The following is a 57671-nucleotide window of genomic DNA, read 5'->3' on the forward strand; positions in this document are numbered from 1 at the left end:
TGGCCGTCATCGTCCCGGTCGTCGCACACGTCGCCTGGTACTTCTCCCCCGTCCCCCACCACGGCAGCTCGGCGGAGCCGGTGGCGCGCTGGACGCTCGTCGCCGTGGTGTTCCTTCTGACGCTGGCGGGCGCCGGGTGGCTGTGGCGGAACAGGCGCCGCGCGTAGCAAGGCAGTTGCTGCCTTCCGCGTCCCTCGGAGCCGTACCCCGGCAGGGTGAGGCAGGGCCCGCCGAAGGTGCGCATCCTCGGTCACATGAAGAAGCACGGGCAACTCGCCGACTTCCTCCAGGCACGCAGAGGCCAACTGCGGCCCGAGGACGTCGGACTGCGGACCTACGGTGAGCGGCGCCGGGTGCCCGGGCTGCGGCGGGAGGAGCTCGCGATGCTCGCGGGCATCAGCGCCCCCTACTACACCCGCCTGGAACAGGGTCAGTCACACAACGCCTCCCCCCAGGTGCTCGACGCCCTCGCCGGTGCTCTGCGGCTGGACGAGCCGGAACGGGCCCACCTGCACGCCCTGGCCCGCGCACCGGGAGGAGGCGGACCCGCCGGCCGGCCGAGGCCGGAGCGGGTTTCCGAAGCCACTCGGGCCCTACTGGCAGCCATCGACGGCACACCCGCCATCGTCCTGGGCCGCCGCAGCGATGTCCTGGCCTGGAACCGCCACGGACACGCCCTGTTCGCCGGCCATCTCGACCCGGGCGGTCCCGACGACCCGGGCCAACGGCCCAACATGGCAAGGCTGGTGTTCCTCGACGCACACACCCGCGACCTCTACACCGACTGGACCGCCAAGGCCGCGGCGGTGGTGGGCAGTCTGCGCCTGACGGCCGGCCGCTACCCGGGCGATCCGCGGCTGGCCGGGCTGATCGGTGAACTGACCATGCGCAGACCGGAGTTCGCCACCATGTGGGCGGACCACCGGATCCTGGCCTGCGACACCGCCGACTACGAGGCGACCGGCCGTTCCGGGCACCGTGGAACGAGTCGCTTCCCGGTTGATGTGGCATTCGTCACAGTGATAGTTCCGGTAGTAGACGCAACTGTGTCGTTTCATCCCGTGTGTCCGTCCCGGTGTTCCGGTGTCGACCGGAGCGGTGAAGAAGGTGTGACGGTCGACCGCGGTTCCGGTCATACGATCGCCTCAAGTCGCATCTGCGTGCCCCGTTCCGCAGTGACTCTTCTTCTCGCTTTCGGACCCCGAAGGGCTCTAGTGAAGATTCGCCGGATTCTTGCCACAGCCGTCGCCGCCGCAGTGACCGCACCTGCTCTCCTGCTGTCCGTCGCCCCCGCGTTCGCCGACGACAAGCCGGCGGCGCAGACCCAGCACAAGCCGTCCGTGGCGGAGTTGGAGAAGGCCGCCGCCGCGGCGAAGACGGCGTACGACGAAGCCGTAGCAGCCGAGGCCGCCGCCTTTGCGGCTTTCAAGGGCTTGGATGACACCAGTCCTCTGGCCTTGGCGGCGAAGGCCGCCAGGGCCGCGGCGGAAGCCGCCGCCACTGCGAAGACCGAGGCCGACCAGGCGTCCGCCGATGCCAAGGCGGCGGTCGACGGTCTCCCCGAGACGGCAACGGATGCGGAGAGGGCCGCCGCAGCGACGGCCCTTGCCAAGGCGGAAGCCGCGGCCGCAGCCGCAGGTGAGGCCAAGGCCACCGCCGATGCCAAGTCGGTGGCGGCCGACGACGCGCGTGTCGAGGAGCGGATCGGCGCGGCCCGCACCCTGACCCTGGCGCGGGGGGTCACCAAGGAGGCGCTCGCTGCCAAGACCGCCGCCGACGAGGCGCTGGCCAAGGCGAAGGAGCTCGTCGGCGGCGACTACTCCGACACCTGCCTCCGCCAGGCCAAGCTCACCACGGTCATCACGGGTATGCCGTCCACGGTGGTCGCGGGCGAGAAGGTCTACTTCACGTTCCGGGTGACCAACGGCACCGGCAAGACGATGGATCAGCTGATTCCGTCCGTCTACATCCGCGTGACATCCCGGAGCGGGCACAAACTCCTCGACTACCTGGTGCACCTGCAGCGGTGGTCCGCCGCGTCCTCGACGTGGAAGAACGTCGACGTCGAGCACTACATGGAGAAGATCAAACCGATGAAGGCCGGCGCCCAGGTCGACGTCAGGATGCGCTTCACCGTCGATGCCTCGGCCCCCGCGAGCACCGGCGCCACCCACGTCGCCGGCAACTACTGGAACACCGACGGCACGTGCGGTCAGAGCGCGAGCTCCAGCGGGCCCGACTTCGCGATCGCCGTAGCGGGAACCAAGCTCGGTAAGCCCGGCAGGACCGACCCCGCCGAGCCCGGCGCGACCAAGCCCCGTACCTCGGACGTCAAGCCGCGGAGCGGCACGTCGGCCGGTCCCGTGAACGGCAGCCTCGCCGCCACGGGCTCCTCCTCGGCGCCGTCGCAGCTCGCCCTCGCGAGCGGCGCTGCCCTGGTGGTCGGCGCGGGCGCGATGTTCGTCGTACGCCGCCGCAAGGCCGGTGCCCACGTCTGACGCATGAGCCGGGGCGCTGGCCGGGCACCCCGGCCCGCGCGCCGACCGCCCAACAGGCCCGGCACCGAACGGTGTCGGGCCTCGGTCGTGCCGGGACTTTCGCCGGTCCCGAGTCACCCCGGGCGCTCCGCGCCCGTGGACGGCCGCCTGACGCTCACACCGCCGCGCCGTTCACCACCAGCGTGACGTCGATGTTTCCGCGCGTGGCGCTGGAGTACGGGCATATCTGGTGGGCCGCGCGGACGAGGTCCGCACGCTGCCCGGGATCGCCGATCGACGGCAGCGTGATGCCGAGCTCGACAGTCAGCTTGAACGCGCCGTTGCCGCTCGGGACGAGACTCACCCGCGAGTCGACCGCCGCGTCGTGCGCGTCGAGTTTCCTGCCCTCCCCCACCAGGGCGAGCACGGTCGCGAAGCACGCGGCGAAGCCGACTGCGAACAGTTGCTCGGGGTTGGTCCCTTCGCCGTCGCCACCCAGTTCCTTCGGCTGTCGCAGGGCCACGTCCAGCCGGCCGTCGGCCGTCCGTCCGTGGCCCCGGGTGCGGCCCCCGGTCACATGGGCCTCTGCTGTGTAGAGCGGCTTCGTCATGCCCTTCCCCTCGCGTGGACGTCGTGGACTTCATGGACGTCATGAGCTTCGTGGACTTCCTGAATTGAAACTGTATGCTTCAAAAACAGGAAGCTCAAGCCGTGTTGGGAGACACCATGACGGGACCGCAGATCGGCTACTTACTCCCCACCCGTGACCGGGCCGCTCGCGACGATCACGAGCTGGGCCCGCTGATCCGCCAGGCGCGGCTCGCCGAGACGCTGGGATTCGACTCCGTCTGGGCGGGCGACAGCCCGATCACCCGGCCACGCGCCGACCCGCTGATGGTCCTGGCCGCCGCGGCCGAGGTCACCGAACGGGTCACGCTCGGCACCGCCGTACTGCTGGCCGGGCTGCGTCATCCGATCCTGCTGGCCCACCAGTTGGCCACCTTGGACCGGATCGCCGAAGGGCGGCTGATCGTCGGCATGGGCGCCGGGTTTCCGCACGCCAACACCGAGGCGCAGTTCGCCGCTGTGGGAGTCGACTTCGAACGCCGGGTCAGTCGCCTGACGGAGTCCATCGAGGCCATGCGACGGCTGTGGACCCTGGAGACGGCCTCGTTCAAGGGGCGGCACTTCGACTTCCGTGACGTGACCTTGTCGCCCCGGCCGGTCCGCCCCGGCGGCCCGCCGGTCTGGCTGGCCGGATCCGGCGAGGCGGCACTGCGGCGCGTCGCACGCCATGCCGACGGGTGGCTGCCTTACCCGCCCTCCTGGCAGACGTACGCGGACGAATGGGCCGTGGCCCAGAAGTCGACTCGTCCCCTCACGCCCGCCCTGTACGCCACGGTGTGCGTGGACGAGGACCCCGAGCGGGCCCGTCGACGGCTGCGGGTGAGCATCGAGCGCTACTACAACGCGCCGTTGGAGTTCGTGGAGACCCTTCAGGCGATGTTCGCCGGCACCGCCCAGGACACCGCCGCCCGGCTACGTCAGTACGGTGCCGCCGGTGCCCGCCATCTGGTGATCCGGCTCGCCGTCGACGACCACACCGCGGCTCTGGAGGAGTTCGCCGACGGAGTGCTCCCGCTGGTGCGCCCGGGAGGCCGGGCATGACCACCTTCGTGCTCGTCCACGGGGCCTGGCACGGCAGTTGGGCATGGGAGCGAGTGACCCCGTTGCTCGTCCGGGCAGGTGCGCGCGTCATCACCCCCTCTCTCACGCTCGGCAGGGACGTCGGGCTGCACCATCACGTCGACGAGGTGGTGGCGTCGATCCGGGCCACGGCCGACGACGAACTGGTGCTGGTCGGCCACAGCTACGCCGGCCTGGTCGTCCGGCAGGCGGCCGACCGCAGCCCGGAGCGGGTGAACCACATCGTCCTGGTGGAGGGCTGGGCGGGCGCGGACGGCGCCGCCATGGAGAGCCTGGCCCCGGACTGGTTCATGGCCGCGGTCCGCGCCTCCGCCGGGGACGGCTGGTCCGTGCCCGCCCCGGCCCCGGCTCTCTTCGGCATCACCGAACCCGGCGACGCCCGATGGCTCGAACAGCGCCTTCGCGGCCATCCGATAAGAAGCTTCACCGAAGCCACGCGCCTGAGCGGGGCCGTGGACCGGATCCCCGGAACGGGCCTCCACTGCCGGCCGGAAACGTTTCCGTTCGCCCGGTTCGCCGCGGAGCTCGGGTACCGGCAGGTCGCCCTGGACGGGCCGCACGACGTGATGCTGAGCCATCCCCGGAGCGTCGCGGAGGCGCTGCTGACCCTGCCGGCCTTGCCGAACCCGCTGAACCTGCCGACATCAAGGAAGGAGAAGCCCAAGCTTTAGAATGAGGAAGTGGACCAGCGAACGTACAACCAGTACTGCGCCACCGCGCGGACCCTCGACCTCGTCGGGGAGCGCTGGACGCTGCTCCTCATCCGTGAGCTCCTGACAGGCCCCAAGCGGTTCGGTGATCTGCAGAAGAGTCTGCGCGGCATGGGCACCGGCCTGCTGGCGGCCCGGATGAAGCATCTCGAACGGGAGGGCCTTGCCCACAAGGTCACGCTTCCGCCGCCCGCCCGCACCCCCGCCTATGCCCTCACCGAGGCCGGTGAGGAACTCGGCCCCGCAGTACTGGCCTTGGCCCGGTGGGGCACGAAGTGGGCGATGGGCGAGCGGCGGGAGAACGAGACCTTCCACCCGGGCTGGGCGGTGCTGGCGATGGAGGCCTACTTCGACGCGGAGGCCGCCGACGGCCTGCGCGCGGTCTACGAGTTCCGCGTGGGTGACGAGGTGTTCCACGTGCGCGTCGACGACGGCACCGTCGAAGCGCTGCACGGCCCGGCCCAGCACCCTGACGCGGTCGTCGAGGCCGACGACGAGGCGTTCACCGAACTGGCCGAGGGCCGGTTGCGCCTCGCCGACGCCATCAAGAACGAAACCGTCTCGGCATCCGGCGACCGACAGGCGCTGAACCGGCTGCGCCACCTGTTCCGCAGGCCGCCTGCCGCGGACCGGCACGGGTCCGCTCAGTAGGGCTCTGCGAGCAGCAGGGACCCCTGATCTGTCGCGGAAGCCCCGCGTTTGTCGCCGCCCCCCTGCGGGTTTGTCCGCGATCAGTAACAGAGGGATCCTGCATGGGCATTCGCATGTCTTCATAGGTGCAGGGCATCGGCGGAGACAACAAAGGGGCGGCTCGGACATGGCTAAGCACAAGGGAAGGGCATGGCATGTCCGGCTTCTCGCGGCGGCGCTCGGAGTGACGGCGATGGCCGCAGCCACCTCGGTGTGGACCGCGCAGGCCGGCACCTTCACCGGAGGGCCCCGAGCGTCTGTCTCGTCGCCGGAGGCAAAGCCTCAGGACCGGGTGGTCAAGGTGGCGGCGGACATCGCGCACGCCTCGGACCGCGGCCCCCGGGGCGTCAACATCACCATCGACGACGGACCCGACCCGACCTGGACGCCGCAGGTGCTGCAACTCCTCAAGGACAGCGGCGTGAAGGCCACGTTCTGCATGGTGGGCACCCAGGCCCAGGCGTACCCGGACCTGGTCAAGAAGGTCGTGGCGGACGGGCACCGGCTGTGCAACCACACGGTCTCGCACGACACCGGCATGGACCACAAGTCCGAGGCCTACCAGTCCCAGCAGATCCTGGATGCCGAACGCATGATCACCAAGGCGTCCGGAGGCGTCCGGCCGCAGTACTACCGGGCGCCGGGCGGTGCCTTCACCCCGTACAGCCGGCACCTCGCCGCGTCCCGGGGGATGCGGCCGCTGGGCTGGAACGTCGACACCAAGGACTTCGAACGTCCCGGCGTGGATGCCATGGTCGCCACGGTCAAGAGCGAGATCTCCGACGGCCCGACGGTCCTCTTCCACGACGCGGGAGGCGATCGCTCCCAGACCCTGGCCGCGCTGCGCGAGGTGCTGCCCTGGCTGAGGCAGCAGGGCTACACCTTCGGATTCCCCGTGCGGTAGGCGGAATTGGTCCAGGACGTGGCCGGCGACTCGGTCACCCGAGGAGTCGGCGCAGCGCCGTCGGTGTGTGGCCGAGGTACTGGCGCATGGTCCGGCAGAGGTGGGCCTGGTCGGAGAAGCCCAGGTCGGCGGCGAGGGCGGCAAGGCTGTCCTCGCCCGCGTCCAGCCGGTCGAGGGCCCGGCCGACACGGACCCGGTTGCGGTAACGGGTCAGTGAGACTCCCAGCTCACGGGTGAAGGAGCGGCTCAGGCGGTACGGCGATACGCCGAGGAGCTCCGCGAGCGGCAGAAGCCCCTCGGCGGCGGGGTGGGACGCGCCGATCGCCTGCCGGGCCGCCGCCACGAGCCCCGCCTCGTCCCGGCCGGGACGGACCCCCGCCACAACGGCCCCGTCGACGGCCCGGCCGACAGTGGCGGAGAGCAGGCCGAGGAGCTCCTCGGTCACCGCATGGTCCACGTCGCCGGTGCGGGCGGACGCGAGGACGCGGCGGTGGGCCAGGTCCAGGCGGGCCCCCACGTACACGCTCTGACGAGCCGGGCGGGCCTCCTCGCCCGCCACGACCCTCCACAGCTCGGGCGTCAGGCTGATCGACGTGCACACGTCGCCCCCGCCGGCCGGATGCGCGAAACGCTCCTCCTCGCCCGGGACACCGAGATAGGCCATGGTCGGGTCGACATCGGCCGCGATTCCGGCCGCCTGCCTGCGGAACCGTCCGCGGCGCACGAGCACCACCCGGTAGTCCTCGCGCACCTCCGCCTCCGTCCAGAGGGTGTGGTCGTCCCGGCAGTCCACCGCGGTGACGCAGAAGCCGGGCCGGGTGGCGAGGACCGTCGAGGTGAGCACTCCTGAACGCTACGCCGACGGTCTGACACTCACCCCGCGCAAGGATCTTCAAGACCGGGACGGGGCGTGGCGAGCAAGCTGAGCGGCATCGCACCTCACCCCGACAGGAGAAGACCCCATGGCTCACATCCACAAGGAATTCCTGATCGACAACTCCCCGGAGAACGTCTGGGAGGCCCTGCGTGACGTCGGCGCCGTACACCGGCGGCTGGCACCGGGCTTCGTCACGGACACCCGCATGGAGGCGGACACCAGGATCGTGACCTTCGCGAACGGCTTCGTCGCGCACGAGCTGATCGTGGACATCGACGATGCCGCCCGCCGAGTGGCGTACGCGGTGGTCGGCGGCTCGCTCGCACCGAAGCACCATCACGCCTCGATGCAGGTCCTCACCGCCACCGACGGGGGCAGCCGGTTCGTCTGGACGGTCGACGTCACGCCGGGCGAACTCGCGGACTCCATCCGGGAGATGGTCGAGAAGGGAGCGCACGTCATGCAGGACGCGCTGACGGCCGCCCCGGACCGGACGGACAGCTGAGGCCCTCAAGTGCCGGGCCGAGGAGGGATATTCACTGTGCTGATCTCCTTCGGACTGCTGGGATGGGCGCATGAGTCTCCCGCCTGCCGGGGCGGACGAGGTCGTCGCCTCCGTCTCCGTCCCCGTCCTTGTCCGTGACCTGGTGCCCGCCGATCTGCCGGCCTGCGCCTGGTCCGGCTCGGCCAGCCATCTGGTGCATGTGGCGCATGAGTTGGAGCGTGCGGCGGCCGGGGAGGTGGACTACCTGGCCGTCTGCACCCCGGTGGGGATTCCGGTGGCGATCGGCGGCGTCGACTATCAGGTCACGGCCGGATCCGGCACGCTGTGGCAGCTCGGCGTGCTCCCGGCCCTTCAGTCGTGCGGTCTGGGCACCGTGCTCATCCGCGCCGCGGAGGGCCGCATCAGGTCACGCGGCCTGCGGCGCGCGGAACTCGGCGTGGAAGAGAGCAATCCGCGCGCCCGGGCGCTGTACGAACGCCTGGGGTACGTGGCCTACGGCAGTCAGCCCGATGCCTGGGACGTGGAGGAGCCGGACGGTTCGCTGCGCCGGTACGAGACCATGTGCACGATGATGCGCAAGGATCTTTCCTAGGGGGCACGTGCCATGAGTTCCGGACCGATGGCGATCCCCGCAGGTCTCGTCGTACTCGTCGGGCCGCCGGCCTCGGGCAAGACCTCCTTCGTCCGTGCGCTGGTCGCTCAGGGGAGGCTCGACCCCGAAGCCGTTGTCTCCAGTGACGAGATCCGTGCGGAGTTCTTCGCGGACGAGACGACGGACGCCGCCTCCGACGCGGCCGATGCGCGGATCTTCGACGAGCGCGACCGCCGGATCATCGACCGGCTCGCCGCGGGCCGGATCGCGGTTGCCGAATCGACGAACGTGACACGGCAGGCACGGGCCCGCCTCGTGGCCATCGCCGAACGATTCGGTGCGCCCGTGACCGTGCTCCGCTTCCCCCAGGGCGAAGAGGACCTGCTCGGACAGAACGAGGAGCGGAGCAGGGACGACGTCACTGCGGCGGACGTCAGGGCTTACGCCGCCGTCATGGGGCGGGAGGCGAACACTGCCCGGCTGCGCGCGGAAGGTGCAGCGCTCGTGTACGACGTTCCCGGGCGGGGGCAAGGGGTCACGCCCGCGGAGGCCGCCCGGCGATTCACGTTCGGCGGGGCTTGAGTCTGCGTCGTCAGTTGTGGCTGCGGCCGGCTAGGGCCCGGCCACGGATGCCGCGAAGTCGGCGATCGCCTTCCGCAGCGGTTCGGCCGCGGTCTCCGGGTCGGTGCGGGTGTCCAGGCCGAGCACCAGGATGCGCCCCACCAGCCCGCGCGGCCCAGGGAACTCCAGCCGGTGCTCGGACGGTCCGTTCGGGTCGGGGTGGACCACCAGGGCGAGAGGATTGCCGGGGTCGGTGTAGCCGGCGATGTAGGTGAGGAGCTGGTGACGGTCCTCACGGGAGACGTTCGTCTTCGCGTAGTTCTTGTACTTCGCGTCCACGGGCAGGTAGGGCGTGGTGCCGACGGGTGCGGCAGGCGGGGCGAAGGACAGCAGTACGTCGGGGGCGAAGTGCGGGGTTCTGGTCCCGTGCATTCCGTGCGTCCAGATCTGGTCGGCGTCGTCCCGGGCCCACCGGCCACCGACAGTGGCCGCTGCGTCGACCGCCATCCTTTGGACCACGCTCTCCCAGAGATCTTCCATCTTGAGCAGCAGTCCGTGCGCCCCGAAGCCGTACGGGTTCAGCAGATCGTCGGGTCCGCCGCCGCCGAGCACCATGCGCGCCCATGCGTGGGCGGGCCGGTAGTGGTCGTTGAGTACGGTGTACCGCCCCCGGGCGAGCAGCCTCAATGCGTCCGGGCCCCGCACGGGCGACGGAAAGTCCTGTGCAGCGATGGCCAGTTGGCGCTTGAGGAGGGGGTCGCTCACTTGGCCGGACGCGGCGGCCAGGGCGGCTCCGCACACCAGGTTCTCCCAGCCCCCGTCCTCGTACTCGAAGGTACTGACGTGCAGCTGGTCGACCGCGCCGAAACATCTGGTGGCCTGTGCCTCCACGTTCAGCCGCCCCCGCAGCGTGGTGTCCACGCGCTGTCGGCGTACGTAGTCCCTGCGCAGACCGCGGCGCAGCAACAGGCGGCACTCGTACAGCAGGGCGGCAGGTACCAGCCCCGCGTACCCGTCCTTGCCGATCGGCCAGTTGCGCAGCCCTTCGTCGGTGGTGCTGTTCTGCCCGTTGGCGTACGAGAGCCAGTCGATCAGCCTGTTGCCCGCGATCGGGAACTTGGGGCGGAGCACCAGCCGAATGCGACTGAGCTCCAGAACCCCGGTGATCGTCCGTGCGGTGAGGACACAGTGGTCCTGCCTCTCGACGACACCGGCGGCCTTGAGCTCGCGGACCCTTTGGAGATCGGCGGAGCTCAGCTCGGCTTTCGGTACCTTGCAGGACCTGTACTCGTCGAGTGTCACTTCCCGCCGGGCGGTTGTCTGCGGCACCCGGCTAGTCCTCGTCCCATTGGTATGCGCCCGACGCACCGTCGTCGTCGGGGGTTTCGACGGTCCCGGCGGTGACGAAGACCTTCGCCAGCATGCCCGGAAGGTCCCGCGGATTCGTCTGGACGACCTGTCCCGTCCTGCCGTCCACCATGTCGCCCAGGACGACCCCCAGCATGTCGGGGCGGCCGAGACAGTAGTCCGTCACGAGGGGCACGATCTCGTGGTAGAAGGCGTACGAGAGCTGCTCCGCGGTGGCGAGCGGCCGGTCGTCGGAGAGGAGGTACGACTGGCCGAGCAGATGGTCCGGGCCGAATTGCGTGCCGAGCCGTTCGTTCAGACCCTCCAGCAACGAGGCAAGCCCGAGCCCTTCGACCTCGCCGTCCAGAGAGTCCAGGTCCGGTGTCACGTCGAGGAAGGCGAATCTGCGCCGGATGGCGGAGTCGATGTGACCCACGCTGCGGTCGGCGGAGTTCATGGTGCCGATGATGCGGACGTTCGGCGGCACGGTCTGCTGCCGTCCGCTGGTCGGCAGGGTGATGGAGACCGACCCGCGCTTGTCGAGTTCCAGCAAGGTGATCAACTCGCCGAGGACGCGGGGCAGATCACCGCGATTGATCTCGTCCACGATGATCAGGAAGATGTCGTCCGGGGCGTCCTTGGCTGCCGCGCAGACCCGGAGGAAGACTCCGTCCTTCATCTTCAGATGCAGCCCGGCCCCGTCCGCTGCCGTGTCCGGCCTGAAGCCCTCGACGAAGTCCTCGTATCCGTAGGACGGATGGAAGGTCACCATCGTGAGCCGTGCCGCCCGTGCCGCCCGTGCCCCCTGTGCCTTTTCGGGCTGTCCCGCCTTTCCGTCCCCGTTCGCCGGCTCGGGCACTGCGGACAGTTCCGCGAGGCCCGCGGCCCGCTCGGCCGGAGTCGCCTCGATCAGGTCCCCGCGTCCCGCAAGGGCGAGAGCGACATTGAGCGCGAGCCGGGTCTTGCCGGTGCCCGGCGGGCCCTGGAGCACGACCTGCCCCTTGTGCTCCAGCAGATCCCGTACTTTCCGTACGTCATCGGGAAGTTCGTCATCGGGGAGCTCGGCCCCCCTCACCGCCGCGGCCTTCTCCGCGATATCGGCCTCGCCGGCCCGGTCGGTGTCACCGATCCAGCCGTGCTTGACGGCGTCGTCGTACCGGCCTCGCCCGTGCCGGATCTCCCGCATCAAGGTGGCAGGCACCTTGGCGAGCGTCTGCTGCCAGGCGTGCCGGGGCGCGTCGAAGATCTGGGCGTACGAGGTGTCCCAGTCCACGCCCACGGTGTGGAGGTGTGTCTGCGCGGCGGAATCGTATGCGTACCCTCCCACGACGGTGCCCACGGCCAGCACCTCCGACTTCCCTCGGTTGGCGACGACGAGATCGCCGAGTTCAAGGTCGCGGAAGGCCAGCAACTGCCGTGCGAGCCGGAGGTTTCCGCCGGTGCTGTGCGGCCACTGCTGGTCCAGTGCGGCCTTGAGCTCCTGGTCGCTCTCGTACTGAACCAGACTGCCGACCTCGTCCCAGGCGATCCGGATCCGACTGTTCCGGAGGCAGTCGTCCCAAAGGCTCGCGCGTTCCCCGGGCGCGATCTTCCAGATCACGCGGTCATGGGGACGCGGATTGTGGAAGGTGTACAGGAAGTCCATCAGCTCATAGGGACTCCACCCCCTGAACTCCTCGTACTCACGCAGGAGATCGAGGAGTTCGCGGTTCGCCCGCCACGTACGCACACCTGAGGAGTAAGCGCGCGGCCTGCCGCCCAGCAACGCGGTGAAGTGGCGGATGTGCGCGGCCGAGAAGATGGGCAGGAACACGCCGGGGAAGTAGACCGCCAGCGCCTTCGTAGTCAGCGCCTGTCCGTACGACAGCGACTCCAGGTCGTCCAGAGGGTCGTAATCCCCCTTCCGCGCCGCGTCGAAGGCCGTCACGAACTCGGAGCGCACCTGGATCCATGCCGCTTCCACCTCCAGCCCGCTCAACAGGCTGGGCACGACACGCCACTGGCCCGACCGGTGCTGGAAGATGATGTGCTTCGCCGCGCTGCCGCCGCGGATACTGCCGAAATTGTCGGTGCCGTACTCCATCAGTCGGCAGAAGGAGAGCCCGCTCCTGCGGCCGTCGGGTCCCAGCGCGTACTGCTCCAGTTTCAGCTTCTCCCAGCCCTCCAGCGGAAACGAGGTCAGCACCTGCTGCCGCTCCACCTCCGCCAGGGCGGCGGCCTGCCGCGCCCCCTCCCGGTCGAAGCGCGCAATGCGCGCAGCGAGCCCTTCCCGGAACTGCCCACCCTCAGCCATGTGCGCATTCTTCGGCATCGGGCCGGACCGGAACAGCAACATCGGGAAACGGTTCCTGACCGTCGGCGGACAGCGTGGAACTGTCGGTTCTCCGGCCGCGTCACCCCCGGGTACGGCTCGACGGCCCCGGGGGTGACGGGGCGAGCCGTTGTGGTGGCGTCCGGCGGTGCTGACCGGCGGTGGTACCCGTGCGGTCGCGGACCAGGACGCGCAGGGTGTTGGCGTTCTCGTAGCCGACGCGTCGTGCGATGGCCGCGATGGTCAGGTCGGTGCTGCGCAGCAGGTGAGTCGCCTGCTCGACGCGCAGGTCCTGGACGAAACGCACGGGTGACGTCCCCAGCGACGCGCGGGTCGTGCGTTGGAGAGTGCGTTCGCTGACTCCCAGCGCCTCTGCGGCGGCCCTGATGCTCAGGGGCTCGTGCAGGCGCTCCCGGGCCCAGCGCTCGAACGCGGCGACGATCGGGTCTGCGGCAGCCAGCGTTCCGCTGATCGTGTGGGCGGCCTGGGACGGCCGTTCGTCGAGGACCAGATAGCTCGCGACCAGGTCGGCGAGGGCCGGGCTGCGGCGGCGCACCAGGTTCAGCGCCAGGTCGGTGTGGGCGAAGGCGGCTCCGGCGGTCGTGATGCCGTCGGATTCGGTCACCATCCGGCTCTGGTCGAGCGTGACGTGGGGATAGCGGCGGCGGAACAACGGAGCGAGCCACCAGGTGGTCGTGGCGCTCAGACCGTCGAGGATTCCGGTCTCGGCGAGAAGGAACGTGCCCGCGCAGGCGGTGGCGATGGGGGTCCGGCGGGCTCGGGTCCTGGTGATCAGCTCGCGGGCCGGCGCTGATTCCGGTCCCGACAGAAAGGCCGCCAGTTCCCCGGGACGCTGCTCCGGCACCGCCGGGACCACGAGGAGATCGCAGGACTCGGCGTGGGCGATGGGCGAGGTGTGGACGCAGAGCCCCGCTCCGGTGCGCACCGTCTCGGTGAAGCCGACGGTGGTGACCTGCCAGGCGGGGGGCGGGAGGGGCAGGCGGCCGCGGAGCTCGTCGGCTGTTCGCAGCACGTCCAGGATCGCGGCGAGGCCCGAGTCGAAGACCCGGTCGAGGACGAGAATGGCGACTCGCATGGCGGAAACCGTATCGGATATGCCGGTTCCGCCACTGATGGCTGTGCCGAAAGGTGCCTAGGTTCGTCGTATGCCGAAGCGCAGCATGCTCGAAGACGATCCGCTGGAGGACTTCGACCGGCGTGAGGTGACCGTCGACGACGTCACGAAGGTGGTGCACGTGGCGGGGCGGGGACCCGCGGTGATCGTCATGCCGGAGATGCCGGGGATCAGTCCGCATGTCGCCCGGTTCGCCCGCTGGGTCCGCGACGCGGGTTTCGCCGTCTACATGCCGTCGCTGTTCGGCCGTGACGGTGCGGTGGCGGGTGCCGAGGAGGGGAAGGAGGTCTTCCGGCGGGCATGCGTCAGCTCCGAGTTCCGCGCCTTCGCTGCCGCCGCTGAAGCCACCACCGCCACTGCCGCCGCCGATCGGCCGAGTCCGGTGACCGGCTGGCTCCGGTCGTTGGCGAGGCTGGCGCACGAGGAGCGCGGTGGTCCGGGCGTCGGCGCGATCGGGATGTGCTTCACCGGCAACTTCGCGCTCACGATGATGCTCGAACCCGCGATGCTCGCGCCGGTCCTGGCCCAGCCGTCGCTGCCGTTGGACGATCCCGCGGGGCTGGACATCACGCCCGCCGAGATCACCGACGTGCGGCGACGCCTGGACCGGGACGACCTGACCGTCCTGGCCTACCGCTTCCAGGGCGACCGGTTCTGCCGGGCCCAACGGTTCGCGGCGTACGCCGAGGCGCTCGGCGACCGTTTCGTGGCCCGCACACTCCCCGACAGTGCGGCCGCCCAGGACGTGCCACCGTTCTTCGAACAGTTCGTGGCATCCCCGCACAGCGTGGTGACCGCACATCTGATCGACGAGGCGGACCAGCCGACGATGGCCGCGCGCGACGAGATCCTGGCGTTCTTCGCGCAGCGGCTCGCCGTGTGAGCGGCGGCGGGGCCGGGGGCTGCCGGAACGGAACGGGACGCGCGGACATCCCGCCCGGACGATGAGCCATGGTCGCGGACTGCCGGCGCGGCCACGCTGGTGGCATGACACAGACGGACGCGACACGTACGGACACGATGAACACCGTGCTGGTGACCGGCGGCACCGGCAAGACCGGCCGTAGGACGGTGGCCCGGCTCCGCGAGCTTCCGCACGCCCGTCGCCGTTCTGTCCGCCGGGTCGTCGGCGAAGCGGAACGGTGCGGGCCCCCGGACGATCGCGGCCTCCCCGAGCGCCACGTGCCGCGCCTCCCCGGTCTCCGGCACGATCCATCCGGCGCCGCGCAGCGGGACGACAGGGCCAGGTGTGGCCCCCTGCGAGCAGCTCCGGCTGGCACCGGGAGAGACCCTGCGCTTCGGCCGGAAGGCATCCACCGGCCCACAACCCCTGCTGACCATCGCGCACGACGGCGTCTCGCGTTCCGCGGGGGAGATCACCGCGACGGACACCTACTGGGCGCTCAGCAACTTCAGCCGCACGGCGACCTACTCCTGACGTGTGGCTCCGAGGCGCGCCCGGACCCGGTACCGGCTGCCACACGATCTTGCGCGTGTGACAGCCGCTTGTACGATCATGGCGAGGAGAACGCTGCTCGCCCTGTTGAGCGTTCGGTCCGGACCATGCTCGTTCGCTACGCCCGTCGGGCGGTGGCGGTGCCGGGCTCCTCGTGGATCGTGGCGTTTACCTCCTTGGCTGTCGACAGGTCCGAGAGCCGGCTGCCCAGATCGGCGTCGTCCCCCGCCCGCGCGCCGGAGGTCCGGTGGTCGGACCGGCTCGGTGCATGGCGCCCCAGCAGGAGGTTTCCGTTCGCTGTGACACTCCTGCCCGTGCTGTCGTATGGCGGTTCCCCGTGGACATGCCCATGGGAGCGGCGCACGGTGGAATTCGTCCTCCTGCGGTGACCGATGCCGAGCGCTCCGTCCCCGCCGCCTGCGGTGGGCAGGCCCTGAGTCGGGCCGAGGGGCTGCTGCCTCCCTCCGTCGCCACCGGCGGCTCGGCGGTTTCGCAGCCGCATGCCCAGGAAGAAGGCGGCTCCACACGCGATGAGTACGCTCGCGCCCGGCAGAAGGAGGTCCCTGAGCCCATGACCGGTGGCTGGAGAGTTGGCGACGCTCGTGGGCTCGACCGAACTCGGCGTTGCGGGGGTGGAGTTGTCTTCGGTTACGCCGGACGTCTCGACACGCGGAGCCCCGGGCGTGGTCCCGCGTTCCGTTGTGGGCCCGTGGCCCTTTGGCACCGTCGGTTTCGGGACGTCTGCGGCCACGGGTCCGTTCGTCCGGCCCGGAGCGGCGGGGGTGGCGGGCCCGGTGGTGTGCTTCGGGGCGGTGGACGCCACCGGTCCCGTGGTGTGCCGCGGAGTGGTGGAGTCCACCGGTCCCGTCGTCGGCTTCGGAGTGGCGGAGGGCTTCGAACTCGCTGTCGTGATGTCGAAGGACGTCACGATGTTGCTCTGGCCCGCCTTAAGGCTGCACGACGTGTCGGCAGAGAGCCACATGGTGCCGGACGCGTTCTTCGCGAGGATGTGGAGGGCGATGTTTCCTGTCGTGACAGTCGCCTTGCCCGGGTGGTCGAACGTGGGCGTGGTCACTTCGGCGGTTGCCCTGATCTTGAAGGGCCCGGACGAGGGCGCGGTGGTCCTGGTCATGCGGAACGGTGCCGGGATGTCCAGTTGCTTCCGCGGCGCGTCCACATGGGCCGATGCGTCCACTGTGCCCTCGACGGTCGACATGCCGGAGTCGGCGAGCCACTTCGTGACGCTTGCCTCCGCCGTCGCCACCGCCTGGACGGTGAGGGTTCTGCCCGGCCGTCCGACCACGACCTCGTCCGGAAGGGCTGTGGTGATCTTCACCGTGAAGGAATGGGTGCCGGCCGCGAATGGCGTGCACGTGTAGCCGAATGTGCGTGAAAGTTGCTGCGCGGATGCCGTTCCGGCCCCGGCGACACACACCATCCCGCCTGCCACGACCAGCGCTGTTACGGTTCCTGAGAGGATCCTCATCCCTGACCTGCTGCACCTGGTACTCATGAGTCCGACTCCGACCACTGTTCAGACATTCGACTACAGGACGACTCGCGTTTTCCCGAGGCGGGCATGCTGCTCGGATCATGAGCTCAGCGCCAGGTGTTCAGCGCCCGGGCGATTCTGTTCAGCGTGCCCATACCGTCTCTGACGAGACGCGGTATCGGCGCCCCTCGGTTCCTTGGGATGTCGACACGGACGACGGTATTCCGGAAGTCCGTGCCGACGCATATCGATCCGCATCGTACGGAGTGTGCTCCAGGGCACTGTTGATATCACGCCATGGGTAGGCGCGGCTGCCCGAATCACACATTACTGGCTCAGGGTTGTAAACCAACTGCCCTGTGCAATAAGGTGATGCGTTCCTGCGTCAGGATGTGCGGGCGCGAATGAACGAGGGGAAGAGGTCCGTTGCCTGAAATCGACGCTCTGCTCGGCCAGATCGTGCCCGCTGTTCAAGCGGCGGTGAGTGCGTACGGCGTCGGAGTGCTGGCCCGGGTCGAGGACCGCGTGGTCGACCAGGCGGCCGGCGAGACGGCACGGCTTGGGCAACGGCTGCTCGACCGCATCCTGCGCCGCGACACCGACACCGCCCAGGTGGGGACGGCCGTAGCCGACCTGGTCGAGGCGGCTGGAGACCCGGATGCAGAGGGCGCGCTGCGTCTGCAGATCAGAAAGGTTCTGCAGGGCGACCGGTCGCTTGCTGCGGAGTTGGCATCGATGCTGCCCGCGGGCCCGGTTGTGCGGGCCGGCGGCGAGCGCAGTGTGGCGGTCGGCAGAGACAACCAGGGGATCATCTCCACAGGAGACGGGGCGAGGAACTTTATGGCCAGTGAGCCTCGCACCGCGCCCGAAGGGCATGGCCCGCGCCGTGCCCACCCCTGATCAGCCATCGATCCTGGTCGAGCGCGACAACTCAGGCATCATCAGTACCGGCGACCGCGCCTTCAACATTCTCATCAACCTCCATGCCGGAGGGGACTCCGCTGCGGATGCGCTGGCCGAACTGACCCGTCGAATCGTGCTCGAAGCCCGAAACGAACGTAGCCCCGCCGAACAAGACCCGCTGACGAAAAAGGCCGATGAACTCACGGCCAGTGTCCTGTCGCGCTTGAGGCGTGAGGTGGAACAGTTGCGGCTGGAGGACCGGGACTCTCTGCCCGTGAGCTGGCGGCCGATTTCCTGGGACGAGCCCGGCAATGGGAGAGGCTCCCTCGAAACCCCGAATGGGATCAGGGGTGTCCCTCTGTCGGGCCTGGCTGGTCCACTGGGCAGGGCCACGAAGGAGTTCCGTTGGCTGATGGTGCTGGGTCGAGCAGGAGCAGGAAAGAGCGTCCTTGCCCTGCAATTCGCGAAGTCTCTTCTGGAGAAACGCTCTCGCGACCGAGACGGACCGGTGCCGGTGATCTTCAGTCTTGGATCATGGAATCCCGGCACCAGTACCCTTCGGAACTGGTTGATCGGTCGGCTGGAAAGAGACTATTCCTTTCTTGCCGCAATCGGTCCTGGACCCGAAGGTGACTCATGGGCCGCAGAGTTGGTCGACGGTGGGAACTACGTCCTGCCGATTCTTGACGGGTTCGACGAGATCGCCGCCGATGACGATCTGCGTGGAAAGGCGGTCACCGAGTTCAACAGCAGCAATCTGTCGCTGGTGGTCACCAGTCGCCGCGAAGCGATCGAAACTGTGAAGGACAAGAGCAATATCAAACCCTCCGCCGCTGCCATCGAGCTGATCGACCTCGGCCTGGACGACTCCGTCCGCTACCTGTACAGGGCCACCGGTACGTCTCCTGCCGATGGCACGGACGTTGCCCACCGCGTCGGGTGGCCCTACGTACTGCGCGAGTTGAGTCGCCGCCCTCACACCCGGGCCAGTCACGATCTCGCCACGGTGCTGGCCACGCCCCTGATGACCACACTCGCCCGGTTCGCCTATGAATCGAGGCTGCCCGGCCATGATCCGTCGGACTTGCTCGACAGTGAGAAGTTCGGTACCCAGGACGCCCTTGAGAGGCATCTCCTGGACTTCTTCGTCCGAACCGCCTACGAGCGCCTCCTCGGCAGCAAGCCCACAAAAGGGGCGGAGGGACGGGTGCAGGCTCCCCGCTGGGACGTCGAGCGTGTCCGGCTTTGGCTCGGCTACCTCGCCGTGCATCTGACGAAGCTCGACACGTCCGACATCGAGTGGTGGCGGCTGGGCACCGCGATGAAGCTGCGTTGGGTTACGTTGCGGGTCGGCGTCACGATCGGAATCGCCTGCGGCCTCATGGCCGGGCTCGTGTACGGATCCGAGACCGCAGTCGGCTACGGACTCCTGAACGGAATTGTGGCGGCAGGTATCACCGGCCTGACGAACGGCACCGCGATGGGGCTGACGTTCGGGCTCATGCACGGGTTCGTCACGAAGATGAAGGCGGGCGGGCCGATGTTCGAACCGTCGCGCGTGGAGATCAGGATTCACAGTTGGACGGACCTGGAGACGAGGACAAGACTCCGGGAGAACTTCCTTCCCAGAGCCAGGGGCGGACTCGCCGGCGGTCTCCTCTTCGGGCTCTTGTGGGCCGCGGGCGTCACCGCCTTCAACGTGTTCTTGGGCTTCCCCTGGTTCATGATCGCGCCGTTCGCGGGGCTGCTGCTCGTGACAGCGACCGGCCTGGGGCTCCTGCTGGGCCTCGTCGCTGCTCTCGGGGCCGGGTTCGAGACGGTCATCCCGAGAAAGGAACTCGACTCCCCGTCGGACCTGCTGGACACGAACCGTGCCACCGTGCTCAAACAGATCACCACCGTCGGGCTCGTGATCGGAGTCGGGTACGGAACCCTGTACGGGCTCTCGGCGAACAGCTTCTTCTCCGGGGTCCGGGTCGGACTCGTGGGCGGCTCCATGGTCGCGCTCGGGGTCGGCACGATGACCGCCTGGGGACGCTCAGTGGTCCTCGCCCGGATCTGGCTCCCCTTGACGGGGCGGCTGCCGAGGGACCTGGACGCCTTTCTGCGGGACGCCTACGCGCGGGGAGTTCTGCGCCGGGAAGGCGTGGTCTACCAGTTCCGCCACGCACGACTCCAGGAGCACCTGAGCAGCGCTCACGAGCGCTGAGACTGTCGCGACGCCCGGTGGGCTCTTTCGCCGAACCGGCCGAAAGCCCGGGTACGACCCGTGTGAGGACTTCCGGTCGGCACTCCGAGAACAGTGCGTGAACCGCTCTGCGCGGCGTGCCACCACTCGTCGAGCATCGCGCGGAACACCCCCTCCAGGGCGGCGTGCACGTCGAGAACTGTCGCCGGCGTCTGCGCGCGGAGCCGGTCGCCCGGATCGATCTCGAGTTTCTCGACCTCCAGCTCGCCCGAGCTGATGCCGGGCAGCGCCTCCGGGCCCGCGTCCGTCAGGGTCCTGCCGGTATCCGTCCGAGCGCAGAGGGAGCCGATGGTCAGGATGCACCGGAGATGCGAGACGAGCATGCCGGGCTGCACCCGGACCCATGGGCGTCACCCGGCGCGATGCGGGGCAGCAGGAAAGCCCCTGACCATGGGCCTGGGGCTTTCCGGAATGTGAGTCGCGGCCGGCTCTTAAGCTGCGGGGAGGTCCGGTGGTGGGCGTACGTCCAGCAGGCTTCGTCGACCGTCAGGTCAGGAGCGTCGTGGAGAGGCGCGTGACGGGCGTGGTGCCGGTGCGGGGTCTCCCGCCCGGCCCACGAAGTGGTTTCCCACCGGGTTCAGGACGCGGCGCGTTCTCCCACCGGGTTCAGGAGAAGACGACCGAGCGGACGAGGAGCCGGTCCGAGGCGCCGCCTCCCGGGCGCAGGGTGTAGTAGGCGCCGCCCGAGCAGTCCTCGTCGAGGAAGACCGTCGCCGTGGCGTCGGTCCGGTTCTTCGGCGCGTAGGCGGCGGACCCCGGCTCGGATCCCGGTCCCTGGAGGTTGATGCACGTACCGCCGTCGGGGTCGTTCAGGAAGCCGACCGCCTCGTAGCCGTCGGAGGTCATGTACGTGTAGCGGAACTGGCCTTCGGCGGCCAGGGCGGAGCCGGGGGTGGCGAGGAGCAGGAGGAGGGCGCCGGCCGATGCGGCCATGGCGGAGCGGAGACGCATGGGGGTGTTCACCTTTTCGTGGGCGTAGGGAGATCAGGGCAAGCGTTGCCCGCGCCGCCTGTGAGGTAGGCCTTGCGTCGCCCGAACGAGGTGTGAGGAATCGTTCTTCCCGCGCATTCGGCCCTACGGGCTCCGCCTTGCCTCGAGCGCGCGGCGTGACCCCGATCCTCCGCGAGGACGGGACGGACGTGACGGACGGGACGCGGGGGGCCCGCTACTTCCCTGCGGGCCCGCCGCGTCCTGTTGCCCTGTGGGGCTCCGCAGTCCTGCCGGCCGGTGGGACTACCGTCCGTATGGCGTCTGATATCACCCACAGCAGTCCATTGTCGCCCAGGAGAGTGCCCTCTTGCTGGGTGAGGCCGACGGCCGACGCGGTGATCATGTGGCTGCCCACGGCTGCGGCCCCGCCGGTCGCCCGCGATGCGACCGCTCAGCCTTCTCCCCGCGCCGCGTCCTCCTGCAGGTACGCGGAGATCATGGCGAGGTCGTCGGCGATGTCCAGCACACCGTTGACGTCGGTGTCCGGGGTGGAGGCGCCGTTCACGCCGGCGAAGAAGGCGTCGAAGCGGCCGTTGCCCTTGTCCAGGTAGCCGGCGATCGTGATGGCGCCGACGGCCAGGCGGTTGTTGAGCGCGTCAAGACCGACGGCGGCACCGGTCTTGGCGAACACCTTCCCGCGCGCGGGGCAGTCGGTGCAGTTCTCGGCCAGCAGGCCGTCGACGCCGAGGATGGGCAGCGCATTGCGGAAGCGCTTCGCCTCGGGGGTGTGCTGCCAGTACGTCAGCAACTGCACGACGGCCTTGGGCGTGGTCCGGTCGACGGGGTTGCCGCCACGGCCGTCCAGGAGCTGGACCTGCTTGCGGTCGACGCCCGCGCGGTCCAGGAAGTCGGCGAGCACCGGGAATCCGTCCATGCAGTCCTTGCTGCCGGCCGCGACCGCCATCAGACAGATGGCGAGGTTGCCGCCCAGATTGTGGCTGACCTTGAAGATGAGCTTGGCGTACTGGGCGAACGGCGGGGAGGTGTACTGCGCCACGCGCGGCCGGCCCGCGTACGAGCCGGGGAGCTGCCCGACCGGGTTGGCACCGGTCGGCTTCGCCGTCACCTTCACCCCGGCCCGCCCCAGCGCCTCGATCAGCGCGGTGCGTCCGAAGGCCGACGGATCGGTGATGGGCGACACCTTCAGAGCCGGTTCGGAGCCGGCCGCGATGGTGCCGGAGAGCCGGATCCGGGTGCCGTTGTCGGAGGTCGTCACCTCGATGTCCGTCGGCTGGCCGGCCGCCACGGTCCGGACCGTCGAAGTGACGCGGTACGGGGCGACCTTGGGCCGCCAGTCCAGCTGTGCGGGCGCGCCGGGGCGGGCACCGGGGGTGGTCAGCAGGTCGATGAGATTGTCGTTGATGATCAGCGGGGTCGGGACGGGGATGAAGACCGGCTCGGGCCGGAAGAGCCGGTCGTCGACGATCACGTTCCCGTCGACGCGGGTGATGCCGGAACGCCGCACCTGCTGGGCGATCTTGTCGATCCCGGCAAGCGGGTTCTCCGGTGTGAGGGTGGCGCCGGGGAAGTCGTCGGCATATGTGTGGTCGAGGTCGGTGTAGTCGACCGTGCCGTCGGGGCGGGTCCTGCCGCCCATGGTGAGGTCACCTTGGGCGACCAGGCCGAGATCGCCGTCCAGCGTGCTTCCGCGGCGCTCGCCGAGCGCGTAGACCGGAGTCCTGAAGCGGTGGTCGCCGCCGAGGGTGTTCCACGCACCGGAGGTGCCGAACAGCTTGGCGACCGACCCGGGGATGAAGAACTGCTCGGCGAACCGGCTGTGGACGACCCGCCCGCTGTCCGGGTCCTGCTGGAGCAGGCCCCACTGGGCGTTGGGGTAGTCCGGCTTCCGCATGATCTCCGTGATCCGCGGGTCGAGACGGTCGGAACCGCCGCCGCCGGGCGACGAGGCCGCCGGGGCTGCCGCTCCCGGAGTCAGGGCCTCGGGCGACGAGGCCGCGCGGGCGGCCTCGCCCGAAGTCAGCGCCAGGAGCAGCAGGGCACAGCATCCGGCGGCAGCGCGGTGCCGAAGCGATCCGAAACTCTCTCCTCGCGCTGCGGTACGCACCGTTCGTCTGGGCAGTTTCCAGTTCATGCGGTCAGGTATGGACCTCGGTGGGCGCCGGATCAGGGCGGCACGACCGGTTGTCACCCGAACGGCACGGGGCATTCGTCGTCATGCGCAGCGAACGCCCGAACCGTCAGGCGGACGACCCGCTGTCGACGACGAGATCGGTCCCGACCGCCGACCCGGCCGCCGGCGAGGCGAGAGAGAGCACCGCGGCTGCCACTTCCTCGGCCTCCGCGAGCCGGCCGAGCGGGTTCTCCGTCTTCACGCGCTCGGCACGGTCGGCGTGGGAAGGACCGGGCTGTGATGCTTCGAAACCCGGGAACCACTCGACAGTTCAGAGGGCGAAACGCCTCCGAACTGCGGTGGAGCCCTCGACGGAACCGACTCGGTTGCCGGCGTCGAGGGCATGTGCTGACCGCTGCTGACCCTTCTGAATGGGGCGCAGTGGCGAGGAGTCACCGGATGTCGCGGGGGCTGGTCTGCCGCTGACCTGTCCGTACGATCCGGTGGCGCTGGGCCGCTAGGTCATGCCTGAAGCGAACGGGCTGCCATCCAAATCATGATGCAGCCGTTCTCCTGGTCGCTCCTCGTGGATGCCGCTGCGGCACCGGCCATCGCCCCTGTTGCCAAGGTGGTCAAGCAAACGAGAGTGGTGACCGACAGGATTATGCGCACGTGCGAGATTCCTTCCGGGTGATCATGAATGGAGCGGAAGGTTATCAGACCATCCAACAATCGGCATTTCTGGCATATGCCAATTCGATATTCAGGGCTATTCGTCGCGACCCGCGAAGCGAGTGTTCTGTCTATTTTCACATATGTGTTCGATTTCCTTCAGATGGCGACCGATTCTGCGCGCATCGACAGGGTTTCGATGTCTCACTAATTCGAATGCCTGACGCAATGACATGCGCGCTTCATCGGCGTCCCCCGCCGCGAGTCGCACCTCCGCCAGCAGCGTTCGTGTGGCGGTCTCCTCGTCGACGTCATGCGTGCGGGCGGCAACGGTTGCCGCGGCTCGCAGCCGGTCCGTCGCGACGTCCAGGCGGCCGCTGGCGAAGTCCGCGCGCCCGAGGCGGCGCAGGGCCTGGACCTCGTGGTGGGCCGCCCCTATGTCCTGCGCGATCTCCAGCGCTGCGAGCAGGTGGCGGACGGACTCCTCGACGCTGCCCAGCCGCCAGTACGCCTCGCCGAGCCCGACCAGAGCCTCGGCCTGACTCTTCCGGTCGCCGAGCGACCGGAATTCCGAAAGCGTCTCGCCGAACATGGCAAGGGCCCCTTCGGGGTCTCCCGATTCTGTGAGGGCTTCGGCCAGATTTCTACGGACCGTGGCGCGGTCGTATCGGCTTCCATCGACTTTCAGGAGATTCAGGGATTCCTCGAACGAGCGGCGGGCTGATGCCAATTCGCCTTTCTGTACCTGCAATTCTCCAATATTGTTGAGGGTCTGGGCGGCTGCGGTTGCGTCCCCCACCTGTCGGAAACCTTCGAGAGCATCGCAGAAATGTGCGAGCGCTCGCCCGTGTTCCCCGAGGAACAGCATGGTCACCGCTACGTTGTTTCGGCTGCGGGCTTTGTCCCAGACGTCACCCGACAGCGACTTTATGGCGAAGGACTTCTGGAGCAGGACGAGCGCCTTGCGGTTTTCACCGAGATGCCAGTTGAGTGTGCCGAGGACCCGTAGGGCCTCGGCCTCGGCAGGTCCGTCGCCCAGTGCACGCGCGAGTCCCAGTGCTCGCTCCCCTGCCGCGGCGGCCTGCGAGTAGTCCCCGAGGCTTGCGTCCGCCGCGCAGAGGTCGATCAGGGCTCGGCAGAGCGCCGATGCGTTGTCGTTCCTTCCGTCCCAGTGGACGACGGCGTGCCGCAGGAGCGTCTTGGCATCCTGCCAGTGGCACTCCGACTGCAGGAACCCCGCCAGGGTGCAGGCGAGTCGGGCGGCCGACTCGGGGTTGCCGTTGAGCCGGGCGTGATCTTCGACAGCCAGGAGGTTGCTGCGTTCCGCGGCCAGCCAGGACCGCGCGGCGGCGGAGTCCGGCAAAGGCGGCGACGACGGGAGGAGCGGCAGCGGTGAGTCCAGCCGCGCGCGCCGGGGATATGCCCTTCGATCCGCCAGGTCGGCTGTCGTGACGTAGAAGTCCGTCAGGCGGGCGATGGCCTGCCGGCGTTCATGCTCGCTGTCTTCCGAGATGGACAGACCGTAGGCGTACTCGCGAAGCAGGTCGTGGTAGCGATAGCGGTCCGGTTCGGGCTCCCTGAGCAGGTGACACGCCAGCAGGCCTTCGAGTAATCGCTCCGTCGTGTCCTGCCGCAGACCCAGCAGGGCGGCTGCCGCGTCGGCGGTGAATTCGGGTCCGGGATGCAGTCCGAGGCAGCGAAACGCGGTCCGTTGCTGCGCGGTGAGAGTCCGGTAGGAGAGGGCGAATGCGCGCGCCATCTCGTGTTCCTGATCCGCGCTCCGGATCTCCGTCAGCCGTCCGGGACTGCGGGTGAGACGCTCGGCGAGGACGGTCAGGGTCCAGGACGTACGGGCCCGGAACCGATGCGCCACCAGTTCGATTGCGAGGGGGAGATACCCGCACAAACCCACGATCTGTGCGGTCTCCGCGATATCGCGGGTGCGTTCCTCCCCCGCGAATCCGCGGAAGAGCGAGATGGCGTCCTCCTCCGGCAGGGCGTCGAGCGGGACTGACAGCGCTTGAGGGATACCGGTGAGATGCCGACGGCTGGCGATGATCGTCAGGGACGGTGACCCGCTCGGCAGTAGCGGACCGACCTGTTCGGGTCCGCTCGCGTCGTCCAGGACGATGACCACTCGGCGCTCGGCCAGCATGGTCCGCCATAGGGCCGTACGCCCTTCCAGCTCCGCTGGAATGGAGAAGGCCGGCGCACCGAGCAGTCTCAGCAGCGTCGCCAGCGCCGCCCTCGCGCTGAGTGGTTCCTGGGTGGGTGAATGCCCATGCAGATCGATGTACAGCTGACCGTCCGGGTACTTTTCGGCGAGAAGGTGGGCAGCGGCGACGACCAAGGCGGTCTTGCCCACACCCGCCATTCCGGAGACCGCTTCCACGGTGACGACTGATCCGCTGTGCGCGTCCCTTTCCGCGATCACCGAGGTCAGGGCCTGCAACTCTGAATGGCGCCCGACGAGCGACGGTTGCTGGGGCAGATTCCGGCGTGGCGGCACACCGGGTGGGAGCGGAGCCGGCTTGGGCGCCTCGGGCGGTCGCGTGGGCGAAGTACCGGCAACGGTGCCGAGTGGAGCCGCCGTTCGCATCGCCGCCTCTCCGTGTGCCAGTTCGCGTGCGGGTGCGCGAGCCAGCACACCCTGGTGGATCATGTTCAACTCCACACCGGGGAGAGCTCCGTAGTCCGCCATCAGTGACTGCCGGGCCCGTTGGTGGACGCGGAGGGCGTCCGCGTACCGTCCGCTGCCGTAGTACGCGAGCATCAACTGCCCGAGCAGGGTCTCGTCACCGGGATGGCGCTCAACCAACGCGGAGAGCTCCCCGACCTGCTCGGCGAAGCGCCCCAGCCTCAGTCCGGCTGCGATGCGTGATGCGCCGGCGCTCAGCCGTGACTCAGAAAGTGTCCGGCGTACGTTCGCTGCCCAGAACCCGGGCAGACCGGCCAGTGCCTCGCCTTGCCACAACTCCTCGGCTCGGGAAAGCAGTTCTACAGCCTGCGCATCACTGTCACTGGTCAACGCCGTATCGACGAGGCGCTGGAAGCGCTGCCGGTCGACGGAGTCGGGCCCGGTCACCAGGGTGTAGGTGTGCGCTCTCCCGACGATGGAGGGTGCGTCCGGCCCCGTGCCGGCCACCCGCAGCCGTCGACGGATGCGCGAGACATAAGTGTGCGCGTTCTCGCGAGCGCGGGCGGGAGGGTCGTCGTCCCAGAGTCGTTCCATCAACTCGCCGATGGAGACCGGACGGCCCGCGTCAAGAGCGAGCGCGGCCAGCATGACCCGTTCTTTGTCCGATCCGAGCGTCAGCCAGTGCCCGTTCAGCCGCAGCCCCACCGGTCCGAGAATCTGGAATTCCACCAGCGCCCCCGCTGGTCCGTCGGATGGTTCACGAGCATGACATCACGCTGCGAATTCCGCCATACGCCGTTGTTGCGATTGGCGCGATCTATCTCGTTCCTGATGGTCATGACGAGTGACGCCGGGGTAGAACGCGAAAAGAGAACGGGCAATTGGCAAATCGATCTCCGGGGGGCGGATGGATGAGTGATTCGGGTACGGCTTCGCAGGGGCCTCATGGGAATGAGATCGGAGGCGATGCGCGACTGTACGGTCCCACCGTCCAGGCCCGTGAGGTGCACGGCGGCATTCATCTCCACCCCGCGCCGGTGGTGCCCGTACGGCCCGCACCGCCGCGTCAACTGCTACCAGTTCCAGCACACTTCACCAACCGGGAGAGCGATCTGGCGGCGCTGAACGATCTACGTTCCACAGGTATGCCGCTGATCGTCGTCAGCGGACCGGCCGGAATCGGCAAGACGACTCTGGTGTCCAAATGGCTGCGTTCGCTGAGCGCCGAGTTCCCCGACGGGCAGCTGTACGCGGACCTGCGCGGGCACTCTGCGGGCGAGCCGGTGAGGCCTGCGGAGATCCTTGCCCAGTTCCTGCGGGCACTGGGCGCAGGCCCTACGCCCACGGACCCGGCCGAACTGGCCTCGCTGTGGCGGTCCCTCACCGCCGACCGGCGCATCGCGATCATGTTGGACAATTCGTTCACGGCCGCCCAGGTCAGGCCGTTGCTGTTCGGCGGGCCGGGCAGCCTCGTAGTCGTCACCAGTCGCCGCAGGCTGACCGGGCTGCGCATGCAGGGAGCGGGGTTTCATCAGCTCGACGCGCTCGGTCCGGCCGCCGGTGTCGAACTCCTCACCCGTGGGATCGGACGCGACCGGGTCGCCGTGGAACTCTCGTCGGTTCACCGCCTGGTGGCACTCTGCGGTGGCCTCCCGCTCGCGGTCTGTCTGGCGTCCGCCCGGCTCGCGACACGCCCGCGGCAGTCGGTTGGGGCGCTGGCCGACGCCCTCGCACGGAACGCGGGCGGTGACCGGCTGGCCGCGCTCGAAGTGGAGGGTGAGACTTCAGTGCGCAAGGCCCTGGACGCGTCGTACGCAGTGCTGAGCAGTGGGGCCGCGCGCCTGTACAGGACGCTTGGTCTGCTTCCTGTGCGTACCTTCGACGTGATGATCGCCGCGGCGTCCTGCGGTGAGTCGTTGGACTGGGCGGAGCGCAGACTGGACGAGTTGGTCGAGGCGAATCTCGTGGAGGATGTCGGCCCGGAGAGCTGTCGCTTCCACGACCTCTTAAGAATCCACGCGTACGACCGTGCGATGGAGGGCGACACGAGCGCTGCCCGCGAAGAGGCTCTACGGCGATTCTGCGACTGGTGCCTGTTCACCGCGACAGCAGCCCAGGAGCGGTTGACACCGGTGCAGTTCACGCTCCCCAGGATCTACGTCCACCGGCCGGATCTTCCGCTGCCGTTCGCCGACGGTGTAGCGGCACTCCACTGGCTCGACTCCCGGCGGACGCAACTGCTGGATGCCGTTCGGTTCGCGGCGAGCAGCGGCTGGTACGACACCAGTTGGATGCTCGTGGACGCCCTGTGGCCCCTCTTCCTGCGCTTGCGCCACTACGCCGAGTGGATCGAGGCCCACAGGATCGGCTTGGAGGCTGCCCGACAGGCCGGAAACAGGGAGGCCGAGCGTCAGATGCTCAACTCCGGAGCCATCGGCCTGGGTGCGGCCGGCCAGACCGAGGAGGCCACCGCCTGGTATCGGCGCTCCCTCCAGGCCGCGCGCGAAGCCGGTGACCTGCGGGACGAAGGCCAGGCGCTGCTTGGCCTGGGCGCGTGCCGTCGCGAGGCCGGGCAGCCCGAAGATGCCGTGACATACCTGAACCGGGCGATCTCCGTATGGGAAGGGTGCGATTACCCGCGAGGCGCGGCCCTGGCCCGTACCACTCTCGGCGAGATCGCACTCGCGACGGGCGCCCCTGACGTGGCGGTCGACTGTTTCAGCCGGGCTCATGCCGCGTTGGTCGCGGTGAACGACCCCCACGATGCCGCGCGGGCCCTCGTCTTCCTGGGGCGTGCCGGGGTCCTGGCGGGGGAGTACGCAGAGGGTATGGCGAGGATGAACGAGGCTCTGGCGGTCTTCACCGGGTCCGGAGCGTCCTTCTGGCAGGCGCGCACGCTGGAGATGCTGAGTGAGAGCGCCGCGGAGCATGGTGACGGGACGGTCGCGGAGGACTTCCTCGCGCGGGCCCTGGCTCTGTTCGAGATCACGAGCCCCGCCGACGCGCGTCGGCTCGGAGAAGGCGGGCGATCCGGCCAGGGGGACCGAGCCGCGGGTTGCCGACTCGGTCCCGGTGTGTGAGGGGGACTTGTACGACTCAGACGGACGGTGCGTCGCGGGCGTACGGCCATTCCCGCAGTGAGCGCCCCGCCACCAGCCAGGCGTGCACGCACGACGGCAGCAACGACTGATCTGCGGAGCCCTGATCCGGCCCGTGGGCGACAAACGGTACGAGGACCACAGACCGGTCGGAGCCGCTGGTCAGGGCCCAACCGCCGACGCCTCCGGCACCCGTCAGGGGCACCGCAGCGATGCCGCAAGCCGGGTGGGCCGACGTGAGATCGGACAACCGGCGGAATGCGTCGGCCGCCGAGTGTGCCCGGCTTCCGTGGAGAACATCCGCGCAGTCCAGCAGGGAGCCGTCCCGGCAGGCGTCTACGTCTACGGCGAGGTGCTCGTCGATGACCGATGCGCGGTGGACACCATCCGCAGGGCTCAGCCGCACGCTGAACGACGCGTTGGCGCAACGGGCGCGCAGAAGCGGAAAGGGAGTCGTCTCCACCACGACGAAGCGCCTCACGCCGACGCTTCCCCGCGCCCCGTTGCCCACGTGGCAGGCGCCAGCGGCTCCGGCAGTGGGATGGTCACCGGCTCGTGCGCGGGCTGTCCCATCCCCAGGAGCTGGTACATCAGCTTGCGCATGTTCCGGTTGAACCGGCCGGGCTCCGAAGTGATGCGCGACCTGATCGGGGCGTACTCCTCATGCCGGTACTCCTGTGCCACGTAGTCGAGTTGCTCCATCAGCGGGTGAGTGGGAGACAGGGTCGGTGCATGAGCGGCGAGGGTCGCGGCAGGTGACGAGGGATTGATCTCCCGCTCCGGCGAGCTGGCCAGCAGCATCGGCGCCCCGGTGAGCGTTCCGTAGAGAGTGACCGAGCCGTGATCCCCGATGATCCAGTCCGCGGCAATCAGGATGCTGCGCCAGTCCGCTTCAGGCGGCACGATCCCCATCCCCAGTTGATCGCACCGTGCCAGCCACGACTTGACTTGATAGGCGCCGTGTCCTGCCCACACATTGGGGTGGACGAGCAGTGCAGTGCGGTAGAGGGCCGCCGGTAGCTCGCCGATCAACCGCGGGAGCAGCGCGTCGAACCGGCCGAAGGAGGATTGAGCTCCCCAGGTCGAGACCGCGACGACGAGTTTCTGCGCCTCGGAGAGCCCGAGCGCACGGCGGTACGCGGCGCGCAGCGGCAGGCTGGCGAGGATCCGGTCGTACACGGGGTCGCCGATCACGCGTGCCACCGGCAGTGCCTCCGGGCAGCTGCGCGCCAGCTCATGCAGCTCGGCGTGGTGCGGCACGCCCACAGCGGCCGGCAGCCGCCCACCGGGCAGGAGATCCTGTCTGCGCAGCCCTGCCACGCCCGCGTTCGCTCCGCCGGTCACCCTCTTCAAGTAGTTGGCCCCGTGCGGCAACGTGATCAGCGGCGCGTCGATGTACTGAACGCCGCGCGGGCCAACCGCGAGGGCGAGATCGAAGGTCATGCGGGTTGCCTGGTCCCACGGCAGCACCATGCTTCCCAGCCTTGCGAGAAAGGCGGGTACGTCGTCGCCGAAGGCGTGCGGCGGTGCCGTGAAGACGACCTGGATGCGGAAGTCGGCTTCCAGAAGGGAAAGGACGTCGAGCAGTCGTTTCCCGTACGTCACTGTGTGGATCACCGCGAGTACCTTCTTGCGCCCCACCAGAGTCAGCCACTGCCGCGACTCGACAACCTCGCCTTCGATGGTGCCCGTTTCCAACCTGCTTGCCGCGGTCGTACTCGATCCGGTCGTATTCAACGCCGACATGGCGTCCCCCTGGTGACATATCTCCGAGTGGCCACGAACTGCTGCTGTCGACGGGATGCCCGGAAGGGGGGACAGAAGGCTTGACGGAGCCTTGCGAGAACCTTGCAGCGTTCTGCCGGGCAGCCGACACCGTTGTGGCCGCCGGGCGAAGTAGCCGGTTCAGCGCGGTTCCTCGACGAGGGCCCGCGTATTCCAGGCCGGGTGAGTCGCGGTGAACGCGACGCCGCGACTGTCGCTCTTGATCAGGCCGTACTTGACGTGACCTGAGCCGGGACGCTGACCTGGGGATTCCTCGCGGAATGGGTGCGTATCTGCGAGGAGTCCCCGCCACAGAGGCCTGTACGAGCCCGAGCAGCGAATCACCGGGTGCGGACCTGCAGTTGCCGCCGGCGCCCCGCAGGAGGGGGCGGGAGGGCACTCACGGCTGCTTCGGCCACCGAGCTATGCCGATGGGGCGTTGCCCTGATGGTCGACGTCGTTTTCCCTGGACATATTGAAGGTGAGGCTTGAGAAGTCCCGGCCTTGGAGTACAGGGCCGTTCTGGGTTCCCCCGCTGATCGTGTTATGCACCTCAGCGCCTGTATCGCTCTGCGCGTCCTGCCACCACTCTTCGAGCAGTGCGCGGAACTCCGCGTCCAGGGCGGCACGTACACCGAGCGCTGTCGCCAGTGCCTGGGCGCGCAGCAGGTCGGCCGGACTGTTCTCCAGCTCCGTGACCTCCAGCTCGCCCGAGCTGATGCCGGCCGGTTCCTCATTGCGCGCGCCCTCTACCGCGCCGCGCCGAAACGGACGCCTCACCAGCGCGGTGAGTCCTTGCCAGGCCTGGCGGCCGGCGTCGCCACCGACACTGCCGGCCAGGGCTGTGAGGGCCGCTGCCGTGATCGGGTCCATGCCTGGCTCCCTCGGTCGGTGCCTTACTGCCATAGCCTAGTTCCATGGCTTGGAGCGACGCAGGGGTTCCGGAGTGGCCGGGGCTGTTGACCGTGGTCTCCTCTGCCAGGCGGTCGGTGCAGGACCGCGTCCGCGAGAAGCTTCCTCGTCCACCGGAGAGACCCGCTCCGGCAGGCGGGATTCCGCCCAGGTCGTACCCGGTGCCCTGGCTGCGTCCATGGTGGCACGAGGCAATCAGCCCTTGCTCTGCGCGCGGTGGCATGGCGGCAGAGCTCATCGGGCCACACCTGTCGATCGGTCTGTGTCGCCGGGGCGGGCGTCAGGCGGACGGGGTGTCGGGGCGGGCGTCGTACGTAGCGCGGGCGGCGTCGATGTGCGTCAGGTGCGCGAGGCTCCACTCCAACAGGGGCGCGGTGGCCTCGCGGAGGGTTCTGCCCATCGGAGTGAGTTCGTAACTGACGTGCGGTGGCATGACATTGCGGACGGTCCGGGTGAGGATCCCATCGCGTTCCAGGCCGCGCAGGGTGACGGTGAGCATGCGCTGGCTGATCCCGTCGACGGCCCGCTTGAGTTCGCTGAAGCGGCGTGGCCCCTGGCTGAGGTTGCGAACGATCAGCAGCGACCACTTGTCGCCGACGATGCCGAGCACTTCACGGGCCTTGCACGGGTCCTCCGGCTGTGCCGGCTGCGGCTTGCCGCCCGCGCTGCTGCTCATGGTTACCTCCAGAGAACCGGGGCACGTAAATGTGCCTTATTGATCGGGGTGCGGCAGGTGAAGCACGATGATTTCGGTTCCTGAAGAGTACCGAGGCGCAAACAGGAACCGTGATGTTCCCGTGCCTCCACGCTCCGAATGAGGAAGAAGACTCCCGCATGTCAACTTTTCTGTTGGTGCACGGTGCCTGGCACAGCGGTCGGTGCTGGGAGCGGGTGGTGCCGCTGCTGGAGTCGGCCGGACACCGAGTGTTCGCGCCCTCGCTGACCGGCTACGGCGACAAGGCACACCTGCTCGGCCCCGAGGTGGGGCTCGACACGCACGTCGAGGACATCGTGAAGCTGATCCACGGGGAGGACCTGACCGACGTGGTGCTCGTGGGGCACAGCTACGCGGGGCTGGTCGTCTCGTCCGTGGCCAACGAGGTGCCGGAGCGGATCGCGCATCTGGTGTACGTGGACGCCATGGTCCCGGAGCACGGTGAGACCGCCGTCGACGTGCAGCCCATGACCCAGCACCTGATCGACCTGGCCGCCACGTCCGGCAGCGGCTGGCGTGTCCCGCCGCTGCCCGAGATGCCCGCGCCCCTCGGCCTGTTCGGGGTCACCGACCCGGCGGACACGGCTTGGCTGCGTGCGATGCTCTCCGACCAGTCGGTGCGCTGCCTGCGGCAACCGGTCCGGCTGGACAACCCCGCCTTGGACTCGGTTCCGCGTACGCACATCCACTGTGTCGGCGCAGAGCCGGAAGGCATCGTGCGGCGGCCCGTCCCGGCGACACAGCCCAACGGCTCCCCGGCACGGATACGGGAACTGCCGACCGGACACGACTGCATGATCACCATGCCGTCGGACCTGAGCGAACTGCTGCTTGAAGCCACCCTTCGGTAGCGTCCGTCCGGACCGTGACTGCGGCAGTGAGCCGGAGACGGCATCAACCCGCCGTCCGGGTCCTGCGGGGTTCGACGAGGACCGGATGAGCTGGTGTCAGCCGCTGATGTCATCGCCGGACGGCGCGTTCGACACGCTCCCGTTCGGCTTCTCCCGCTCGTCGTCACCCGTGGCGTCGAGCAGACGTTGACGCGCCTGCGCCGTGCGTCCGCGGCCGACGCCTGTGGACGTCGTGCTCCGTGATCCGGCAGCTCGGATCCCGCCGAGTCCCTGGGGCACCGCCGGGTGCCGGCTCCACCCGCCGACTGCGGGTCGGGCTCTCAGGGCGTCGGTGGACCCGTCCCCGACCGCCCCCCGCACCGGCCGGGTGCGAGGTGGGATCGGAGGAGTTCTTGATGGCTTCTTCAATGGTTCTTCACAGGCGGCGGTCACACTCCTGCGCCATGAAGATGAGATCGCGTGCAGGGTTCGGGGCTGCGTCGCTCGTGGTGGCGCTGGTGCTGACCGGTTGTGGTGGTGGGGACGAGGGGGCCGGCGGAGAGGTCGCGTCGGCGGGGAGGAGTACGCCTGGCGGCGCCTCCGCCTCCGGCTCGGCTCACGGGACGGACGAGTTGGCCGGGTACGTCGAAGCGCAGCGCGAGTGGGTCGGCTGTCTGCGGGAGAACGGGCTGGACGCACCCGATCCCGACGCCAAGGGGAAGGTCGACCTGGGGGACGCCCGTAAGGCCAAGAGCGACCCCAAGTTCCTCGTCGCCCAGGAGAAGTGCCAGTCGCTCGTGCCGTCCGTGCCGGACAGTCTGGAGCGGGAGATGCAGCCCGCGCTCTCCGCGAAGGAGATCGAGCAGAAGAAGCGTTACGCGAAGTGCATGCAGGAGGGCGGCGCCCCCGACTTCCCCGACACGGACGACAAGGGCTTCTCGAAGGAAGTCGCGTGGGACTCCACGTCCGTCGGCGCCAAGCGGGCGCAGCGCACCTGCGGCTCGATCGTAGGGGTGCCGGACGACGCCGCCCCGGCCAAGGGCTGATGCGCGGAATGGACGACACAGAGCAGACCCCGGGGCCGAGGCGCCGGTCGCGGGTCCGTATTCCTGCCGTCGTCGGGGCCGGGATCGTGCTGGTCGCGGGGGTCGGTACGGCCGGGGCGCTCGGTCTGGGCGGGGGCGGCACGGACGACGCGGGTCGGGCCGACCCCCGGACGAGCCGGACGGTGCGGGTCGAACAGGGCACTCTGACCGAGCAGAGGGAGATCGACGGCACGCTCGGCCACGGTGCCGAGGTGCCGTTCCGGATCCGGGCTGAGGGGACGGTCACCTGGCTGCCGGAAGCCGGCGCGAAGGTCGGGCGTGGTGGCACCGTGCTGCGGGTCGACGACCGTCCTGTCGCCCTGCTGTACGGCAGCCTGCCGATGTACCGGGAACTGGCTCTTCGGCAGCCGGACCTCCCGGCCACCGGGAGCGACGACAGCACCTCCGGCGGGACGGAGAAGGGCGAGCCGCGGGCCTCCCCGGAGCCGCAGCCCTCTTCGGCGCCGCAGTCCCCCTCCACGCCGCGGCCGCTGTACGGCATGGACGTCAGACAGTTCGAGACCAACCTCAGCGCCCTCGGCTACACGGGATTCACCGTGGACGACGAGTACACCGGCCTGACCGCCGAGGCGGTCGAACGCTGGCAGCGGGACCTCGGGCTCCCGCAGACCGGCAGGGTCGCCGTCGGGGACGTCCTCTACGCTCCCGGTCCGGTCCGCATCGCGAACACCGGCATCCGGATCGGCGCCGACGCGACCGGAGACCCGGTGACCTACACCAGCACCTCGCGCATGGTGACCATGGAGGCCCCCGCCGCCGACCTCGAATGGGCCGAGCGCGGCACCGCGGTCACGGTGGAACTCCCCGACGGGCGAACGGTCAAGGGAGAGGTCGCCCAGGTCGGTAGGGACGCCACCGCACCGGACGCCCCAGGGAGCGGGCAGGACGAGGGCCCGGACGCCGGCGGACCGGCGGCGGGCGGTGCGGTCGTCTCGGTGGTCGTCGCCTTCGACGACCAGAAGGCGGTGGGCAGACTGGAGAGCGGTCCGGTCACCGTCCGCTATGTCCTGCGGCGGCACAAGGATGTCCTGACCGTGCCGGTGGCGGCGCTGGTCGCTCTCGCCGAGGGTGGCTACGCACTTGAACCCGCAGACGGCACTGGCGCGTTCGTTCCTGTCGGGACCGGGCTGTTCGCGGACGGCCTGGTCGAGGTGAGCGGGTCCGGAATCCGCGCGGGCACGAAGGTGAGGATCCCCGAGTGACGGCAGAGTCCTCCGCCTCGTCCACCTCCTCCTCCGCCGTACCGGTCGTGGTGTTCGAGGGCGTGGCCAAGACCTATCCCGGCGGCGTCATGGCGGTCCGCGACGTCGATCTCACCATCCACCGCGGCGAACTGGTCTGCGTCGTCGGCCAGTCCGGTTCCGGGAAGTCCAGCGTGCTCCACCTCATGGGTACCCTCGACCGCCCGTCGGGCGGTCGGATCACCGTGGACGGCCACCCGGTCGCGGAGCTGTCCGACCGCGAGCTCTCCGCGCTGCGCGCCCAGCGCATCGGCTTCGTCTTCCAGCAGTTCCACCTCGCCGTCGGGGTGCCGGTTCTCGACACCGTCGCCGACGGCCTGCTCTACGCGGGAGTTCCCCTGCGGGAGCGCCGCCGCCTGGCGGCCGCCGCGCTGGAGCGGGTCGGGCTCGGGCACCGTACCGACCACCTTCCCCACCAGCTCTCCGGCGGGGAACGCCAGCGCGCGGCCGTGGCCCGCGCCGTGATCGGTGAGCCCGTGCTCCTGCTCGCCGACGAGCCGACCGGCAACCTCGACTCGGCATCCGGAGCGGCGGTCCTCGGCCTGCTGCGTGAACTCCATGCCGTCGGTACCACGGTGGTGGTCATCACCCACGACCGGGAGATGGCCGAGGTCTTCGACCGCAAGGTCGAGATGCGCGACGGCCGGGTCGTCGCGGACACCACCCGGACGGCGGCGCTGCGATGAGGAGGGCCGCTCACTCGCGGAGAGCGCGGGGCTCTTCGGCCGCGCTCCTTCGTCCCGCCCGGCTCGGCCCGGCCGACCTGGCCCGTCTCGGTGGCACCGGACTGCGCACCCGCCCGCTGCGGGTGTTCCTGTCCGCCCTCGGGATCGCCATCGGGGTGGCGGCGATGGTCGCCGTCGTCGGGATCTCCAGCTCAAGCCGCGCCGAGGTCGACCGCCGGCTGGACAGCCTCGGCACCAACCTGCTGCGGGTCGCCCCCGCCAAGAGCGCCGACGGACAGGACACCCGCCTGCCCGAACAGGCCGTGCCCATGATCGGCCGGATCGGCCCGGTCACCGACGTGGCCGCCACCGGGGCGATCCCGGACGCGGCGGTCTACCGCAACGAGCACATCCCCGTCGGCCGCACCAGCAGCGTCGCGGTCGCCGCCGCCGACAGCGGCCTGCTGTCCGCGATCGGCGGCAGGATCCGTACCGGGCGCTGGCTCTCCTCGGCCACCGAGGAGTACCCGGCGGTCGTCCTGGGCGCGAAGGCCGCCCAACGGATCGACGTGTACACACCGGGCACCCGGCTGTGGCTCGGCGGCACGTGGTTCTCCCTGGTCGGCGTCCTCGATCCGGTGCCCCTCGCCCCGGAGATCGACAGTTCGGCGCTGGTCGGCCGGCAGACGGCCCGTACCTACCTCCGCTTCGACGGCCACCCCTCGACCGTCTACGTCCGGGCGCGCGAGGACCGGGTCACGGCCGTACGCGACGTGCTCGCGGCCACCACGAACCCGCAGCGGCCCAGCGCCGTCCTGGTGTCGCGGCCGTCCGACGCGCTCGCGGCGCGCGAGGCGACGGAATCCGCACTGACCGGGCTGCTGCTCGGGCTGGGCGGGGTGGCGCTCCTGGTGGGCGGGGTCGGTGTGGGCAACACCATGGTGATCTCGGTTCTGGAGCGGCGCCCCGAGATCGGGTTGCGGCGGGCGCTGGGAGCCACCAGCGGCCAGATCCGCGGGCAGTTCGTGTCCGAGTCGCTGCTGCTCTCCGCGCTCGGCGGTCTGGCCGGCACGGTCATCGGCACGGTGATCACCGCGGGTTACGCGTATGCCCGTGACTGGCCCACCGACGTGCCGGTATGGGCGACCGTCGCCGGGATCGGGACCACGCTGCTGATCGGCGCGCTGGCCGGCCTCTACCCGGCGGTACGGGCGGGCCGGCTCGCACCGACGGAGGCGCTGGCGGGCGCCTGACCCACCGCCCGCCCCGGACTGCCGCCCCTCCCCGAGCGCCGTTCGCTCCCGCGCTCGGGGAGAGGCCGCGGGGCCGCGGGGGTCACGCCGTGGGGCGGCGGTTCGTCACGCCGCGGGGCCGCGGAGGTCACGCCGTGGGGCGGCGGTCCGTCACGCCGTGGGGCCGCGGGGGTCACGCCGTGGGGCCGCGGTCCGTCACGCCGTGGGCCGCCGGGCCGGCGGGCAGCAGGACCGAGAACACCGTGCCGGTCCCCGCTTCGCTCCTCACCTCCACCGTCCCCCCGTGATCGGTCACGATCTGCCGGACGACGGCCAGCCCGAGCCCGCTCCCGCCGGTCGCCCGCCCGCGCGCCTTGTCCGCCCGCCAGAACCGGTCGAAGACATGCGGCAGTTCCTCCGCGGCGATGCCCGACCCCGTGTCCCTGACCTCGACCACCGCGCTCCCGCCACGCCGCCCGGCGACCAGGCTCACCCTGCCGCCGGGCGGGGTGGCCCGCAGGGCGTTGGAGACCAGGTTGCCCACCACCTGCCGCAGCCGGTACGCGTCGGCCACCACATGCACCTCGCTCTCCGAGACCGCCACCAGTTCGACGCCGGCGGCTTTCGCCTGACCGCGATGGGCGGTGGCGCACGCCGTCAGAAGGTCGCCCAGCTCGGTGTCCGAGCGGTGGTAGGTGAGCGCGCCGGCCTCGGCGAGCGCCAGATCCTGGAGGTCGTCCACGATGCGCTGCTGGAGCAGCGTCTCCTCGTGCAGCGAGGCGAGGAGCTCCGGTGTCGGCTCGACCACGCCGTCCCGGAGGGCCTCCAGATAGCCGCGAAGGTTGGCCAGCGGAGTGCGGAGTTCGTGCGCGATGTCGCCGGTGAGACGGCGCTGCCGCTCCTCCGCGTCCTGGAGAGAGCCGGCCATCCGGTTGAAGGCGCGCCCCAGTGCGCCGATCTCGTCCCGTCCGCCGCCGGGTACCCGACGGGCCAGGTCGCCCTCCTCAAGCCCGCGGGCGGCCACGGTCAGGGCCCGTACGGGACGGAGCACGGTACGGCTGAGCAGCACCGCTCCCAGCATGACCACCAGCGCGACGCCCCCCGCGATCACCGCCGCGGGCAGGACCTCCAGGGTCGGCGGCGCCTCGTCCAGAGTGCCGAGACGGATCTCCAGGCGCGGGGGCGCGACGGCGACGGTGCGTGCGGAGAACACCCGTCGCAGGCAGTCGAGCAACAGCCGGCGCCCCGGTTCGTCCCGGCACTTCGCCGCCGCCTCGGGGTCGGAGACGCTCAGGGGGTTGGGCACCTGTTCCGACGGGTCGCACCGGGGAACGCGCCGATCCGCAGTCACCACCGGGAGCCCCATGTCGTCCCGTTCCGCCGTCACGGTGACGTCCGACTCCGTCAGACACACGGCACGGGTGGACTCGATCCGGTATCTGCTGATCGCCAGGACGGTCCGCTTGACCGCGGCGAGCTCCGGCATCCCCGCCGAGGGGAAGAGCAGTTCGGGGCGGGGGTCGACCAGTATCGGGGGCTGATCGCTCACGGGCCGCGGCGCCCGTCCCGCCAGCGCGTCGGAGTCGGCGATCAGTACGTCGTCCTCGGTGACGACCCTGATGCGCTGGCCGGTGTCCTCCGCCAGCGTGCGGACCGTGTCCGGGACCCCCGTCCAGGTGCCGTGCGCGAACCCGTACGTGTACAACTCGCCGGTGATCCGGGAGACTTCCTCCCGGCCGGCGGCGACGGACTCCCTCACCTGGCCGGTCGCAAGCCGCAAGGTCAGCCACGCGGTCGCGGCGGTGGCCACCACGGCGACGAGAAGCAGCAGCCCGAGGGCCCGCAGCCGGAAGGTCACCGGCCGCCGCCCTGGTCCGCGAGCCGGTATCCCCGGCCGTAGACGGTCTCCACGTACCGCGCCCCGGTGCGGCCCTGCTCCAGCTTCCGGCGCAGGTTCATCACATGCGCGTCGACGGTCCGCTCCAGAACGTTCCGGCCGAAGCCGAAGAGTCGGTCGATGATCTGCGCGCGGGTGAAGACGCGTCCTGGCTGCTCCGCGAGCATCCCCAGGATGGCGAACTCCTTGCCGGTGAGCGGAACCGGTTCGCCGGCCACCCGCACCTCGAACCGCGCGGTGTCGATCTCCAGGTCCCCCACCGAGAGCCGCGTACTGTCCGCGGCGCGAGCCGCCGCTCCGGAACGGCGCAGCAACGCCCTTACCCGGGCGGTGAGTTCCCTTGGGCTGTACGGCTTCGTCAGGTAGTCGTCGGCCCCCAGATCGAGCCCGAGCAGCATGCTCTCCTCCGTGCTGCGCGCGGTCAGCAGCAGGATCGGCACCTGGGACTCGGCCCGCAGGATCCGGCACACGTCGAGCCCGTCGACCTCCGGCATCATCACGTCGAGCACGATCAGATCCGGCCGGCTGCTCCTGGCCCACTCGATCGCGGCCCGCCCGTCCCCCACGACCTGTACCTCGTTGCCCTCCCGCTCCAGATAGATCCGCACCAGCCGGGCCTGCATCACATCGTCCTCGGCCACCAGAACGCGCGCCCCCACGACGCCCCCTCTCTGTCGAACCAGGGCCAAGGTACTTGCCGGTTCCGCGTCAGGGGCAGCCTCCTGCGGAGACCGCCCCTGACGCGCTCACACCCGGACCGTGGCAGAGGCCGGGCTCAGAACAGGCCCTTGTACCCCTGCCAACCGGTGGCGATCTTCGTACGGCTGCCGAAGGAGCCCTTGCCGTTGCCGTTGTTGCGCCAGGCGGTTCCGGAGGTGTCGCGGGAGACGATGTCGGCTCTGCCGTCGCCGGTGATGTCGCCGACGCCCACGATCACGTTGTACGACGAGCCCCAGTTGTCGAAGACCTTCACGCGGCCCTTGAACTTGCCGGTCGCGGTGCCGTCGTAGCGCCACAGCTCGTTCGACCTGTCCTGCACCAGCAGGTCGCCGTGACCGTCCCCGTTGAGGTCGCCCACGCCCAGGATCTTCTTGTAACCCGTCCACTTGGATGCGATCTTCACGCCGGCGGCGAGCTTGCCCGTGCTCGTCGCCTTGTAGAGGTAGACGTCGCCGGTCGAGGACCGGCGGGCGATCAGGTCGGCCCGGCCGTCACCGCTGATGTCCCCGGGCGAGGTCAGCACGTCGTACTGGTTCCAGCCCGTGCCCAGCGAGGTGTACGCGGTGGAAGACGTCGCCGCCGCCCCGCACGCGGGCCGGTAGGCGCGCAACGCGCCGCTGCTGAACCGGACGAGCACGTCGTTGCACCGGTCACCGCTCAGGTCGCCGAAGGGCACCGCCTTCACCGTGGTCGGCCACCCGGAGCCCGTCCGCTTCCCGGTGAACGTTCCCTTCCCCGTCCCGTACTGGTACGTCAGCCCGCCCGAGCCGTTCAGCGTCAACAGTTCGCCGAAGCCGTCCGATCCGACGAAGTCGCGGCGGGCCGCCGCGGCTCCGGTGACCTTGACCGTGCCCGTCTTCGTCAGCGCCGCGCCCTGCCCGTCCGCGGGGGTGACGGTCAGCTTCCAGGTGTAGGCGCCGTTGGGCACCAGCCGGCCGGAGCCGTCCTTGCCGTTCCAGGCCGGGATCACCACACCGCGTGCCAGGCCGCCGGAGAGCGTGCGCACGGCCGTACCGGCTCTGTTGCTGATCACGAGCTTCCAGGAGGCCGCGGGCTTGTTCAGCCACCACTTCGGGCTCCACTGCGCGGCGCCGCCCTTGACGTCCACCGAGGCGGCGACGGTGGCGTCACGCTGGACGGGGGCGGAGACGGGGACATCGCTGGAGGTCAGACGGATGGTGTTGTCGGAGCGAAGCTGGGCGATCACGCCCGTGTACGGGTCGACGTCCCAGGCGTTCCCCTCGAAACTCCCGGCGGTGTGCGACACGGGCGTCCCGCTGCGGACGTCGATCACCTTCAGCCGGCCGGCCTCGACCGTCGCGACGAATCCGTCGCCGAGCTGCGCCTGTTCCCAGCCGGAGCCGGAGACGAGGGTCAGGTTGCGCTTGGTGACGGTGTCGTAGACGCCCTGGCCCTCCGAGTTGAGCACGCAGTTCCACAGCAGCCACCGACCGACCGCCTGGAAGTCGTTCAGCAGACAGCCGCGCCCGAACCACACCGGCTCGCCCTGCCGCCCGGTCAGCAGGTCGAAGGGGACCACGGTGTCGTTGCCGGACATCACCCACACGGTGGTGCCCCAGATCGCCCGCACGGTCTGCGTCGTCGTGTACACCGTGCGCCCGGAGTCGAGGTCGACGATCCGGGTCTCCGCCGCGCCGGTGCTGTCGTACGGCCTGGTCAGGGCGGCGAAGCGGCCGCCCGCTGCGGTCGCGGTCAGGTAGCTGCGGGAGCTGTCGATCCGGGTGCCGGGCAGTGACTGGGCGGCCCCGAGGAGCTGGGGCTGCTGGGCGGTGCTCGTGCCGTAGCCGGAGATGACCGTCCGGCCGTCGCCGGTGTCGACGAGACGCGGACGGCCCTCCGAGTAGTTCTCCGACACGATACGGCCGCGGGTGGTGCGTGACCCCGCCGTGGGGGAGCCGGCCACTCCGGTCTCACGGGTGTGGAGATACGTCCAGTCACCCACGGGATCCTGCTCCACGGTGGTCAACCGCCCCTGGGCGAGGGTCAGCTGGGAGACCGTGCGGGCGGTCTGCCGGGGGTACGCGTCCGCGATCCGGCGCACGGTGACCCCGCCGCCCCCGGCTGCCTCGATGAGCGAGACGCCCCAGTGGTCCGGGTCCGCGCCGCCCGCGACGAGCAGCCCGCCGCCCGGAGTCGCCATCGCCTGCCGCGACGTCCTGGCCAGCAGCGTCCGTGGTGCGGAGCCGTTGAGAGGGACGGCCTCGACCCGCGAGACCGCGCGGCTGGTGTCGTAGCGGCCCAGGGAGGAGTCGTACCGGGACACGATGACGTTGTCCCCGACCAGGCCCAGTACCTGCGCGATGTCGCCGACCGGAACGGTCCGCACGGTGGCGGCCGGGTCCTGGCGGGAGGCGACGTGCAGGGTGCCGTCGTAGAACCACACCAGGTGGGTGGCGCTGAGCGCGACCAGGTAGTACCACGACTGCACGGTGTACGGCAGGGCGGTGAAGCGCCCCTGCTCGACATCGAGCCATCCGGTGACTTCGTCGTCGCCCTTTCGGTACCGCACGACCTGTCCGTGCGCGTCGCCCAGTCCGGCGGCGGACCACAGGTGGACGCCGACGGGGACGCCTTCCACCGTGCGGTCGGTGACGGAGCCGTCGGCCCGGGTGTCCAACAGATGCCACGCGGAGTCGGCACCGGGGGCTCCCGCCGTAGTGACGACCGTCGACCCGAGGGTGCTGAAGTACGCGTGTCCGTCGGGGAGCGCGACCGTACTGACCTGGCCGGACGCCATGTTCCGCAGTGTCACGGTCCGGGTGGAGACGTCGTAGCGGGCGACGACGTCCGAGCCCGCGCCGGCACTCGTGACGCCGTACCCATCCGTGCCCGAGGCGTCGACGACCGTGTCGACACCGTCATACGTCGTCCACAGCTGGCCGCGCCCCTCCTCGTAGCGGAGGAACCCCGAGGGCCCCGCGCTCAGCAGCCCCGTCCGGGGGACCATGGCCGTGGTGGCCGGCACGACCACCTCTCCGGTGACGGTCTCCCCATACGCACTGCCGGCCGGGAGCGGGCCGAGCCCGAGGGCGAGCGTGAAGGAAACAGCGGCGGCGGTGGCGCCTCGTACGAGCGCACGTCTGCCCATGCAGGATCTCTCCGGGACGGTAGTCGAAGGCTTGGAGAGACTTGTGCGTGCGCCGTTGAGCCGCAGGTCATGGACGCGCGGCACATATGACGTTCAGCCGCCCCCCAGGCGAATGGCCGGACTTTAGCACTTTGCCTGTGCATGACCTACGGGCCGGGGCGGGTGCTCCGGGTGGGCCGGCCGGTCACTTCGCACCCGCCCGTCTCGCCGCCGAGCAGGCCGCGGGCGCCGACCCGGCGTCCAAGGAAGCAGACGCCAACCGGCCCCTGCGTCAATGAGTGGAACTGGGGGCGGGGTTCCACGCAGCCGGACGGTGAGGTCGCACTGTTCGCGGCATCGGAGTGGGTGTAACGGCGCAGGTCGGAGGGGGTGTCCTCGGGCGGAATGGTCTGCCCGCGCCGCTTCGGCGGTCGAGGGCGACTATCTCTTTGTCTGGCGCATGGAAATCTATGGCGGCCGTAGTAGACATTGGGTGGTGTGGTGGTTATGGTTTCTCTCGTAGCCGAGATCGAGCAAGGCCCGGCAGAGATGAACTGCCAGGCAGCAGTACCCGCAGTTGCAGTGCGCAGGACGGTGCGGTGGTGGAGTTTCGAAGCCAGGGTTGTTGCAGGACGGCGACGGGACTGACGACCGGACCGGGTGGCCCGCAGTGATCAGGGGCTGCCATGAGCAGGACCGCAGTTCACGCTGCAGCAGTTCGGTAAGTGCAGTTCGCAGTACCAGCAGTGCGGTTGTCAGTGGTTCCTCGGTAAAGGCGTCGGCTGCGGACGCGCGTGCCGGGAGGTTCGGCAGTGGGGTTCCAAGCCGGCGCAGGTGCAGGACGGGCGACGGGGCTGGCTGCCGGAGAGTGGCGCTGTTTCGAGGCCACGAGCAGTTCGCAATAAAAACAGGAGTACGCAGTTCCTGTTCGGCAAGCAGTTGATCAAGAGGGAAGAACGGAGGAACGCGCCATCAGGATCGCCCGGGCGGAATGACTGGGCCCGGGTACCGCAGGACATCGATAGTGAGGTGGTCTCCGGTCAAGCAACCGCGATCCCTGTACCCCCGACAGTCTTCAGGTCGGGTCTACGGAAACAGAGCGCCGGCGCATTGTCAGGGCCGGCAGATGGTGTAGCAGTTCCTTCGGGGCCCTGGTGCCAATGGCACCAGGGCCCCTCCAGGCGTTCCATAGAGAGGTGCAAGTGACAGCAGATGATTCGTTCGGCCGTCTCGATGACGACGACTACCCCGCGTACACCATGGGGCGGGCTGCCGAGATGCTCGGCACCACCCAGGGATTTCTCCGCGCCATCGGCGAAGCCCGCCTGATCACCCCGCTGCGTTCCGCAGGCGGACACCGCCGCTACTCCCGCTACCAGCTGCGCATCGCGGCCCGCGCCCGGGAACTCGTTGACCAGGGGACCCCCATCGAGGCTGCCTGCCGCATCGTCATCCTCGAAGACCAGCTCGAAGAAGCCCAGCGCATCAACGCCGAACACCGCCGCACCGCCGAAGCGCTGGAGTCACCGTCTGCCGAGTGAAGTGGTGCGCGCCTGCCGGGTACTGGCAGATGCGCAGACCCGTCCGGGGATGAGTGGCGTACGCCTCGTCCCTCTCGCATCAGGGGTGCGGGCGTGTGGCGTCAGTGTCACCTGCCATGGCTCGGAAGCCCCCTTCACTCTCGCCCTCGTCTGCGGCGTGGGCGATGCGAGACGGCCTCGCGCCAACCTTCTCGCCACGCCCCGAGCATTCCTGCGGGCCGGTCCTCCACGGAGACTCAGGGCGAACCGAGGGCGCGACACCCTGGAGAGGTCCCGACAGCAAAGAAGCCCCTGGCCGCCGGCCTGGGGCTCTTTCATGGAACGGGTGACGAGAATCGAACTCGCGCTCTGAGCTTGGGAATCTCCCGGCAGCTGAGCGCAGCCTCGAGGTGCGGGGACGGGCCGCGGGTGCGGGAGGACGCGTGGTGGCGAAAGGGCGGATCGCTCGTGGCAGGCGGCTGCCGCAGGGAGCGACGACACACACCCGCAGCAGCTCCTCCGCCGCAGGGCGCCGTGGAAGGATCGCGGCAAACCGGACACCGATCAGGCCGGTTCGAGAACTCTGTGCGGGGGAGAAGAGATGTCCCTACCGGAACCGGAACGCGAGGCCGAAGCGGCGGCGGCCATCGGCTTCGACCTCAGCGAATGTGTCCGGGAGCCCATTCACCGGCTGGGCATGATCCAGTCGCACGGCACCCTGCTCGCGGTGGAGGCGGATACCGGCACCGTGGACACTGCGGCACTGAACACGCTTTTCCTGCTGGGGATTGCTGCCGAGGAGTTGGTCGGAGGGCCCATCACGCGGGTGCTGTCCCCCGAGCACTGGGCAGAGGCGCTCCAGGTCTGCGCTCAGCACGATGCGGCAAGCCTGGTTCTCCCCGTCTCCATCGATGTCGCGGGCGCCCCCCGAATGTTCGACGTGACCGCGCACCGGCACGGGCCTCTGGTCGTTCTGGAGTGTGAGTCGCGCGCCGTTGCGGCGCCGTGCTTCTCGCACTTCTACCAGGGGGTCCGGCGAGCTCTGACGCGGCTGCGGTCCTCGACGACAGCAGTCGAATGCTGCCAGGCGGCCGCTCGTGAGATCCGGGCGCTGACGGGCTTCGACCGCGTGGTCGCCTACCGCTTCGACGGGGAGAACGGGCCAGGAGAGGTGGTCGCCGAGGACATCACCGAGGGCTGCGAGCCCTGGCTCGGACTCTGGTTCCCCGCCAGCGACATCCCGACCCAGGCGAGGCGGCTCTACCGGGACAACTGGATCCGGGTCATCGCCGACGTGGACGACTCCAGCGTGGGTCTGCACCCTCCCGTCCGGGCCGATTCGGGCCTGCCGCTGGACCTGTCGAACTCCGTGCTGCGCACGGTGTCCGGCTTCCACCTGGAGTACCTGCGGAACATCGGTGTGAAGTCGTCGATGTCGGTGAGCGTCCTCCGGGAAGGCGAGCTCTGGGGGCTGATCGCCTGCCACGGCTACGCCGCCGTCACCATCCCCCCGGAAATGCGGGCGGCGTGTGAGTTCTTCGGCGTGGCCTTCTCCCTCCAACTCGCGGTCATCGAGGAACGGGAGCAGGCCGAGGCGCTCACCGCATCCCGGGAGCGCCTTGAACGGATCATCTCCCGGGTCACGTCGGACCTGGACGACTCACTCCTGGCAGGTGACGACGCCCTCAGAGATCTGCTGCACGCCGACGGCGCGGTGCTCTGCCGCGGTGGCCACAGCACCATCAGCGGGATGAGCGTTCCCCCCGCCCTGCTGGAGGCCCTTCAGGCACGTGCGGCAGGGCCGGCACCCGGCACGGTCTGGAGTACGGACCGCCTGTCGGAGGAGTCGGATATGCCGGACGACCTGGTGGAAGACGGCCCGGCAGGGGCCCTGATGGTGACGCTGAGCCGCTCGGGCGACTACCTCGCCTGGTTCCGCGAGGCCCGTCCGACCGCCCGCCAATGGGCCACCGACCCCTCCAGGCCCGTCCGGGTCGGACCACGGGGCGAACGGCTCACCCCTCGCGGCTCAGGTGCCGTATTCCGCGCGGTGGTACACGGACAGTGCCTGCCCTGGACGCCCACCGACCGTGCCACCGCACAGGAGCTCTGGCGCACGCTGACAGGACTCGTACTCCGGCACGAGGCGGAGCTGGCTGCGTTGAACGAACAGTTGCGCATCACCAACTCCGACCTCGACTCATTCGCTCACGTGGCAGCTCACGACCTGAAGGAACCACTACGAGGCATCTCCAACGCCGCGACCTTCGTCCTCGAGGACGCCGCAGCGGCGCTCGACGAGACCACCGTCCGCCGACTGCACAGCATGCAGCGACTGGCCGGCCGGATGGACGACCTGCTCGACTCGCTGCTGCACTTCGCCCGACTGGGCCGAGGCGGTATTCACCGCACCCGTGTCCCACTGGACCGGGTCCTGGACTCCGCGCTCGACGTGGCCGGTGAACGCCTGGCCGAAGCCCACGTGCGGGTCATCAGACATGACCTGCCCGAGGTGTACGCCGATGAGAGCCGGCTCTACGAAGTGCTGGTCAACCTTCTGGTGAATGCGGCCAAGTACGCCGCTGACCAGGGTGACCGCACGGTCGAGGTCCTGGTCGACACGCTCCGCCCACCGGCCGGCGGGCCTCCGCAGCAGACCGTCGTGGTCCGGGACAACGGCATCGGCATCCCGCCCGGCCGGCAGCAAGAGGTCTTCGAGCTCTTCCGCAGACTGCACGGGCAGGGCGAGCGCGGGGGCGGCACCGGCGTGGGGCTCGCCATCGTCAGGCGGATCGTCGAGCGCCACGGCGGCGAGCTGTGGCTCGACAGCGAACCAGGCCGTGGGACGACGCTCTTCTTCACCCTGGGTCAGGAGGGAGGCTGAGCGGAAGGGCCCTCCTCCCCACCTTTCGCCTTTCTCTGCCAGTAGTCGACAGCCCCCTTCAGTACCGCGCTGAAGAGTTCGAAGTTGACGGGCTTGTAGATGTAGCTGTCGGCGCCTGCCGCATAGGTCGTGTCCACCTCGTCCGGCCCGGTGGACGAGGTGAAGGCGGCTACGGCCACGCCGTCCAGTTCCGGCCGGGACCTGATCGACCGCAGCACTTCGGCTCCGCTGGGACCGGGCAGCTTCAGGTCCAGAAGGACGAGCCCCGGCCGGCGGGGAGCTTCCAGCAACCGCTCGACGAATCCCGTCCCCCGGTCGGTGAAGTACAGCGTCAGATCCGGATGGGTGCGACGGAGCGCCCGCGCGATGGCCTCGGCGTCCTCCGCCGAATCCTCGACCACCCAGACGAGGTCGTGATCGATCCTCTGGTCCCCGGCGGCCCCGCTCATCCGGTGGACTCCGCCCGTGCGACGAGCACGGCGATGTCATCGGCACCCGTCGCCCGGAATTCCACAACGGCCTTTGCCAGCCGCTCGGCGAATCCCTGGGCCCCACCGGCACCCTGCCGCGCGACCTCGTCCCGCAGACGGGATTCGAAGAACATCCCGTCGGCCGCTCTCGCCTCGGTCACTCCGTCGGTGAACATCACCAGCGCGTCCCCCGGGGCCAGGCGCACCGACCCGGATCCGTACTCGATGTCCTCCAGCACGCCCAGCAGATCTCCGTGGGCGACGAGTTCCTCCACGATGCCGTCCGCACGCCGCATCAGAGGCGCGGGATGCCCGGCACTCCAGTAGCGCGCGCGAAACCCCTCTCCGTCCGGTACCAGTACGGCTACGAGCGCCGTCACGAAGCGGGACGTGCTCTCCCTGACCAGGGCCTGATTCAGCCGTTCCAGCGCGTGCTCGGGCGTACTGCCGTCCTCGAGAAGGGTGCGCAGGGTGTGGCGGGCCAGGCCTGTCAGCGCCGCCGCCGCCGCCCCGCGACCGCAGACGTCACCGAGGAGGAGGGTCACACCACCCTGCGGCCCCGGGACGGCGTCGTAGAAGTCACCGCCCACGTCGAGCGAGACGTCACCCACTTCGTACGCGGAACTCAGCGTGATTCCCGGAATCAGCGGCAGCTCTCTCGGGAGCAGATGCCGCTGGAGAGAGACCACGTGGCGGCGCCGCTGTTCGTACAGGGTGCTGCTGTCGATGGCCAGCGCCGCCCGGTCGGCCAGATCCGCAAGGAACTGTGAGGCCCCCTCGGCCACGACCGCCCGATGGTAGAGAAACGTCAGGGTGCCCAGGACCCGGCCCCGGGCCTTGAGCGGGTTCACACTGATCGCCCGCACGGCACGGCCCGCCCCGGACGAGGCAGGCCCGAAGGGCCCCCCTCGCAGCCCGTCACCCGTCAGCGCCAGTGCCTGCCCGCTGCCGAGTACCTGCCGCAGCGCCTCCGTCAGCCAGGCATCCTCGGCAGCAACCTTGCCGAGCCACTGCTGGTCACCGGCGTCCACGTGCGCGAAGGACACGGATTTCAGTCCTTCGGGGAGACAAAGATGCAGAACGCACCCCTCGGCGACGGCGGGAACGGCCGTACGAGCCACCCGCTGCACGGTGCTTTCCACATCAAGGCTCGAATCCATCTGCAACGACGCCTCCGCCAGAAAGGCGTCACTCACCTGACGCACCTCGTCGGCGCGCCGCGCCGTGATGCGCCCGTCCGCGACCATGGCCACCTCGGCCACCTGCTTCAACCGGGTCCGCAGCGTCACATCGATGGTGTCTCTGTCCGCGGTACCGACCATGAACGAGGCCCAGCCGCCCTGCCCCAGCGGCACGGCACACTCGGCCAGACTCCGCGTGCCGGCTGCTGCCAGCACCTGGACATGCGGCAGGGCGCCGTCGAGCTCCGACACTTCGTGGACCGTGACAGCCGGATCACCGTCCGGGGCCCCGGCGGCCCCGGATTCGCCGTAATTCCATTCGATCTCCACGAGCGATGGCGTCGGCTCCGCCACGGTGACACTACGCAGATAGTGCAGCAGCCCGCCGCTCCAGCGAGTACCCACGACGGCCAGTACGCCGGGCATGCGGAGCAGCATGTCGTAGAGAGAGTCGGCCAGCCCCGTCACGTCCTGCGCATTTTCGGCAACGCGCCAGAGCTCATGAAGACGGCCTGACCACCACCCGTCATCCGCCTGACGTGAGGCCCTGCCCTCGTGCTGCTCCACCGCTGATCCGCCGTCCCGTATCACCACTGTCGGCCCCGGCCCGTCATGGGAAACGCTATGCCACCCCGGGACTGAGCGCCTCCAGGCGCGGTCTCGGTGGTGCTTGGCGGGAGACGCGAGAGGCCGGCCGCCACAGCCGTCGCCCCTGCCGCCCTCGCAGGTCACGCCGGCCGCTCCGCCCGCCCTGAGGCGCATCCGAAGTGGTGACCGACCCGCCCAGCCCAGGCCCAGAGCCGCGCCTACGGCCGCCGGGCGCCTACGAGCTGCTTCGCACCGTCACCCTGTGGGTTGCGGGCATGGAGGCGTGACTGGTCGCCTGGCGAGTCCGGTGCTCGGCTCCCCCTACCTTCTCCGTGTGCTTGCTGTGTTGTCCGCGGAGCTCTTGGGGACGCGCGTCAATGACGGCTCCGAGAGTCTGGGGGCAGAGGGGTTCTCCAGGACCGACCTGTCGTCCACCGAGGCGTGCGTTGAAGTCACACTTGAGCACTTGGCGAGCCGGCAGATTTCACCCTTCACTTGAGCTCGGGAAGCTGCGGCCCTCTGAGGAGACTTCTGGCGTGCTGGACCGGGCAGAACTCGGGCGACGGAGAACTCCCGCGACGCTAGTGTGCGGCGATGATGAATGAGGGAGCACGTCTCGGCGCGGAGGCCGCGCGTCGCCTTATACAGACAAACCTCTATGAGTTCGAGCCGGGACTGACCGACGACGAGTTCGCGCGGATCGAGCGGGAGTACGGGTTCCAGTTCGCGGACGATCACCGAGCATTCCTCGCTGCCGGCCTTCCAGTCAACGTTGCTCCCGAGGATGGGCAGACTTGGTCCAAGCCTTGGCCCGAATGGCGCAGCGGCGATCCGGACAGGTTGCGCGATCAGTTGGGCTGGCCCGTTGAAGGTGTTCTCCTCGGCATCGAACACAACAATTTCTGGTACCAGCCATGGGGCGAGCGTCCGGCCGATGATGCAGCCGCGCTGGCCACAGCGCGGCACCGTCTTGCAGAAGTGCCGGTGCTGGTGCCCGTGTACGCCCACCGGTACCTCCCCGCCGGCCAGGGAAGCTTCGGGCATCCCGTGCTCTCGATGTGGCAGACCGACATCATTTACTACGGGGAGGACCTGGTCGACTACATGCACCAGGAGTTCAACGAGGCACGGGGCGACGTCGACGAGAGCTGGAATCCGAGAGCAACTGCCATGTTCTGGCGGGACCTTCTCTGACTCCTGGTGTTCACAAGCGGGCGGGCGCACTGAGCTCGGGAATCATCGCGCACTCAAGTTGAGACACGAATCCGCCGGCACCCGCGAACGGCGCTCGGACCTTGAGCGACAGCAGGAAGTCGCGAGCGGGCTGGACGACCTCGTGCGGTCCGCCCGCAAGAAGGCTGATCAGAGGCCTTCTTGCGGGCGGATCTGGTGCGAGACCCCTGAACTGGTCCAGACAACAAAGAAGCCCCCGGCCGTTGGCCTGGGCCTTCGTCATGGAGCGGGTGACGAGAATCGAACTCGCGCTCCGAGCTTGGGAATCACCGGTTCCTGAACGGTCGCATCAGCTCTGACCTGCATGTTTGGCAGAGACGCGCGAGGCGGGAGTGGCCTTCGCGCGCCGTACATGACCGCTGTTGTCCGCTCTGCTGGGCACGGATGGGGCACGGGGGCCGCCCCGGCACGTGGCTCGGGTTCCGGCTTGTCGGTGTTCGGCCGGACCTCGTCCCGCCGCAGGTCGACCACGCCGAGCATCAGCCGCTCCACCGCCAGAACCAGGGCCAGCGCTACGACACCGCCTGGGCGACGACCCGGACAGTCCGGTGCTCATCACTGGCTACAAGGACGCCCGTACCAAGCCGCTGACCAGCAGGAAGAAGGAGACCCGCCATGCTGATCGCGCAGGAATGGGCCGCCACGAGCACGCCTTGTCCCACCTGAAAAGCCGGCGAATCCTCACCAGCTCCGCCTCGGCACCCGCCACGCCAACACGCTGCTGCGGGCCCTGCCCGGACTCACTAACCACGAAGCCGCCCGCTGACAGACGATTCACCATCGCCCTCCCCGCGCCGGCGACCAGTGACTTCCAGGTCAACGATCTTCAATGGCGAGATCCTGATGCCGGCGCAACGAGTGCGGAGTCGGGCTGGTCGCGCGAGGGGCGGCAGCGAACCGGTAGCGGTCCGTCATCGCCCGAGCGCTGCTCCCCCGTTCACATGCATGATCTGCCCCGTCATGTACGCCGCTTCAGGTGACGCCACATAGTGCACCGCGGCGGCGATGTCCGAGGGCCGGCCCGCCTGGCCCGTCAGCGACTGCTCGGTCCGGGCGGCGACGAACTCGGGCGTGGCCCGGTCGCCGAAGAACTCGGTGTCGACGACGAAGCCTGGGGCGACCGCGTTGACGGTGATGCCCTGCGGGCCGAGCTGCTGCGCCAGGTCGACGGTGTAGGTGTTGACGGTGGCCTTGGAGCCGCCGTACGAACCGGGGCCGCGCAGCGCGGCGATGGACGACATCTGGATGATCCGGCCGCCGGGCCGGGTGAGGTGCGGCAGCAACCCTTCGGTGAGCAGCACGGCGGTGAGCACGTTGGCCTCGAAGTTGCGGCGGAAGCTGTCCGCGACGCCTTCGAGGGTGCCGTCGTGGGCCGGTGCGACGTTGCCGCCGGCGTTGGCGACGACCACGTCGACCTGCGTGCCGCCCGCGGTGCAGAACTCCACGGCTCTGCGGGCCTGGCCGGGATCGCTCAGATCGGCGGCGACCCAGGAGGCCGCTCCCGCACCATGCGCGGCGTCGAGCTCCCCGGCGGCCTTCTCCAGTGGCCCCTCGCGCCGCCCGATGAGGACGACGTGGTCGCCGTCCGCCGCGAAGACCTCGGCCACCGCCCGCCCGATCCCCGTACCGCCACCCGACACCACGACCCTGCGCTGCCCCACGACCCCACCCCACGTCCTCGTTTATGAACGACGGTCACACCTCTGTCCGCCGCACGGTACGACCGCCGATCGCCGGAGTCAACGGGCAGGTGCCCGCAGGCTCCTGCAGTTCGGAGCTGCTGAGGCTCGAGTGCGCCAGGAGGCCCTGTTGTCCTCCTGCTGCCCCTCGGCCAGACGATGCGGTAGTAGCTCATCCGCAACCGGGGCTGGTTGATGTCGAGGGTGGTCGGCCCCGACCTTGCGGGATGGAGCGGCAGACGCGCAGGGCCGTGCTGTGGGCCGGCGAGCTCGGAGAGCGCTGCGGGCAGGCGCCGGGCGAACTTCGGACGTGGCGTGGACGGGTGACGCGTCAGCTGACCCGGAGACCGACCGCCAGCGTCAGTTCAAGTACCCGGCGTGGTGATGCGAGATCGGGAAACAGCTCCCGCAACTGCGACATCCGGTATCGAACCGTCTGGGGATGGACGAACAAGGCTGCCGCGACCTCGTCCCGTCTGCCCTGGTGCAGCAGCCACGCCCGCAACGTCTCCTCCAGCCGTCGTGCGGTTGCGGTGGGCAAGGTCCGCAACGGTGCGAGGGCTCGGGCGCGCAGGTCTGCGAACGCGTCCACGTCGGCGCTGAGCACCAGGTCGGGCAGGTGGTCCTCGGTGTCGCGAATGTCAGAGGAAAAGGAGCGCGCGCGCAGGGCTCGTGCGTACGAGGCGGACGCGTGGGTCCATGGCCGGGCCGGGCCGACCACGGCGGCGCGATCGGTCAGCTGCCGCAGGAGACGTGATCGGTCGGCATCGGGGACGAGGAGCACACCGGTGGCATTCGGCAGATCGTCGAGCACGAGGGTGCTCGGGTCGAGTGTCCGGTAGGCGGGCCGTGCCTGGGCGGCGGGCAGCAGGACGGCGGTCAGCGAAACAGGGGGCTGCCACCTGGCCCGTTGGCCCGAGGCCAGCAGGACGTCCGGACTCGCGCCGGCGAGGAGGTCGCGAGCCAAGTGTTCCAGGTGGCGCTCGTGGGCTCTGCCCCGGGCGGCCAGTTCGTCGGCGTGGCCCGCGGCGCTCGCGGCGGAGAGCTCGTCGATGTAGGCGAAGGTCAGCTCGGCGAACTTTGCGACCTCGGCGGCGGGCAGACCCGCGGGTACGGCACCCGCTGCCAGACATCGCCAGGCGACCCGGGCGCCGACGCGGTAGGCGCTGAGCAGGGCGTCCATCGAACGGCCGTCGCGCACCTCGCCGCGGCCCAGCTCGTAGGCGGCGTCCCCGGCGTCGCCGCCCGTGGCGTTCCCGCTCGCAAGGTCCAGGTAGTGCCCCAGGGCGGTGCGGACGGCTCTGCGGATGGTGGCGCCCATGCGGCCCGACAAGGCATGGGCATAGGGAGGAACCTCGTCGATGATCGCCTGGACGACTTCGTCGGCGGTGGTCTTCAGTGCAGCCCGAAGGGCGGTGGCCGTCGTCTTATCCAGGGCCAGTTCGCTGGCCCTCTGGACTGCATAGCTCATTTTTGTTCCCTGCGAACAATTCAGTTGACCAGGTTTACGTCTTGTGGTCAGGACTTTACGCCTGGAGGCGCAGCAAGCTGGGGTCATGACGAGTGGAGCCCTCCGCAGTAGGGCGTGGAAACTGCTGGAGATGGTCACGACGCCGCTGCTGCCGTCGGACTACCTCGACCTGGTCAGCCCGCTGCGTGCGGGCGGTGACCTGTGTGGGCGCATCGAGGCCGTGCACTCCGAGACGGATGACGCCGCGAGTGTCGTGATCAGGCCGGGGCGGGGCTGGCGCGGCCACACGGCGGGCCAGTACGTGAGGATCGGGGTCGACGTCGACGGAGTGCGCTTGTGGCGTGCCTACTCCATCACCTCGCCGGCCAACCGCCGGGACGGCCGTGTCACGATCACCGTGAAGGCGATCCCGGACGGCAAGGTCAGCAACCACCTGGTCCGCAGGGCTGAACCGGGCACGCTGATCCAGCTCGACCAGCCGACCGGTGACTTCGTCCTGCCGCGGGCCAAGCCCGCCAAGGTGCTCTACCTGACGGCCGGCAGCGGCATCACGCCCGTGATGGGCATGCTGCGCGATATCGAACTCGACGACGTCGTCATGGTCCACTGCGCGCCACAGCCTCAGGACGTGATCTTCCGCAAGGAACTGCACAGCCTGGTCGCGGACAAGAAGCTTCGGCTCACCGAGGTGCACACCGAGACGGACGGCAAGCTCGACATCGCCCGTCTCCAAGAGCTCGTGCCCGACTGGGCCGAGCGCGAGACCTGGGCGTGCGGGCCCGCAGGTCTGCTCGACGCCGCCGAGGAGCACTGGAGAGAGCACGGCGTCCATGAGCGCCTGCACACCGAACGCTTCCGCCCCGGCATCGTCGTCGCCGGCGACGGCGGCGAGGTCACGTTCAGCGCCACCGGCAAGACCGTCGACGCGGACGGCGCCACGCCGTTGCTCGACATCGGTGAGGAGGCCGGTGTGCTCATGCCCTCCGGGTGCCGCATGGGCATCTGCTTCGGCTGCGTCACTCCGCTCAAGGCCGGCGCTGTCCGCGACCTGCGTACCGGCGAGATCACCGAGGCCGAGCCCGGCGTCCTCATCCAGACCTGTGTGTCCGCCGCGGCGGGCCCCTGCGACATCGAACGGTAGGAGCACCTTGACCGCCATCGACCCCACCGCCCACCTGACTGCGGAGCAGATCGAGGAGCTGGGCCGCGAGCTGGACGCGATCCGTGACGAGGTGATCGCCGGCCGCGGCGAGAAGGACGCCGCCTACATCCGTAAGGTCATCTCGGCGCAGCGCAGGCTCGAACTGGTCAGCAGGGGTGTGCTGCTGTTCTCGTTCTTCCCGCCCGCGTGGCTGCTCGGCACCGCCGGTCTGTCCGTGGCCAAGATCATGGAGAACATGGAGATCGGCCACAACGTCCTGCACGGCCAGTGGGACTGGATGCGTGACCCGAAGATCCACTCCACCGCCTGGGAGTGGGATCACGTCTCGCCGTCCGATCAGTGGAAGCACTCGCACAACGAGCTGCATCACACGTACACCAACGTGATCGGCAAGGACAACGACCTCGGCTACGGCATCATGCGCGTCGACGAAGACCAGAAGTGGCACCCCTTCCACATCGGCCAGCCGCTGTGGAACTTCCTCAATGCCTGCTTCTTCGAGTACGGCATCGCGGCGTACGACCTGGAGCTCGGCAAGAACCTCACCAAGCGCCGCCGCAGGAACCCGGAGTTCCGCGCGCGGGCCAAGGCCGTGGGCCGCAAGATCCGCAAGCAGGTGCTCAAGGACTACGTGATCCACCCACTGCTGTCGGGCCCCTCGTTCCTCACCACACTTGCCGCCACGTTCACCGCGAACCTGGTCCGCAACCTCTGGACCCACTCGGTGATCATGTGCGGGCACTTCCCCGAGGGCGTACAGGTCTTCGAGCGCCGGTCGATCACGGGCGAGACACGCGGCCAGTGGTACCTGCGCCAGATGATGGGCTCGGCGAACATCAGCGGCAGCAAGGCCATGCACTTCATGACCGGCAACCTGTCGCACCAGATCGAGCACCACCTGTTCCCGGACCTGCCGAGCAACCGGTATGCCGAGGTCGCGGTGAAGGTGCGCGCGCTGTTCGAGAAGTACGAGCTGGAGTACGTCACCGGCCCGCTGCCCAAGCAGGTGTTCTCCGCGTGGCACAAGGTCTTCCGGCTCGCACTGCCGAACAAGCAGCCCAAGGTCGGAACGCCGGACCGTGAGCAGGACCTCATCGCGGCCTGACTCCGGCCGCACCTCCAGCCCTTGGACGACGTCACCGCTGCGCCACGACGGCCGACCCGGCCGGTGGAGTTCCCTGCTGCCCGGGCCCACCGTTTCGCCCACCAGGTGCAGGGCGAGGGGGACACCGCTGGTGCTGCCGTCTGTCGGCGACATCCGGATTCCGCTCCGAGCCAACAAAGAAGCCCCCGGCCGCCGGCCTGGGGCTTCTGCCTGGAGCGGGTGACGAGAATCGAACTCGCGCTCTGAGCTTGGGAATCAACGGCTCCGAGGTTGTTGCAGGGGCTCTGACCTGCGATTTCGGATCGGCCAGGTGGGCGGCTCCCGATCTCTGAGAGCCAGATCTGACCGCTGTTGTCCGCTCTGCTGGGCACGGATGGGGCACGAGAGCTGGCAGTGCGACGCGTGCTCCGGGCGGGCCGGCTGGTCAGAGAGGGATGATGCGAACCTGGCTGCCGCAGAGCTTGGTCATGTCGTTGCTGTCGGAGGTCAGCAGGGCGACGGGTTTCGGCTGGCGGAGTGCGACCTCGGCGACCGTGGCGTCGATGGCGTACTTGTGCCCGTGCAGTCCGGCGCCTTTGAGGAGCTCAGCCGCCGCTTTCGCCGCCTGCTCGGTGACCGGCTCCACCTTGATGCGGGACAGGGCCCAGTTCAGGCGCGGCATGTTGGTGCGGGCGTGGGTTACTTCCACGATGGTGTTCGCCCCGATCACCAGGTCGGCTCCCATGTCGTGGAAGACCTGCAGCATGGCGAGGAGCTTGCGGTCCTGCGCGATCCAGGCGGACAGTCCTTCCGAGTCCAGGACGACGGTTTCGATGCGCTCGCTC

General features: G+C 69.5%; 45 protein-coding genes and 5 pseudogenes (3 of these 50 running past the window's edge). 24 read left to right on the forward strand and 26 right to left on the reverse strand.

Going from position 1 to position 57671, the window contains the following annotated elements; all coding sequences use genetic code 11:
* Positions 1-167, forward strand: the final stretch of a protein-coding gene (locus OG912_RS18000; RefSeq protein ID WP_327710245.1) for an HAAS signaling domain-containing protein. It extends 421 nt beyond the left edge of the window; the window shows 167 of its 588 coding nt (coding positions 422-588); its start codon lies off the left edge, out of view; its stop codon occupies positions 165-167.
* A gap of 87 nt (positions 168-254) precedes the next feature.
* Positions 255-956: pseudogene (locus tag OG912_RS18005) on the forward strand (helix-turn-helix domain-containing protein); the annotation flags it as partial.
* Between the two features lie 1696 nt (positions 957-2652).
* Here OG912_RS18005 and OG912_RS18010 read toward each other — a convergent pair.
* Complete coding sequence (locus OG912_RS18010) at positions 2653-3087, reverse strand: organic hydroperoxide resistance protein (RefSeq protein WP_327710246.1); 435 nt, start codon at positions 3085-3087, stop codon at positions 2653-2655.
* A 116-nt stretch (positions 3088-3203) separates the two neighbouring features.
* On the opposite strand from OG912_RS18010, the gene OG912_RS18015 reads away from it, so the two are divergent.
* From OG912_RS18015 to OG912_RS18030, 4 genes are all read left to right on the forward strand, one after another.
* Positions 3204-4145, forward strand: coding sequence for an LLM class flavin-dependent oxidoreductase (locus OG912_RS18015; protein ID WP_327710248.1), 942 nt, complete (start codon positions 3204-3206; stop codon positions 4143-4145).
* On the forward strand, positions 4142-4855 hold the full coding sequence (locus OG912_RS18020; protein ID WP_327710249.1) for an alpha/beta fold hydrolase: 714 nt from the start codon (positions 4142-4144) through the stop codon (positions 4853-4855). The genes OG912_RS18015 and OG912_RS18020 overlap by 4 nt, the downstream gene beginning before the upstream one ends.
* Before the next feature lie 9 nt (positions 4856-4864).
* Positions 4865-5545: a winged helix-turn-helix transcriptional regulator gene (locus OG912_RS18025; protein WP_327710250.1), complete on the forward strand. Its 681-nt coding sequence runs from the start codon at positions 4865-4867 to the stop codon at positions 5543-5545.
* Between the two features lie 166 nt (positions 5546-5711).
* Positions 5712-6488, forward strand: a complete 777-nt coding sequence (locus tag OG912_RS18030; RefSeq protein WP_327710251.1) for a polysaccharide deacetylase family protein — start codon at positions 5712-5714, stop codon at positions 6486-6488.
* 34 nt (positions 6489-6522) lie between these two features.
* Here OG912_RS18030 and OG912_RS18035 read toward each other — a convergent pair whose 3' ends face one another.
* The gene (locus OG912_RS18035) at positions 6523-7332 is read right to left on the reverse strand and encodes a helix-turn-helix domain-containing protein (RefSeq protein ID WP_327710252.1); all 810 of its coding nucleotides are present in this window, start codon (positions 7330-7332) and stop codon (positions 6523-6525) included.
* 118 nt (positions 7333-7450) lie between these two features.
* Between OG912_RS18035 and OG912_RS18040 the strand changes: the two genes are divergently transcribed.
* From OG912_RS18040 to OG912_RS18050, 3 genes are all read left to right on the forward strand, one after another.
* Positions 7451-7870: an SRPBCC family protein gene (locus tag OG912_RS18040; RefSeq protein WP_327710253.1), complete on the forward strand. Its 420-nt coding sequence runs from the start codon at positions 7451-7453 to the stop codon at positions 7868-7870.
* Positions 7871-7940: 70 nt separating this feature from the next.
* Positions 7941-8462 carry a GNAT family N-acetyltransferase gene (locus tag OG912_RS18045; protein ID WP_327710254.1) on the forward strand — a complete coding sequence of 174 codons (522 nt, stop codon included), beginning with the start codon at positions 7941-7943 and terminating at the stop codon, positions 8460-8462.
* Positions 8463-8474: 12 nt separating this feature from the next.
* Positions 8475-9044 carry an ATP-binding protein gene (locus OG912_RS18050; RefSeq protein ID WP_327710255.1) on the forward strand — a complete coding sequence of 190 codons (570 nt, stop codon included), beginning with the start codon at positions 8475-8477 and terminating at the stop codon, positions 9042-9044.
* Between the two features lie 30 nt (positions 9045-9074).
* Here OG912_RS18050 and OG912_RS18055 read toward each other — a convergent pair whose 3' ends face one another.
* The 3 genes from OG912_RS18055 to OG912_RS18065 form a co-directional block, all read right to left on the reverse strand.
* Positions 9075-10352 carry a 5-methylcytosine restriction system specificity protein McrC gene (locus tag OG912_RS18055; RefSeq protein ID WP_327710256.1) on the reverse strand — a complete coding sequence of 426 codons (1278 nt, stop codon included), beginning with the start codon at positions 10350-10352 and terminating at the stop codon, positions 9075-9077.
* 4 nt (positions 10353-10356) lie between these two features.
* Complete coding sequence (locus OG912_RS18060) at positions 10357-12663, reverse strand: McrB family protein (protein WP_327710257.1); 2307 nt, start codon at positions 12661-12663, stop codon at positions 10357-10359.
* A 100-nt stretch (positions 12664-12763) separates the two neighbouring features.
* On the reverse strand, positions 12764-13777 hold the full coding sequence (locus OG912_RS18065) for a GlxA family transcriptional regulator (protein ID WP_327710258.1): 1014 nt from the start codon (positions 13775-13777) through the stop codon (positions 12764-12766).
* Positions 13778-13847: 70 nt separating this feature from the next.
* On the opposite strand from OG912_RS18065, the gene OG912_RS18070 reads away from it, so the two are divergent.
* Complete coding sequence (locus OG912_RS18070; RefSeq protein WP_327710259.1) at positions 13848-14699, forward strand: dienelactone hydrolase family protein; 852 nt, start codon at positions 13848-13850, stop codon at positions 14697-14699.
* A 209-nt stretch (positions 14700-14908) separates the two neighbouring features.
* Here OG912_RS18070 and OG912_RS18075 read toward each other — a convergent pair.
* Positions 14909-15052: pseudogene (locus OG912_RS18075) on the reverse strand (cupin domain-containing protein); the annotation flags it as partial.
* Between OG912_RS18075 and OG912_RS18080 the strand changes: the two are divergent.
* Positions 15027-15248 (forward strand): annotated as a pseudogene (locus OG912_RS18080) (hypothetical protein); the annotation flags it as partial. The pseudogenes OG912_RS18075 and OG912_RS18080 sit on opposite strands and share 26 nt — an antisense overlap.
* A 142-nt stretch (positions 15249-15390) precedes the next feature.
* Here OG912_RS18080 and OG912_RS18085 read toward each other — a convergent pair.
* Positions 15391-16785, reverse strand: a complete 1395-nt coding sequence (locus OG912_RS18085) for a DUF6801 domain-containing protein (protein ID WP_327710260.1) — start codon at positions 16783-16785, stop codon at positions 15391-15393.
* A 405-nt stretch (positions 16786-17190) separates the two neighbouring features.
* Between OG912_RS18085 and OG912_RS18090 the strand changes: the two genes are divergently transcribed.
* Together OG912_RS18090 and OG912_RS18095 are read left to right on the forward strand one after the other, a co-directional pair.
* Positions 17191-17664: a hypothetical protein gene (locus tag OG912_RS18090; RefSeq protein WP_327710261.1), complete on the forward strand. Its 474-nt coding sequence runs from the start codon at positions 17191-17193 to the stop codon at positions 17662-17664.
* On the forward strand, positions 17612-19876 hold the full coding sequence (locus tag OG912_RS18095; protein ID WP_327710262.1) for an NACHT domain-containing protein: 2265 nt from the start codon (positions 17612-17614) through the stop codon (positions 19874-19876). The genes OG912_RS18090 and OG912_RS18095 overlap by 53 nt, the downstream gene beginning before the upstream one ends.
* Here OG912_RS18095 and OG912_RS18100 read toward each other — a convergent pair.
* The 5 genes and pseudogenes from OG912_RS18100 to OG912_RS18120 form a co-directional block, all read right to left on the reverse strand.
* On the reverse strand, positions 19864-20238 hold the full coding sequence (locus tag OG912_RS18100; RefSeq protein WP_327710263.1) for a hypothetical protein: 375 nt from the start codon (positions 20236-20238) through the stop codon (positions 19864-19866). The two genes, OG912_RS18095 and OG912_RS18100, sit on opposite strands and share 13 nt — an antisense overlap.
* 283 nt (positions 20239-20521) lie before the next feature.
* Positions 20522-20866 (reverse strand): hypothetical protein, encoded by a 345-nt coding sequence (locus OG912_RS18105; protein WP_327710264.1) that lies wholly within the window; start codon positions 20864-20866, stop codon positions 20522-20524.
* A gap of 430 nt (positions 20867-21296) precedes the next feature.
* Complete coding sequence (dacB, locus tag OG912_RS18110) at positions 21297-22997, reverse strand: D-alanyl-D-alanine carboxypeptidase/D-alanyl-D-alanine endopeptidase (RefSeq protein WP_327710265.1); 1701 nt, start codon at positions 22995-22997, stop codon at positions 21297-21299.
* Between the two features lie 106 nt (positions 22998-23103).
* Positions 23104-23271 (reverse strand): annotated as a pseudogene (locus tag OG912_RS18115) (SDR family oxidoreductase); the annotation flags it as partial.
* A gap of 474 nt (positions 23272-23745) precedes the next feature.
* A complete protein-coding gene (locus OG912_RS18120) occupies positions 23746-27015 on the reverse strand; it encodes an AfsR/SARP family transcriptional regulator (RefSeq protein ID WP_327710266.1) in 3270 nt (1089 codons plus the stop codon).
* A 182-nt stretch (positions 27016-27197) separates the two neighbouring features.
* Between OG912_RS18120 and OG912_RS18125 the strand changes: the two genes are divergently transcribed.
* Positions 27198-29366: a tetratricopeptide repeat protein gene (locus tag OG912_RS18125; protein WP_327710267.1), complete on the forward strand. Its 2169-nt coding sequence runs from the start codon at positions 27198-27200 to the stop codon at positions 29364-29366.
* A 16-nt stretch (positions 29367-29382) separates the two neighbouring features.
* On the opposite strand, the gene OG912_RS18130 is transcribed toward OG912_RS18125, so the two are convergent.
* The 4 genes from OG912_RS18130 to OG912_RS18145 all read right to left on the reverse strand — a co-directional run bounded on the left by OG912_RS18130 (position 29383) and on the right by OG912_RS18145 (position 32736).
* A complete protein-coding gene (locus OG912_RS18130) occupies positions 29383-29865 on the reverse strand; it encodes a hypothetical protein (protein ID WP_327710268.1) in 483 nt (160 codons plus the stop codon).
* Entirely contained in the window at positions 29862-31025 is a 1164-nt protein-coding gene (locus tag OG912_RS18135) for a hypothetical protein (RefSeq protein WP_327713466.1), read from the reverse strand. The genes OG912_RS18130 and OG912_RS18135 overlap by 4 nt, the downstream gene beginning before the upstream one ends.
* Positions 31026-31571: 546 nt before the next feature.
* On the reverse strand, positions 31572-32021 hold the full coding sequence (locus OG912_RS18140; protein ID WP_327710269.1) for a hypothetical protein: 450 nt from the start codon (positions 32019-32021) through the stop codon (positions 31572-31574).
* Positions 32022-32340: 319 nt separating this feature from the next.
* The gene (locus tag OG912_RS18145; protein ID WP_327710270.1) at positions 32341-32736 is read right to left on the reverse strand and encodes a winged helix-turn-helix transcriptional regulator; all 396 of its coding nucleotides are present in this window, start codon (positions 32734-32736) and stop codon (positions 32341-32343) included.
* 158 nt (positions 32737-32894) lie between these two features.
* On the opposite strand from OG912_RS18145, the gene OG912_RS18150 reads away from it, so the two are divergent.
* The 5 genes from OG912_RS18150 (at position 32895) to OG912_RS18170 (ending at position 37870) form a co-directional block, all read left to right on the forward strand.
* Positions 32895-33626, forward strand: coding sequence for an alpha/beta fold hydrolase (locus OG912_RS18150; protein WP_327710271.1), 732 nt, complete (start codon positions 32895-32897; stop codon positions 33624-33626).
* A gap of 443 nt (positions 33627-34069) precedes the next feature.
* A complete protein-coding gene (locus OG912_RS18155) occupies positions 34070-34651 on the forward strand; it encodes a hypothetical protein (protein WP_327710272.1) in 582 nt (193 codons plus the stop codon).
* Positions 34652-34659: 8 nt separating this feature from the next.
* Positions 34660-35913 (forward strand): peptidoglycan-binding domain-containing protein, encoded by a 1254-nt coding sequence (locus OG912_RS18160; protein WP_327710273.1) that lies wholly within the window; start codon positions 34660-34662, stop codon positions 35911-35913.
* An 89-nt stretch (positions 35914-36002) separates the two neighbouring features.
* A complete protein-coding gene (locus OG912_RS18165; protein ID WP_327713467.1) occupies positions 36003-36638 on the forward strand; it encodes an ABC transporter ATP-binding protein in 636 nt (211 codons plus the stop codon).
* Complete coding sequence (locus OG912_RS18170; protein WP_327710274.1) at positions 36635-37870, forward strand: ABC transporter permease; 1236 nt, start codon at positions 36635-36637, stop codon at positions 37868-37870. The genes OG912_RS18165 and OG912_RS18170 overlap by 4 nt, the downstream gene beginning before the upstream one ends.
* A gap of 172 nt (positions 37871-38042) precedes the next feature.
* Here the strand turns inward: OG912_RS18170 and OG912_RS18175 are convergent, their stop codons facing one another.
* The 3 genes from OG912_RS18175 to OG912_RS18185 all read right to left on the reverse strand — a co-directional run bounded on the left by OG912_RS18175 (position 38043) and on the right by OG912_RS18185 (position 43575).
* Positions 38043-39707: a sensor histidine kinase gene (locus OG912_RS18175; RefSeq protein ID WP_327710275.1), complete on the reverse strand. Its 1665-nt coding sequence runs from the start codon at positions 39705-39707 to the stop codon at positions 38043-38045.
* The gene (locus tag OG912_RS18180; RefSeq protein ID WP_327710276.1) at positions 39704-40405 is read right to left on the reverse strand and encodes a response regulator transcription factor; all 702 of its coding nucleotides are present in this window, start codon (positions 40403-40405) and stop codon (positions 39704-39706) included. Before OG912_RS18180 ends, OG912_RS18175 begins: the two co-directional genes overlap by 4 nt.
* Before the next feature lie 116 nt (positions 40406-40521).
* Positions 40522-43575, reverse strand: a complete 3054-nt coding sequence (locus tag OG912_RS18185; RefSeq protein ID WP_327710277.1) for an FG-GAP-like repeat-containing protein — start codon at positions 43573-43575, stop codon at positions 40522-40524.
* 1181 nt (positions 43576-44756) lie between these two features.
* Here OG912_RS18185 and OG912_RS18190 point away from each other — a divergent pair.
* Together OG912_RS18190 and OG912_RS18195 are read left to right on the forward strand one after the other, a co-directional pair.
* Positions 44757-45095, forward strand: coding sequence for a MerR family transcriptional regulator (locus tag OG912_RS18190; protein WP_327710278.1), 339 nt, complete (start codon positions 44757-44759; stop codon positions 45093-45095).
* A gap of 580 nt (positions 45096-45675) precedes the next feature.
* Positions 45676-47958 carry an ATP-binding protein gene (locus tag OG912_RS18195; RefSeq protein ID WP_327710279.1) on the forward strand — a complete coding sequence of 761 codons (2283 nt, stop codon included), beginning with the start codon at positions 45676-45678 and terminating at the stop codon, positions 47956-47958.
* Here OG912_RS18195 and OG912_RS18200 read toward each other — a convergent pair.
* Positions 47943-48407 carry a response regulator gene (locus tag OG912_RS18200; RefSeq protein ID WP_327710280.1) on the reverse strand — a complete coding sequence of 155 codons (465 nt, stop codon included), beginning with the start codon at positions 48405-48407 and terminating at the stop codon, positions 47943-47945. The genes OG912_RS18195 and OG912_RS18200 overlap by 16 nt on opposite strands.
* Positions 48404-50077: a PP2C family protein-serine/threonine phosphatase gene (locus OG912_RS18205; RefSeq protein WP_327710281.1), complete on the reverse strand. Its 1674-nt coding sequence runs from the start codon at positions 50075-50077 to the stop codon at positions 48404-48406. The genes OG912_RS18200 and OG912_RS18205 overlap by 4 nt, the downstream gene beginning before the upstream one ends.
* A 714-nt stretch (positions 50078-50791) precedes the next feature.
* On the opposite strand from OG912_RS18205, the gene OG912_RS18210 reads away from it, so the two are divergent.
* Positions 50792-51391, forward strand: a complete 600-nt coding sequence (locus OG912_RS18210; RefSeq protein ID WP_327710282.1) for a hypothetical protein — start codon at positions 50792-50794, stop codon at positions 51389-51391.
* A gap of 950 nt (positions 51392-52341) precedes the next feature.
* Here the strand turns inward: OG912_RS18210 and OG912_RS18215 are convergent.
* From OG912_RS18215 to OG912_RS18220, 3 genes and pseudogenes are all read right to left on the reverse strand, one after another.
* Positions 52342-53091: an SDR family NAD(P)-dependent oxidoreductase gene (locus OG912_RS18215; protein WP_327710283.1), complete on the reverse strand. Its 750-nt coding sequence runs from the start codon at positions 53089-53091 to the stop codon at positions 52342-52344.
* A 150-nt stretch (positions 53092-53241) separates the two neighbouring features.
* Positions 53242-53444 (reverse strand): annotated as a pseudogene (locus OG912_RS40070) (transcriptional regulator); the annotation flags it as partial.
* On the reverse strand, positions 53441-54580 hold the full coding sequence (locus OG912_RS18220; RefSeq protein WP_327710284.1) for a PucR family transcriptional regulator: 1140 nt from the start codon (positions 54578-54580) through the stop codon (positions 53441-53443). The gene OG912_RS18220 and the pseudogene OG912_RS40070, both read right to left, overlap by 4 nt.
* A gap of 85 nt (positions 54581-54665) precedes the next feature.
* Between OG912_RS18220 and OG912_RS18225 the strand changes: the two genes are divergently transcribed.
* Positions 54666-55721 carry a ferredoxin reductase gene (locus tag OG912_RS18225; RefSeq protein ID WP_327710285.1) on the forward strand — a complete coding sequence of 352 codons (1056 nt, stop codon included), beginning with the start codon at positions 54666-54668 and terminating at the stop codon, positions 55719-55721.
* Between the two features lie 7 nt (positions 55722-55728).
* Entirely contained in the window at positions 55729-56847 is a 1119-nt protein-coding gene (locus OG912_RS18230; RefSeq protein WP_327710286.1) for a fatty acid desaturase family protein, read from the forward strand.
* Between the two features lie 424 nt (positions 56848-57271).
* On the opposite strand, the gene OG912_RS18235 is transcribed toward OG912_RS18230, so the two are convergent.
* A protein-coding gene (locus tag OG912_RS18235; protein ID WP_327710287.1) for a DNA-binding protein crosses the window boundary here: on the reverse strand, positions 57272-57671 show its 3' portion. It continues 2 nt past the right edge of the window; 400 of the gene's 402 nt are visible here — the last part of the coding sequence; only part of the start codon is in view: it crosses the right edge, with 1 base visible at position 57671; it ends in the stop codon at positions 57272-57274.
* Positions 57670-57671, reverse strand: a 2-nt sliver of a protein-coding gene (locus tag OG912_RS18240) for a type II toxin-antitoxin system CcdA family antitoxin (RefSeq protein WP_327710288.1). 247 nt of this gene lie beyond the right edge of the window; just 2 of its 249 coding nucleotides fall inside the window; the start codon falls outside the window, past its right edge; the stop codon is cut by the window's right edge — 2 of its three bases fall inside, at positions 57670-57671. Before OG912_RS18240 ends, OG912_RS18235 begins: the two co-directional genes overlap by 4 nt.

The sequence above is a fragment of the Streptomyces sp. NBC_00464 genome, assembly GCF_036013915.1.
Lineage (GTDB): Bacteria > Actinomycetota > Actinomycetes > Streptomycetales > Streptomycetaceae > Streptomyces.

Bases quoted from the DNA above. Each gene is read 5' to 3' on its own strand.
- OG912_RS18010 (WP_327710246.1), bottom strand. From the start codon at position 3,087: ATGACGAAGCCGCTCTACACAGCAGAGGCCCATGTGACCGGGGGCCGC.
- OG912_RS18015 (WP_327710248.1), top strand. From the start codon at position 3,204: ATGACGGGACCGCAGATCGGCTACTTACTCCCCACCCGTGACCGGGCC.
- OG912_RS18020 (WP_327710249.1), top strand. From the start codon at position 4,142: ATGACCACCTTCGTGCTCGTCCACGGGGCCTGGCACGGCAGTTGGGCA.
- OG912_RS18030 (WP_327710251.1), top strand. From the start codon at position 5,712: ATGGCTAAGCACAAGGGAAGGGCATGGCATGTCCGGCTTCTCGCGGCG.
- OG912_RS18040 (WP_327710253.1), top strand. From the start codon at position 7,451: ATGGCTCACATCCACAAGGAATTCCTGATCGACAACTCCCCGGAGAAC.
- OG912_RS18045 (WP_327710254.1), top strand. From the start codon at position 7,941: ATGAGTCTCCCGCCTGCCGGGGCGGACGAGGTCGTCGCCTCCGTCTCC.
- OG912_RS18050 (WP_327710255.1), top strand. From the start codon at position 8,475: ATGAGTTCCGGACCGATGGCGATCCCCGCAGGTCTCGTCGTACTCGTC.
- OG912_RS18060 (WP_327710257.1), bottom strand. From the start codon at position 12,663: ATGGCTGAGGGTGGGCAGTTCCGGGAAGGGCTCGCTGCGCGCATTGCG.
- OG912_RS18065 (WP_327710258.1), bottom strand. From the start codon at position 13,777: ATGCGAGTCGCCATTCTCGTCCTCGACCGGGTCTTCGACTCGGGCCTC.
- OG912_RS18070 (WP_327710259.1), top strand. From the start codon at position 13,848: ATGCCGAAGCGCAGCATGCTCGAAGACGATCCGCTGGAGGACTTCGAC.
- OG912_RS18085 (WP_327710260.1), bottom strand. From the start codon at position 16,785: ATGAGTACCAGGTGCAGCAGGTCAGGGATGAGGATCCTCTCAGGAACC.
- OG912_RS18100 (WP_327710263.1), bottom strand. From the start codon at position 20,238: ATGCTCGTCTCGCATCTCCGGTGCATCCTGACCATCGGCTCCCTCTGC.
- OG912_RS18105 (WP_327710264.1), bottom strand. From the start codon at position 20,866: ATGCGTCTCCGCTCCGCCATGGCCGCATCGGCCGGCGCCCTCCTCCTG.
- dacB (WP_327710265.1), bottom strand. From the start codon at position 22,997: ATGAACTGGAAACTGCCCAGACGAACGGTGCGTACCGCAGCGCGAGGA.
- OG912_RS18125 (WP_327710267.1), top strand. From the start codon at position 27,198: ATGAGTGATTCGGGTACGGCTTCGCAGGGGCCTCATGGGAATGAGATC.
- OG912_RS18140 (WP_327710269.1), bottom strand. From the start codon at position 32,021: ATGGACCCGATCACGGCAGCGGCCCTCACAGCCCTGGCCGGCAGTGTC.
- OG912_RS18145 (WP_327710270.1), bottom strand. From the start codon at position 32,736: ATGAGCAGCAGCGCGGGCGGCAAGCCGCAGCCGGCACAGCCGGAGGAC.
- OG912_RS18150 (WP_327710271.1), top strand. From the start codon at position 32,895: ATGTCAACTTTTCTGTTGGTGCACGGTGCCTGGCACAGCGGTCGGTGC.
- OG912_RS18155 (WP_327710272.1), top strand. From the start codon at position 34,070: ATGAAGATGAGATCGCGTGCAGGGTTCGGGGCTGCGTCGCTCGTGGTG.
- OG912_RS18160 (WP_327710273.1), top strand. From the start codon at position 34,660: ATGGACGACACAGAGCAGACCCCGGGGCCGAGGCGCCGGTCGCGGGTC.
- OG912_RS18165 (WP_327713467.1), top strand. From the start codon at position 36,003: ATGGCGGTCCGCGACGTCGATCTCACCATCCACCGCGGCGAACTGGTC.
- OG912_RS18170 (WP_327710274.1), top strand. From the start codon at position 36,635: ATGAGGAGGGCCGCTCACTCGCGGAGAGCGCGGGGCTCTTCGGCCGCG.
- OG912_RS18185 (WP_327710277.1), bottom strand. From the start codon at position 43,575: ATGGGCAGACGTGCGCTCGTACGAGGCGCCACCGCCGCCGCTGTTTCC.
- OG912_RS18195 (WP_327710279.1), top strand. From the start codon at position 45,676: ATGTCCCTACCGGAACCGGAACGCGAGGCCGAAGCGGCGGCGGCCATC.
- OG912_RS18200 (WP_327710280.1), bottom strand. From the start codon at position 48,407: ATGAGCGGGGCCGCCGGGGACCAGAGGATCGATCACGACCTCGTCTGG.
- OG912_RS18210 (WP_327710282.1), top strand. From the start codon at position 50,792: ATGATGAATGAGGGAGCACGTCTCGGCGCGGAGGCCGCGCGTCGCCTT.
- OG912_RS18220 (WP_327710284.1), bottom strand. From the start codon at position 54,580: ATGAGCTATGCAGTCCAGAGGGCCAGCGAACTGGCCCTGGATAAGACG.
- OG912_RS18225 (WP_327710285.1), top strand. From the start codon at position 54,666: ATGACGAGTGGAGCCCTCCGCAGTAGGGCGTGGAAACTGCTGGAGATG.